General features: G+C 70.1%; 49 protein-coding genes (2 of these 49 only partly in view). 27 read left to right on the forward strand and 22 right to left on the reverse strand.

Annotated features, from left to right (window positions below; translation table 11 throughout):
• On the reverse strand, nucleotides 1-544 hold the 5' portion of the coding sequence (gene fdhD, locus ACQPYZ_RS15700; protein WP_433168799.1) for a formate dehydrogenase accessory sulfurtransferase FdhD. It extends 290 nt beyond the left edge of the window; the window shows 544 of its 834 coding nt (coding positions 1-544); its start codon is at nucleotides 542-544; its stop codon lies beyond the left edge, outside the window.
• 4 nt (nucleotides 545-548) lie between these two features.
• The gene (locus ACQPYZ_RS15705; protein WP_433168801.1) at nucleotides 549-1577 is read right to left on the reverse strand and encodes a phosphotransferase family protein; all 1029 of its coding nucleotides are present in this window, start codon (nucleotides 1575-1577) and stop codon (nucleotides 549-551) included.
• Between the two features lie 56 nt (nucleotides 1578-1633).
• Between ACQPYZ_RS15705 and ACQPYZ_RS15710 the strand changes: the two genes are divergently transcribed.
• Nucleotides 1634-2251 carry a trimeric intracellular cation channel family protein gene (locus ACQPYZ_RS15710; protein ID WP_433168803.1) on the forward strand — a complete coding sequence of 206 codons (618 nt, stop codon included), beginning with the start codon at nucleotides 1634-1636 and terminating at the stop codon, nucleotides 2249-2251.
• Here the strand turns inward: ACQPYZ_RS15710 and ACQPYZ_RS15715 are convergent.
• Both ACQPYZ_RS15715 and ACQPYZ_RS15720 read right to left on the reverse strand, forming a co-directional pair.
• Nucleotides 2234-2962: a MerR family transcriptional regulator gene (locus ACQPYZ_RS15715; protein WP_433168805.1), complete on the reverse strand. Its 729-nt coding sequence runs from the start codon at nucleotides 2960-2962 to the stop codon at nucleotides 2234-2236. The genes ACQPYZ_RS15710 and ACQPYZ_RS15715 overlap by 18 nt on opposite strands.
• Before the next feature lie 39 nt (nucleotides 2963-3001).
• Nucleotides 3002-4177: an MFS transporter gene (locus ACQPYZ_RS15720; protein WP_433168806.1), complete on the reverse strand. Its 1176-nt coding sequence runs from the start codon at nucleotides 4175-4177 to the stop codon at nucleotides 3002-3004.
• Nucleotides 4178-4352: 175 nt separating this feature from the next.
• On the opposite strand from ACQPYZ_RS15720, the gene ACQPYZ_RS15725 reads away from it, so the two are divergent.
• The 3 genes from ACQPYZ_RS15725 to ACQPYZ_RS15735 all read left to right on the forward strand — a co-directional run bounded on the left by ACQPYZ_RS15725 (nucleotide 4353) and on the right by ACQPYZ_RS15735 (nucleotide 6801).
• Entirely contained in the window at nucleotides 4353-5420 is a 1068-nt protein-coding gene (locus ACQPYZ_RS15725; protein WP_433168808.1) for a ferrochelatase, read from the forward strand.
• Nucleotides 5417-6217 carry an inositol monophosphatase family protein gene (locus ACQPYZ_RS15730; protein WP_433168810.1) on the forward strand — a complete coding sequence of 267 codons (801 nt, stop codon included), beginning with the start codon at nucleotides 5417-5419 and terminating at the stop codon, nucleotides 6215-6217. Before ACQPYZ_RS15725 ends, ACQPYZ_RS15730 begins: the two co-directional genes overlap by 4 nt.
• Nucleotides 6218-6501: 284 nt before the next feature.
• The gene (locus ACQPYZ_RS15735) at nucleotides 6502-6801 is read left to right on the forward strand and encodes a DUF4193 domain-containing protein (RefSeq protein WP_433168812.1); all 300 of its coding nucleotides are present in this window, start codon (nucleotides 6502-6504) and stop codon (nucleotides 6799-6801) included.
• Nucleotides 6802-6961: 160 nt separating this feature from the next.
• Here the strand turns inward: ACQPYZ_RS15735 and ACQPYZ_RS15740 are convergent, their stop codons facing one another.
• Nucleotides 6962-7285, reverse strand: a complete 324-nt coding sequence (locus ACQPYZ_RS15740) for a DUF4235 domain-containing protein (protein ID WP_433168814.1) — start codon at nucleotides 7283-7285, stop codon at nucleotides 6962-6964.
• 28 nt (nucleotides 7286-7313) lie between these two features.
• Nucleotides 7314-7769: a DUF3093 domain-containing protein gene (locus ACQPYZ_RS15745; RefSeq protein WP_433168815.1), complete on the reverse strand. Its 456-nt coding sequence runs from the start codon at nucleotides 7767-7769 to the stop codon at nucleotides 7314-7316.
• Nucleotides 7770-7821: 52 nt separating this feature from the next.
• Between ACQPYZ_RS15745 and dut the strand changes: the two genes are divergently transcribed.
• The 4 genes from dut (at nucleotide 7822) to ACQPYZ_RS15765 (ending at nucleotide 10246) form a co-directional block, all read left to right on the forward strand.
• Entirely contained in the window at nucleotides 7822-8274 is a 453-nt protein-coding gene (dut, locus tag ACQPYZ_RS15750) for a dUTP diphosphatase (RefSeq protein WP_433168816.1), read from the forward strand.
• A gap of 68 nt (nucleotides 8275-8342) precedes the next feature.
• The gene (locus tag ACQPYZ_RS15755) at nucleotides 8343-9002 is read left to right on the forward strand and encodes a DUF3710 domain-containing protein (RefSeq protein WP_433168818.1); all 660 of its coding nucleotides are present in this window, start codon (nucleotides 8343-8345) and stop codon (nucleotides 9000-9002) included.
• 19 nt (nucleotides 9003-9021) lie between these two features.
• Nucleotides 9022-9411 carry an OB-fold nucleic acid binding domain-containing protein gene (locus ACQPYZ_RS15760; protein WP_433168820.1) on the forward strand — a complete coding sequence of 130 codons (390 nt, stop codon included), beginning with the start codon at nucleotides 9022-9024 and terminating at the stop codon, nucleotides 9409-9411.
• Nucleotides 9404-10246: a DUF3159 domain-containing protein gene (locus tag ACQPYZ_RS15765; protein WP_433168822.1), complete on the forward strand. Its 843-nt coding sequence runs from the start codon at nucleotides 9404-9406 to the stop codon at nucleotides 10244-10246. Before ACQPYZ_RS15760 ends, ACQPYZ_RS15765 begins: the two co-directional genes overlap by 8 nt.
• 77 nt (nucleotides 10247-10323) lie before the next feature.
• On the opposite strand, the gene ACQPYZ_RS15770 is transcribed toward ACQPYZ_RS15765, so the two are convergent.
• Together ACQPYZ_RS15770 and ACQPYZ_RS15775 are read right to left on the reverse strand one after the other, a co-directional pair.
• Nucleotides 10324-11001, reverse strand: a complete 678-nt coding sequence (locus tag ACQPYZ_RS15770; protein ID WP_433168824.1) for a potassium channel family protein — start codon at nucleotides 10999-11001, stop codon at nucleotides 10324-10326.
• A gap of 9 nt (nucleotides 11002-11010) precedes the next feature.
• Nucleotides 11011-11712 (reverse strand): potassium channel family protein, encoded by a 702-nt coding sequence (locus ACQPYZ_RS15775; RefSeq protein ID WP_433168826.1) that lies wholly within the window; start codon nucleotides 11710-11712, stop codon nucleotides 11011-11013.
• 82 nt (nucleotides 11713-11794) lie between these two features.
• Between ACQPYZ_RS15775 and ACQPYZ_RS15780 the strand changes: the two genes are divergently transcribed.
• From ACQPYZ_RS15780 to acnA, 6 genes are all read left to right on the forward strand, one after another.
• The gene (locus ACQPYZ_RS15780) at nucleotides 11795-13825 is read left to right on the forward strand and encodes an APC family permease (RefSeq protein ID WP_433168828.1); all 2031 of its coding nucleotides are present in this window, start codon (nucleotides 11795-11797) and stop codon (nucleotides 13823-13825) included.
• Nucleotides 13822-15018 (forward strand): class I SAM-dependent RNA methyltransferase, encoded by a 1197-nt coding sequence (locus ACQPYZ_RS15785; protein WP_433168830.1) that lies wholly within the window; start codon nucleotides 13822-13824, stop codon nucleotides 15016-15018. The genes ACQPYZ_RS15780 and ACQPYZ_RS15785 overlap by 4 nt, the downstream gene beginning before the upstream one ends.
• A 35-nt stretch (nucleotides 15019-15053) precedes the next feature.
• Nucleotides 15054-19148: a hypothetical protein gene (locus tag ACQPYZ_RS15790; protein ID WP_433168832.1), complete on the forward strand. Its 4095-nt coding sequence runs from the start codon at nucleotides 15054-15056 to the stop codon at nucleotides 19146-19148.
• A gap of 10 nt (nucleotides 19149-19158) precedes the next feature.
• Nucleotides 19159-20091 carry an LLM class F420-dependent oxidoreductase gene (locus ACQPYZ_RS15795; protein WP_433168833.1) on the forward strand — a complete coding sequence of 311 codons (933 nt, stop codon included), beginning with the start codon at nucleotides 19159-19161 and terminating at the stop codon, nucleotides 20089-20091.
• A 90-nt stretch (nucleotides 20092-20181) separates the two neighbouring features.
• Nucleotides 20182-21423 carry a Fic family protein gene (locus ACQPYZ_RS15800; RefSeq protein WP_433168835.1) on the forward strand — a complete coding sequence of 414 codons (1242 nt, stop codon included), beginning with the start codon at nucleotides 20182-20184 and terminating at the stop codon, nucleotides 21421-21423.
• 171 nt (nucleotides 21424-21594) lie between these two features.
• Nucleotides 21595-24372, forward strand: coding sequence for an aconitate hydratase AcnA (acnA, locus tag ACQPYZ_RS15805; protein WP_433168837.1), 2778 nt, complete (start codon nucleotides 21595-21597; stop codon nucleotides 24370-24372).
• 110 nt (nucleotides 24373-24482) lie between these two features.
• Here acnA and ACQPYZ_RS15810 read toward each other — a convergent pair whose 3' ends face one another.
• Nucleotides 24483-25550 carry a hypothetical protein gene (locus tag ACQPYZ_RS15810; RefSeq protein ID WP_433168839.1) on the reverse strand — a complete coding sequence of 356 codons (1068 nt, stop codon included), beginning with the start codon at nucleotides 25548-25550 and terminating at the stop codon, nucleotides 24483-24485.
• A gap of 64 nt (nucleotides 25551-25614) precedes the next feature.
• Here ACQPYZ_RS15810 and ACQPYZ_RS15815 point away from each other — a divergent pair, with 64 nt between their 5' ends.
• Nucleotides 25615-26154: a HEAT repeat domain-containing protein gene (locus ACQPYZ_RS15815; protein ID WP_433168841.1), complete on the forward strand. Its 540-nt coding sequence runs from the start codon at nucleotides 25615-25617 to the stop codon at nucleotides 26152-26154.
• Nucleotides 26155-26201: 47 nt separating this feature from the next.
• Here ACQPYZ_RS15815 and ACQPYZ_RS15820 read toward each other — a convergent pair whose 3' ends face one another.
• Nucleotides 26202-28910 carry a S8 family serine peptidase gene (locus ACQPYZ_RS15820; protein ID WP_433168843.1) on the reverse strand — a complete coding sequence of 903 codons (2709 nt, stop codon included), beginning with the start codon at nucleotides 28908-28910 and terminating at the stop codon, nucleotides 26202-26204.
• Nucleotides 28911-29082: 172 nt separating this feature from the next.
• Here ACQPYZ_RS15820 and ACQPYZ_RS15825 point away from each other — a divergent pair, with 172 nt between their 5' ends.
• Nucleotides 29083-30723, forward strand: a complete 1641-nt coding sequence (locus ACQPYZ_RS15825) for an alkaline phosphatase D family protein (RefSeq protein ID WP_433168845.1) — start codon at nucleotides 29083-29085, stop codon at nucleotides 30721-30723.
• Between the two features lie 49 nt (nucleotides 30724-30772).
• On the opposite strand, the gene ACQPYZ_RS15830 is transcribed toward ACQPYZ_RS15825, so the two are convergent.
• Both ACQPYZ_RS15830 and ACQPYZ_RS15835 read right to left on the reverse strand, forming a co-directional pair.
• A complete protein-coding gene (locus ACQPYZ_RS15830; protein ID WP_433168847.1) occupies nucleotides 30773-31189 on the reverse strand; it encodes an HIT family protein in 417 nt (138 codons plus the stop codon).
• Nucleotides 31189-33096: a Na+/H+ antiporter gene (locus tag ACQPYZ_RS15835; RefSeq protein ID WP_433168849.1), complete on the reverse strand. Its 1908-nt coding sequence runs from the start codon at nucleotides 33094-33096 to the stop codon at nucleotides 31189-31191. The genes ACQPYZ_RS15830 and ACQPYZ_RS15835 overlap by 1 nt, the downstream gene beginning before the upstream one ends.
• A gap of 143 nt (nucleotides 33097-33239) precedes the next feature.
• Between ACQPYZ_RS15835 and ACQPYZ_RS15840 the strand changes: the two genes are divergently transcribed.
• Complete coding sequence (locus tag ACQPYZ_RS15840; protein WP_433168851.1) at nucleotides 33240-34766, forward strand: CocE/NonD family hydrolase; 1527 nt, start codon at nucleotides 33240-33242, stop codon at nucleotides 34764-34766.
• Here the strand turns inward: ACQPYZ_RS15840 and ACQPYZ_RS15845 are convergent.
• Together ACQPYZ_RS15845 and ACQPYZ_RS15850 are read right to left on the reverse strand one after the other, a co-directional pair.
• Nucleotides 34745-35239 carry a DUF402 domain-containing protein gene (locus tag ACQPYZ_RS15845; protein ID WP_433168853.1) on the reverse strand — a complete coding sequence of 165 codons (495 nt, stop codon included), beginning with the start codon at nucleotides 35237-35239 and terminating at the stop codon, nucleotides 34745-34747. The two genes, ACQPYZ_RS15840 and ACQPYZ_RS15845, sit on opposite strands and share 22 nt — an antisense overlap.
• A gap of 38 nt (nucleotides 35240-35277) precedes the next feature.
• On the reverse strand, nucleotides 35278-35634 hold the full coding sequence (locus tag ACQPYZ_RS15850; RefSeq protein WP_433168855.1) for a VOC family protein: 357 nt from the start codon (nucleotides 35632-35634) through the stop codon (nucleotides 35278-35280).
• A gap of 616 nt (nucleotides 35635-36250) precedes the next feature.
• Here ACQPYZ_RS15850 and ACQPYZ_RS15855 point away from each other — a divergent pair.
• Nucleotides 36251-36754, forward strand: a complete 504-nt coding sequence (locus ACQPYZ_RS15855; RefSeq protein ID WP_433168857.1) for a hypothetical protein — start codon at nucleotides 36251-36253, stop codon at nucleotides 36752-36754.
• A gap of 29 nt (nucleotides 36755-36783) precedes the next feature.
• On the opposite strand, the gene ACQPYZ_RS15860 is transcribed toward ACQPYZ_RS15855, so the two are convergent.
• Nucleotides 36784-37284, reverse strand: a complete 501-nt coding sequence (locus tag ACQPYZ_RS15860; RefSeq protein ID WP_433169694.1) for a DUF402 domain-containing protein — start codon at nucleotides 37282-37284, stop codon at nucleotides 36784-36786.
• A 152-nt stretch (nucleotides 37285-37436) separates the two neighbouring features.
• Between ACQPYZ_RS15860 and dxs the strand changes: the two genes are divergently transcribed.
• From dxs to ACQPYZ_RS15885, 5 genes are all read left to right on the forward strand, one after another.
• A complete protein-coding gene (dxs, locus tag ACQPYZ_RS15865) occupies nucleotides 37437-39329 on the forward strand; it encodes a 1-deoxy-D-xylulose-5-phosphate synthase (protein ID WP_433168859.1) in 1893 nt (630 codons plus the stop codon).
• Nucleotides 39330-39340: 11 nt separating this feature from the next.
• Complete coding sequence (locus ACQPYZ_RS15870) at nucleotides 39341-40684, forward strand: hypothetical protein (protein ID WP_433168860.1); 1344 nt, start codon at nucleotides 39341-39343, stop codon at nucleotides 40682-40684.
• Nucleotides 40685-40765: 81 nt separating this feature from the next.
• A complete protein-coding gene (locus ACQPYZ_RS15875; protein WP_433168862.1) occupies nucleotides 40766-42136 on the forward strand; it encodes a hypothetical protein in 1371 nt (456 codons plus the stop codon).
• 69 nt (nucleotides 42137-42205) lie between these two features.
• Nucleotides 42206-43687 (forward strand): amino acid permease, encoded by a 1482-nt coding sequence (locus tag ACQPYZ_RS15880; protein ID WP_433168863.1) that lies wholly within the window; start codon nucleotides 42206-42208, stop codon nucleotides 43685-43687.
• A gap of 58 nt (nucleotides 43688-43745) precedes the next feature.
• On the forward strand, nucleotides 43746-45056 hold the full coding sequence (locus ACQPYZ_RS15885) for a peptidase MA family metallohydrolase (protein ID WP_433168865.1): 1311 nt from the start codon (nucleotides 43746-43748) through the stop codon (nucleotides 45054-45056).
• A gap of 1 nt (nucleotide 45057) precedes the next feature.
• Here the strand turns inward: ACQPYZ_RS15885 and ACQPYZ_RS15890 are convergent, their stop codons facing one another.
• A complete protein-coding gene (locus ACQPYZ_RS15890) occupies nucleotides 45058-45915 on the reverse strand; it encodes a class I SAM-dependent methyltransferase (RefSeq protein ID WP_433168867.1) in 858 nt (285 codons plus the stop codon).
• A 111-nt stretch (nucleotides 45916-46026) separates the two neighbouring features.
• Between ACQPYZ_RS15890 and ACQPYZ_RS15895 the strand changes: the two genes are divergently transcribed.
• On the forward strand, nucleotides 46027-46704 hold the full coding sequence (locus ACQPYZ_RS15895; RefSeq protein WP_433168869.1) for a winged helix-turn-helix transcriptional regulator: 678 nt from the start codon (nucleotides 46027-46029) through the stop codon (nucleotides 46702-46704).
• A gap of 63 nt (nucleotides 46705-46767) precedes the next feature.
• On the opposite strand, the gene ACQPYZ_RS15900 is transcribed toward ACQPYZ_RS15895, so the two are convergent.
• Complete coding sequence (locus ACQPYZ_RS15900) at nucleotides 46768-48879, reverse strand: 3-hydroxyacyl-CoA dehydrogenase NAD-binding domain-containing protein (RefSeq protein WP_433168871.1); 2112 nt, start codon at nucleotides 48877-48879, stop codon at nucleotides 46768-46770.
• Nucleotides 48876-50072 (reverse strand): thiolase family protein, encoded by a 1197-nt coding sequence (locus ACQPYZ_RS15905; RefSeq protein WP_433168873.1) that lies wholly within the window; start codon nucleotides 50070-50072, stop codon nucleotides 48876-48878. Before ACQPYZ_RS15905 ends, ACQPYZ_RS15900 begins: the two co-directional genes overlap by 4 nt.
• Nucleotides 50073-50257: 185 nt before the next feature.
• On the opposite strand from ACQPYZ_RS15905, the gene ACQPYZ_RS15910 reads away from it, so the two are divergent.
• Genes ACQPYZ_RS15910 through ACQPYZ_RS15920 form a run of 3 tightly spaced genes read left to right on the forward strand, consistent with a single transcriptional unit; the run spans nucleotide 50258 to nucleotide 52115 of the window.
• Nucleotides 50258-50935: a hypothetical protein gene (locus ACQPYZ_RS15910; RefSeq protein WP_433168875.1), complete on the forward strand. Its 678-nt coding sequence runs from the start codon at nucleotides 50258-50260 to the stop codon at nucleotides 50933-50935.
• A gap of 53 nt (nucleotides 50936-50988) precedes the next feature.
• The gene (locus tag ACQPYZ_RS15915) at nucleotides 50989-51630 is read left to right on the forward strand and encodes a dienelactone hydrolase family protein (protein ID WP_433168876.1); all 642 of its coding nucleotides are present in this window, start codon (nucleotides 50989-50991) and stop codon (nucleotides 51628-51630) included.
• Nucleotides 51627-52115 carry a glutathione peroxidase gene (locus ACQPYZ_RS15920; protein ID WP_433168878.1) on the forward strand — a complete coding sequence of 163 codons (489 nt, stop codon included), beginning with the start codon at nucleotides 51627-51629 and terminating at the stop codon, nucleotides 52113-52115. Before ACQPYZ_RS15915 ends, ACQPYZ_RS15920 begins: the two co-directional genes overlap by 4 nt.
• A 2-nt stretch (nucleotides 52116-52117) precedes the next feature.
• Here ACQPYZ_RS15920 and ACQPYZ_RS15925 read toward each other — a convergent pair whose 3' ends face one another.
• The 4 genes in view from ACQPYZ_RS15925 to ACQPYZ_RS15940 are tightly spaced (at most 25 nt apart) and all read right to left on the reverse strand, a layout consistent with a single transcriptional unit that may run on beyond the window.
• Complete coding sequence (locus ACQPYZ_RS15925; protein ID WP_433168880.1) at nucleotides 52118-53749, reverse strand: extracellular solute-binding protein; 1632 nt, start codon at nucleotides 53747-53749, stop codon at nucleotides 52118-52120.
• A gap of 25 nt (nucleotides 53750-53774) precedes the next feature.
• Complete coding sequence (locus ACQPYZ_RS15930) at nucleotides 53775-54689, reverse strand: carbohydrate ABC transporter permease (RefSeq protein WP_433168882.1); 915 nt, start codon at nucleotides 54687-54689, stop codon at nucleotides 53775-53777.
• A complete protein-coding gene (locus ACQPYZ_RS15935; RefSeq protein WP_433168884.1) occupies nucleotides 54686-55660 on the reverse strand; it encodes an ABC transporter permease in 975 nt (324 codons plus the stop codon). The genes ACQPYZ_RS15930 and ACQPYZ_RS15935 overlap by 4 nt, the downstream gene beginning before the upstream one ends.
• Before the next feature lie 2 nt (nucleotides 55661-55662).
• Nucleotides 55663-56718, reverse strand: partial view of a sulfatase-like hydrolase/transferase gene (locus ACQPYZ_RS15940; protein WP_433168886.1) — the 3' portion only. The gene runs 345 nt beyond the window's last position; the window shows 1056 of its 1401 coding nt (coding positions 346-1401); its start codon lies beyond the right edge, outside the window; the stop codon is at nucleotides 55663-55665.

The following is a 56718-nucleotide window of genomic DNA, read 5'->3' on the forward strand; positions in this document are numbered from 1 at the left end:
CGACCTTCCGGCCGTCGGCGGTGAACAGGCCGGCCGCGTGCAGCCCGCCGGTCCGGCCGAACGTCGGCTGACCCTCGCGCAGGAGGTCCGGCAGCCGTCGTACGACGTCGACCGGGACCCGCACCGGGTCGACCGGGGCGTAGTCGCGTTCGGCGAGCTCGTCGAGGCTCTGCTGGCCGCAGACACCGCACGCCGCCGACGTCACGCCGTACCGCTGCGGCGGCTCGCGGTCGGGCGGGGCGTCGAGGGTCACGGTGACGGTGTTGAACTGCTGCTCGCGGGTGAGCTTCACATCGGTGCAGTAGGCAACGGTCCGGATCGCGTCCGGCCGGACCGCGAACCCCTCACCGAGGCAGAACCCGGCGGCCAACTCGAAGTCCGCGCCCGGCGTCCGCATCGTCACCACCAGCGGCTCGGGCGGGCGGCCGGGCCACTCCAGCCGCAGCTCGAGCGGCTCCTCGGTGACGACGACGTCCTCCCGCCGGGACGTCCGGTCGCCGTCCAGCACCTCGACCTTGAACCGCGTGGTCGGACCTTTGCTCATACCTTCACCGTAGCCACCCGCGCCGTACGGCGAGCCAGTCGAGGAACGTCCAGGCGTAGAAGCGCTGGTGCTCGCGCAGCGCCGGCGTGCAGCCGACCGGTGGCGGGGCGTCGGCCCTCGTCATCATGTACGCCGCGACCGTGGCCGCGAAGCAGTCGAGATGATCCGCCGGTACGCCGGCCGCCAGCGGACTGCTCCGGATGGCGGCCGCGGTGTCGATGCCGTGGTGCTGGGCGACCGGAAGCAGGCCGACCCAGTCCATCCACCGTGGTCCCAGTGCCAGCCAGTTCCAGTCGACGGTCCAGCAGGTGCCGGCGCCGTCGATCAGGATGTTGTCGGGCCTGAGGTCGCTGTGCGTCGCGGTCTCGCCGGCCAACGCCTCGGGCGCGCGACCGATCAGGTCGACCAGCTCGGGCAGGACCTTCGGCGCCCACGGCTGGAGGCCGGTCGGCAGCGGCTGCTCACCGGCGAGGATCCGGGCGGGCGTCCGCAACGGCGAGTCGTTCTCCTCGAGATCGCTCAGGAAGCTCGTCAACCCGTCGAGCGGACTCGGATCCATCGCCGCGGCGATCCGCTCGCAGGTCGCGGTCACGACGTCGAAGTCGGCGGCCGTCCACAGGTTCCCGGGCATCCGCCCGTCGACCCACTCCGACACCACCGCGAACCACTTGCGGCTGCCCCCGGCCGACGTCCCGTCACCTTGTGCATCCGGACCCCCGTCGAAGTGGGCGGTGGCCACGATCGCCGGGACGCGGATCGCTGCCGGCAACCGCGGCACGACCTCGGCCTCCCGCTGGTAGGCCTGGTACGAGTGCAGCCGGTCGTCGGACGCCTTCACGAACACCCGCCGCCCGTCCGCCAGCCGGGCCGGCGCCGCGAACCCACCGGTGAACCCGGAGCCGACCGGCCTACCGGACTCCGCGACCTCGCTGCCCAGGGCAACAGCCAGGTTCTCCCGGAGCCCCAGCGGCAGCACCTCCCAGCCGGGTCGCGAGGAGGTGGCCGTGTAGTCGACGTCGGGAGCTCTGCTCATGTCCACAGACCCTAGAGCGCATCGGCGGCCGGGCGCTCGTGGTTTAGCGTGCGGGGGTGAGTGGATCAGTGGCTCTGCATGTGCTCGATCTGGTCGGGATCTTCGTGTTCGGGATCACCGGCGCGCTGGTCGGCGTACGGAAGAAACTGGACGTGTTCGGGATCCAGGTGCTCGCGCTCGTCACCGGGCTCGGCGGCGGCTTCATCCGGGACGTGCTGATCGGGGCGACCCCGCCGGCCGCGCTGCTGGACTGGTGGTACCTCGCGGTCCCGGTCGCGGCCGGCCTGCTGACGTTCTTCCTGCATCCCGGGATCGGCCGGCTCGAGCGCCTGGTGAACATCTTCGACGCGGCCGGGCTGGCGCTGTTCTGCGTGACCGGTGCGCTGAAGGCGATCGAGTACGACCTGTCGCCGCTGTCGGCCGCGTTGATCGGCACCATCTCCGGAATCGGCGGCGGCGTCATCCGCGACGTTCTCAGCGGCCGCGTCCCGGTCGTCCTCCGGTCCGAGATCTACGCCACCCCGGCGTTCCTCGGCGCGGGCATCGTGGTGATCGCCGCGGCGCTGGAGTACCACGCCCTGTGGGTGCCGATCGCCGCCGCGGTGATCTGCTTCACCATCCGCCTGCTGGCGATCCGGCGGGGCTGGAACGCGCCACTACCCCGCACGCCGTGACGGCGGTTCCCAGCCGTTGACCACAGCAACCAACTCCACGTACCGGTGCCAGCGCGGGTCGGCCTCGGTCCGCCGCAGCTCGATCAGCCGGTCCCGCAGTTCCCGGCCGGGGCGGAGGGGTGTGTCCCCGACGACGGCGCGGTACCCGGCGGACATCCGTCGTACGGCGGCCCGGAAGACGTCGTCCTGGACGAGCGCGGCCAGCTCGAGCCAGGCGTCGACCTGCGCGGGCGATGCGTCGTCGGCCAGCACCGGGGTGAGGTTCTGCCGGGCGGCGGCGAGGCCGGGATCGTCGCCGAGCGTCGAGGACAGGAAGTCCGCGATCAGGGTCCGGCGGGCCGCGGCCGACTGCGTGGTCAGGTCATGCATGCGTTCGAGCTCCTCGGGGGTCGAGTGACGATGGGCGACCACCGACAGCACCGCGTGCCGCAGTTGCAGCGCCCGGATCTGCACGGCGACCGCCTCGGCGTGCGCGCTGAGAACGTCGGCGAGCGTCCGATCGCGGTCGACGACGGCGCGGACGGTCGCCAGCTCGACGCCGAGTTCTCGTAGGCTCCGGATCAGCTCCAGCCTCGCGACCGCGTCGGCGTCGTACCGGCGGTGGCCGGCAGCGCTACGCCGCGACTCCAGCAGCCCGAGGTCGGAGTAGTACCGCACGGTCTTCACCGTGACCCCGGCCTGCCGGGCGAGCTCACCGATCGAGTGGTCCATGCGGACAGCCTCACACCTCCCGTCAGGGGAGGTGCAAGGTCAGTTGTGCGCGAATCGGGTCTTCGGGCGGGCGAAGGTGGTGGAAACGGCGGCGACCAGGGCGCAGGCGATGCCGATGGCGAACGGCACCCAGTAGGCGTCCGACGGGCCCCAGAGGTCCACGGCGTGGCCGGCGGCGGCGTTGCCGGGGGCAACGCCGAGGAGGATGCCGGTGACCGTCCAGGTGATCGCCTCGGTGAGCCGCTGCGGCGGGACCCACTCCTCGACGCAGGCGGTGACCGCGACCATCGTCGGCGCGATCGTCATCCCGCAGCCGAACAGGACGACGCCGAGCAGGAGCACGCTGTCGACCCAGGGGAGGGGCGCCAACGTGATCGCGAGCAGGATGGTGCCGATCAGCAGCCGCCGTTCGACCGGCGCTCGCCAGTGCACCGACCCGTACCAGAGGCCGGCCAGCAGACTGCCGAACGCCCACACCGCCAGGACGACGCCGGCCAGCCCGGCCTGGCCCTTCTCGGTGGCGAACGCGACCGTGATGACCTCCGCACCACCGAGAGTCGCGCCCAGGCCGAGACCGATCAGGCTGAGCAGCAGGATCGAGACCCAGGGGAGTGGCGCCTGCTCGGTCCCGTCCGACTTCCCACGCCCCGGCGGGTCGGACGCCCGCAGCAGCGCGAGCCAGAGGCCGCCGGCCAGTCCGAGTACGCCGGCCGCGGCCAGGGCGGCGTACGGACTGACCTCGGTCGCGAGTGCGGTGACCAGAACCGGCCCGACGATGAAGACGACCTCGTCACCGACGGCCTCCAGCGCGAACGCGGTCTGCAACGCCCGGCCGCGGCCGAGCAGGTGGGTCCAGCGGGCGCGGACGAACGAGCCGACCTGCGGACGGGTGCCACCGGCAACGAACGAGAGCAGGTAGAGCACCCAGGTAGCCGAGTCGGCACGGACGGCGACCAGCAGCGCGGCCAGCGCGATCGTGCACACCACCGAGCCGACGATCAGCAGCGTCCCCTGCCCGAACCGGTCGACCATCCGCCCCTGGATCGGGCCGGTCAGCGCACCCGCGACCACCGCGACCCCGGAGACCGCGCCGGCCAGGCCGTACGAGCCGCTCTCCTGCGCGATCAGGATGACGATGCCGAGGCCGATCATCGAGATCGGCATACGCCCGAGGATCCCGGCGGTGAAGAAGGCACTCGCACCGGGACGGCGCATGAGATGGGCATAGGGCTTGAGCATGAGGGACCGGCAACACCCTAACCGCACCCCCGGACATCCAGGCCATCACATTCACCCCGTGGGGCGCCGGCCGACGCTCAGCCCGGCCGGGTCCGGGTGATTGTGATGGCCTGGCGGTCCGGGCGCTGGAGTCAACTGAGAAACTTGGAGCATGCCAGTGGATGCTTCGCCGTACGACGCGGTGCTGTTGCTGTCCTTCGGGGGGCCGGAGAAGCCGGACGACGTGCTGCCGTTCCTGCAGAACGTGACCCGTGGCCGGGGGATCCCGGACGAGCGGCTGCGGGAGGTCGGCGAGCACTACTACGCGTTCGGTGGAAAGAGCCCGATCAACGACCAGAACCGGGCGCTGCTCGCCGCGCTGCGGGCGTCGTTCGACGAGGCCGGGCTGGAGTTGCCGATCTACTGGGGCAACCGCAACTGGGCGCCGTACCTGACCGACACGATGCGCGAGATGGCCGGCGACGGCGTCCGCCGGGCCGTCGTGATCGTGACGTCGGCGTACCCGTCGTACTCGGGCTGCCGGCAGTACCGGGAGAACCTCGAGGACGCCGCGCGGCAGGTTCCGGGCGCGCCCCGGATCGACAAGCTCCGGCACTACGCGAACCACCCGGGCTTCGTCGGCTCGTTCGTCGAGGCGACCGCGAAGGCGCTCGGCGAGCTGCCCGAGGGGTCCGCGATCGCGTATGTGACGCACTCCATCCCGACCGCGATGAACGCGACCAGCGGACCCGACGGCAACGGGTACGTCGACTGGCACCTGGACGTCGCCGCCGAGATCGACGCCGCGATCGAGCACCGGACCGGCCGGACGCGCCGCAGCGACTTGGTGTACTGCTCGCGGTCCGGGCCGCCGCAAGTGCCCTGGCTCGAGCCGGACGTGAACGACCACCTGGAGACGCTCGCGGCGGACGGCGTACCCGGGGTGGCCGTGGTTCCGATCGGGTTCGTCAGCGACCACATGGAGGTCATCTACGACCTCGACACCGAGGCGGCCCGGACGGCCGCGAAGCTGCACCTGCCGATGGCCCGGGCAGCGACTCCCGGGACCTACGAGCAGTTCGTCACCATGCTCCGCGACCTCGTCGTCGAGCGGGCCGAGGCCGAGCGCGGCGAGCAGCCCGCGCGCCCGTGCGTCGGCGCGCTCGGACCGGGCTGGGACGACTGCCGCTCCGACTGCTGCCCGCCTCTTCGTCGACCTACTACTAAGGAAGCTGTATGAGTTCCGAGAGCCCACAAGACCTGCTCAAGCTGGCCGTGGAGGTGGCGGAGGAGGCGGCCCGGCTGATCGTCGAGCGCCGCCGCGGCACGATCACCGTCGCCGACACCAAGAGCACGGTCACCGACGTGGTCACCGCGGTCGACCGCGAGTCCGAGGAACTGATCCGGGCCCGGGTGCTGCAGGCCCGCCCGGACGACTCGTTCCTCGGCGAGGAGGGCGACGACGTGGCCGGCACCAGCGGGGTGCGCTGGGTGGTCGACCCGATCGACGGCACCGTCAACTACCTGTACGACATCCCGACGTACGCCGTCTCGATCGCGGTCGAGTACGACGTGGAGACCGTCGCCGGTGTGGTGGTGGATGCGCCCAAGGGGGAGGTGTTCACCGCGACGAAGGGCGGCGGGGCCTTCCTGGACGGGCAGCCGATCCAGGTGTCGGGGTGCACGGAGCTGAGTACGGCGCTGGTCGGGACCGGGTTCGGGTACGACCCGGGCCGGCGGAGGATCCAGGCCGAGGTGGTCCAGCAGTTGATCACCGAGGTCCGCGACATCCGGCGGATCGGGGTCGGCGCGCTCGACCTCTGCTACGTCGCGTGCGGCCGGCTGGACGCGGTCTTCGAGCGCGGCCTGAACCCGTGGGACTACGGCGCGGGCGTGCTGATCGCGGCCGAGGCGGGCGCGGCGGTCGGCGGGCTGAACGGGGCCGCGGTGTCACCGGAGATGTCGATCGCGGCCAGTCCGGCGCTGTTCGGCGCGTTCCACGACCTGTTGGCCGCGACGGACCCGTTGCGTGCGTAAGCGTCGCTGAGTGCTCGTTAGTGCGCAGTATCGCGCATTCATGAGCATTCTGGTGTTCGGTCCTGACATTTGTCGCGACACGCTGGCCGGAAGGTGGACCCTGACGCGCGCGTAGGGCCCTTGATAGGGCACAATCCCGTCCTCGGGAACGGTAGTTGCCGGTCCCGGCCTGGCTGTCAAGGGTTTCGGGGGACGAAAGATTCCGGTGCGGAATTTCTCGGCCGCTCTACCCGTTCAAGGGCTCAGCAGGCAACACCACGGGTACGAAGAGGGCAGGGAACACCATGGCGACTGATTACGACGCCCCGCGCAAGACGGACGAGGACGCTTCCGAAGAGTCGATCGAGGAGCTGAAGACTCGCCGTCACGACAAGAACTCCGGCAAGGTCGACGAGGACGAGGCCGAGGCCGCCGAGAGCTTCGAGCTGCCCGGTGCCGACCTGAGCCACGAAGAGCTGGCGGTGCGGGTGCTCCCGCGGCAGGCCGACGAGTTCACCTGTTCGAGCTGCTTCCTGGTGCACCACCGCAGCCAGCTCGCCGAATCGAAGAACGGGCAGCTGATCTGCCGCGACTGCGCAGCCTGACGCCAACGCCCTACTTCCCCAACCACAGCGGGACCCGCCCCCACGGGCCGGTCCCGCTTCGTCTACCCACCCGCACCCACCGAGCGGAGCGCGGCGTTCAACCACGCACCGAGCGGGGCGCGGCGCATCACAACCTCCCGCCGAGCGGAGCGAGGCGGTTCTAGTCCTTCTTGACCAGGCCGGTGTCTGTGTTCTTGACCAGGCGGGCCTTGGTGTCCTGTTCGTAGCCGGGCGGGGGGTGCCCGGTGGACTTCAGGTAGTACTCCGCCGCCCGGCGTTCGGCGAACAGCTTCGCGGCCGCCGCCGCGGCGCCGCTGGCGACCGCCCAGCTGACCACCTCGACATAGCTGCCCTGCCCGCCCTTCGGCGGCTTCCCGCCCGCCCCGAGCTTCCACGCCTGGCTGATCGCCTTGTTCGCGACCAGACCCACCACCAGCGTGAACGCGGTCAGCACCAGCTTCCAGCCGATCTTCGCTCCGACCACAACAGCCTCCTAACACAGTCCCCGACAGTCAGGATCTTGTCACGCTGTGCCCCGTCAGCGCTGCCGCCAACCCCTCCGGGTGCCGGGTGGAGATCACCCAGTACGGCGCCGGGTCGCGCGGATCGGTGATCTCGACCCGGACCGCCCCGCGCACGTAGCTGCGCAGCAACAGGTACGCCTTCGGGTCGCAGTCCCGCCCGAACGCGTGCCGCGCGTCGTCCCCGGTCAGCGCCTCGACAGTGCCGAGGTACCCCCGGTCGATGACGGCCCGCCCGGCCCGGAGTTGCTGGGCGTCCACCTCGACCCGCGCACCGCCGTACTGCAGGTAGAAGAGCACGAGCACGAGCGCGGCGAGGCCGCCGACGAAGACGCCGCCGAAGTATCCGACCGGTACGGCGACGATGACGAAGAGCGTGACGACCAGGGCGGCGGCGATGATCCACCAGGACACCGGCACGCTCAGGCGTTCGCGATAGCTGGCCACAGCCCCAGCCTGGCATGTGGCCGGTGGATGCGTGTCGATAGGGTCGCCTCTCGTGACCGAGGTTCTGATCCAGCGACTCGACCCCGACCTCCCGCTCCCGTCGTACGCGCATCCCGGCGACGCCGGCGCGGACCTGGTGGCGACGGCCGACCTCACCCTGAAGCCCGGCGAACGCGGCCTGGTCGGCACCGGGATCGCGATCGCGCTCCCCGACGGGTACGCCGCCTTCGTCCACCCGCGGTCCGGCCTGGCGGCCAGGCACGGCGTGACGCTGGTGAACGCACCCGGCACCGTGGACGCGGGCTACCGCGGTGAGATCAAGGTCTGCCTGATCAATCAGGATCCGCACGCCGAGATCACCCTGCGGCGGGGCGACCGGATCGCGCAGCTGGTGATCCAGCGGGTGGAGAAGGCCCGGTTCGTCGAGGTGACCACCTTGCCGGGGTCAGCCCGCGGTGACGGGGGCCACGGCTCGACCGGCGGTTTCGGCGATGTGACACGCTGAGGAGGTGCATCCGTTGAACCGGCGGATGCGCGAGACTACGGCGGCTGTACGAACTCGAGAACCAGGAAGTGGGCAAGGCAGTGATCTTCCGCCGCAAGGCCAAGAACGAGGACCCCGAGACAACCGGTGCCGAGGAAGCGACCGAGGCGCCGGACGCCCGCGCGGAGGGCCCGTTCGACTCCACCGAGGTGGACGCCGAGGCGCTCGAGGCCGAGGACCGGATCGACCTCGGTGCGCTGGTGATCACCGGACAGCCGGGGATGGAGCTGCGGCTCCAGGTCGACGAGCAGTCCGGCCAGGTGCAGGCGATCCTGCTGGTGCTGGAGGACTCCGCGCTCGAGCTGCGCGCGTTCGCGGCACCGAAGACGGCCGGCATCTGGTCCGAGGTCCGGCGCGAGATCGCCGCCGAGGCGAGCCGGATGGGTGGTACGGCGACCGAGGCCGAGGGCCCGTTCGGCACCGAGCTCGTGCTCGTCGTCCCGGTCGAGGACCCGGACGGCCAGATCTTCAGCCAGACCTCCCGGGTGGTCGGGGTGGACGGCCCGCGCTGGCTGCTCCGGGCCACCGTGCTCGGCCGGGCCGCGGTCGAGCCGGAAGCGGCGGCGCCGATGGAGGCGACGCTGCGCAGCACGATCGTCGTCCGCGGCACCGAGCCGATGGCGGTCCGGGAATCGCTGCCGCTGCGGCTTCCGCCGGGTGCGCAACCGGCCCCCGAAGCCGAGGCGTGAGACGGACTACACTCGACTCATGGGTAGCGACAAACCCGCAGGATTGCTGCGGCGCGCCTTCCGGGGGCTGGCCGGCGACCGGGAGCAACGGGACGCCGAGGTCCTCCAGGACTTCGCGCAGGACTGTGGTGCGCGGTCGATCACCGGCTGTCACGACCGGGAGATGGTCACGCTGTTCGGGACCCTGCGCACGATCACGTTCAGCCCTCGCGGCGGCGTACCGGCCTTAGAGGGCGAGTTGTACGACGGCACCGGCTCGGTCAAGCTGATCTGGCTCGGCCGGCGCAAGATCGCCGGGATCCATCCCGGCTCCGAGCTGATCGTCTCCGGACGGATCGGGGTCGTGGACGGTGACCGGGTGATGTTCAACCCGCGCTACGAGCTGCGCCCGCAGGCAGCGCATGGCTGAGCCGCGGCGCGACCAGGTCGAGGACGACCAGCAGGCCGAGGCGGGCGTACGCCGGCAGTTGGACGAGCACCTCGACGAGCAACTCGTGGACATGCTGCGCCCGGAGGTCGAGGCCGCCGAGGCGGTGCTGACGGGTGACGGCGAGGAGGAGCAGAAGAAGAAGGCCGAGCCGGACAGGCCGCAGACGACCGACAAGGACTTCTTCCACGCGCTCGGCGGCTGGGGTGCGCTGCTCGACATCGGCTTGCCCTGGATCGCGTTCCTGATCGTCTACGCGGTCAGCGACCACGACCTGACGCTCGCGCTGATCATCGCGGTCGCGGTCGCCGGCCTGGTCGCGATCCTTCGGCTGGTCCGCAAGCAGCCCCTGCGGAACGTGGCCGGCGGCTTCATCGGCGTGCTGATCTCCGCCTGGGTCGCGAACCGCACCGGCAATGCCACGGACGTCTACCTGCCCGGCCTGCTGACGAACCTCGGGTACGGCGCCGTCTACCTGATCACCGTGCTCATCCGCTGGCCGCTGTTCGGGGTCCTGTACGGCGTGATCACGCAGACCGGCACGGCCTGGCGCAAGGACCCGGCGATGCTGAAGGGGTTCTCCCGGGCGACGATGGTGTTCGTCGGGTTGTTCGCGATCCGGCTGGTCGTCCAGGTCCCGCTCTACCTGACCGACAGCCTGAACGCGCTCGGCATCGCGAAGGTCGGTCTCGGCCTGCCGTTCTACGCCCTCGCGCTCTGGCTCGCGTACTCCGTCCTGCGCGGATCACTGCCGCCGGACAAGTGGGACGAGGCCCGCGACCACGTCACCCACCTGCTCCGCGGCAACAGGAAGTAGCAGAAGCCCGGGCCGCCAAGGCCCGGGCTTCCTATCGGTCAACGCCTCGGCGGCGGGTGCACCGGTCCGCCGGGCGCCTAGCGGTCTGCTCGGCGGTGGTGGGGCGAGAGGATGGTCTCGAGCTGTTCCTCGGTCTCGTCGGCCGCGACGAACAGCAGCTCGTCGTTCAGCTCCAGCGTGCCCTCCGGGTCCGGGCGCAGTACCCGGCCCTCGCGCAGGATGACCACGAGCGCGGTGTCCAGCGGCCAGTCGATGTCGCCGACCCGCTGGCCGATCATCGGGGAGTCCTCGGGCAGGGTCAGCTCGACCAGGTTGGCGTCGCCCTGGCGGAAGGTGAACAGCCGGACCAGGTCGCCGACCGAGACGGCCTCCTCGACCAGGGCGGACATGATCCGCGGGGTCGACACCGAGACGTCCACGCCCCAGGCCTCGTTGAACATCCACTCGTTCCGCGGGTGGTTGACCCGGGCAACGGTCCGGGGGACGCCGAACTCGGTCTTGGCCAGCAGCGAGACGACCAGGTTGACCTTGTCGTCACCGGTACTGGCGATCGCGACCTGGCACCGCTGCAGCGCGGCCTCCTCCAGCGACGACAGCTCGCAGGCGTCGGCCAGCAGCCACTCCGCCCGCGGCACCGACTCGGCCTTGATCGCCCGCGGGTCCTTGTCGATCAGCAGCACCTCGTGGCCGTTCTCCAGCAGCTCGGCGGCGATCGAACGCCCGACGTTGCCGGCTCCGGCGATGGCTACCCGCATCACAGCTCCTCAGGCCTCTTCGGGCTTCGCGCCGAGTTGGGACTCGATCGCGGCCGCGTCCTTCTCCAGCATCACGACGTGGACCAGGTCGCCCTCCTGGACGACCGTGTCGGCCTTCGGCAGCAGGCCCTGGCCCAGACGGGTCAGGAACGCGACCCGGGCGCCGGTGGCCCGCTCGATGTCGAACGCGGGCCGGCCGACCCAGTCCGAGTGCACGTGCACCTCGGCCAGCCGGACGGTGGCCGACGGGTCGCGCCACTCCGGCTCGGACCCCTCCGGCAGCAGCCGGCGCATCATCTGGTCGACGGTCCAGCGGACGGTGCCGACGGTCGGGATGCCGAGCCGCTGGTACACCTCGGCGCGGCCCGGGTCGTAGATCCGGGCCACCACGTTGTTGATGCCGAACGTCTCCCGGGCCACCCGGGCGGCCAGGATGTTGGAGTTGTCACCGTTGGAGACCGCGGCGAACGCCTCGGCCTGCTCGATCCCGGCCTCGATCAGGATCTCCCGGTCGAACCCCATCCCGGTGATCGTCCGGCCGGTGAAGTTCGGGCTCAGCCGGCGGAACGAGTCGGCGGACTGGTCGATGATCGCGACCGTGTGGCCCCGCTTCTCCAGGGTCCGCGCGAGCGTCGAGCCGACCCGGCCGCAGCCCATGATGACGACGTGCACTCGGTGATCACTCCTTGCCCCACCTGGGGCCACTCGCATCGGTTAGGCAGGGATAGACGCTACACCGCTCCAGGGCTCCCGATGACATCCCCGGACCGGGTCTGGCTCTAACATCACCGGTGTGACTCCCGCTCTCGGCGACATCGGCAAGCGTCTGCTGCTCGGGCGCAAGCTGCGCAGCACCCAGTTGGGTGAGACGCTGCTGCCCAAGCGCATCGCCCTGCCGGTCTTCGCCAGCGACGCCCTGTCGTCGGTCGCGTACGCGCCCGACGAGATCTTCCTGACCCTGTCGCTGGCCGGCCTGACCGCGCTGACGATCTCCTGGAAGGTCGCCATCGTCGTCGCCCTGGTGATGCTCGTGGTGGTGGCGTCGTACCGGCAGAACGTGCACGCGTACCCGTCGGGCGGTGGCGACTACGAGGTGGCCAACGTCAACCTCGGGCCGACGGCCGGGCTGACGGTCGCCAGCGCGCTGCTGGTCGACTACGTGCTGACGGTGGCGGTGTCGATCTCGTCGGCCGCGCAGTACGCCGCGTCCGCGATCCCCTCGCTGGAGGGGCATCAGGCGACCGCGGCCGTGGTCGCGGTGCTGTTCCTGACCACGATGAACCTGCGGGGTGTCCGCGAGTCGGGGGCGGCGTTCGCCGTACCGACGTACATCTTCATGATCACAATCCTCGGGATGGCCGCCTTCGGGTTCGGGCGGCTGCTGTTCGGGAGCCTCCCGGAGGCCGAGACGGCGTCGCTGGACGTGGTCGCCGAGAGCCCGTTCGTGGAGGGCGCGGGCGGGCTCGCGCTGGGGTTCCTGGTGCTGCGGGCGTTCTCGTCCGGGTGTGCGGCGCTGACCGGTGTCGAGGCGATCAGCAACGGCGTACCGGCGTTCAAGAAGCCGAAGAGCAGGAACGCCGCGACCACGCTGCTGCTGCTCGGCTCGATCTCGATCGCGATGATGATCAGCGTCGTCACGCTGGCCAACGTGATGAAGGTGCGGTTCGTCGAGGATCCGGCGCACCAGCTGCTGCAGAACGGCGTTCCGGTAGGGGACAGCTACCACCAGGACCCGGTCATCGGTCAGCTGGCGAAGGGCATCTTCGACCACTTCTCGCCCGGCTTCTACCTCGTCGCCGCGGCCACCGGTGTGATCCTGGTGCTGGCCGCGAACACCGCGTTCAACGGCTTCCCGGTGCTCGGCTCGATCCTGGCCCGCGACGGGTACCTGCCACGGCAACTGCACACCCGTGGCGACCGGCTCGCGTTCAGCAACGGCATCGTCATCCTGGCCGCGTTCGCGATCTTCCTGATCCTCGCCTTCGACGCTGAGGTCACCCGGCTGATCCAGCTGTACATCGTGGGCGTGTTCGTCTCGTTCACGATCAGCCAGACCGGCATGGTGCGGCACTGGACCCGGCTGCTGAAGACCGAGACCGACGGCGCCCGGCGGCGGCAGATGTACCGGTCCCGGGCGATCAACACGATCGGCCTGACCATGACCGGCGTCGTCCTGGTGATCGTGCTGCTGACCAAGTTCACCCACGGCGCCTACATCGCGATCATCGCGATGGCTGTGCTGTTCCTGATGATGAAGGGCATCCGCCGGCACTACACCGCGGTCAGCAAGCAGATGGCGGTCGAGGGTGACGAGCAGCTGATGCTGCCGTCGCGGGTGCACTCGATCGTGCTCGTCTCCAAGCTCCACAAGCCGACGCTGCGGGCGCTGGCGTTCGCCAAGGCCGCCCGGCCGTACATGCTCGAGGCGGTCACGGTCGACGTCGACCGCGAGGAGTCGGAGGCCCTGCAGGCCGAGTGGGACCGCATGGGCATCCCGGTCCCGCTGAAACGCCTGGCCTCGCCGTACCGGGAGATCACCCGGCCGATCCTGCAGTACGTCCGGGACATCCGCAGGTCCTCGCCGCGGGACGTGGTGATGGTCTACATCCCCGAGTACGTCGTCGGGCACTGGTGGGAGCACATCCTGCACAACCAGAGCGCGCTGCGGCTCAAGGGGCGCCTCTTGTTCACACCTGGTGTCATGGTTACGTCGGTCCCGTACCAGCTGCTCTCGTCGCAGGGTGCCGAGGAGCGGCAGGACCGGGAGGAACGGGTGGCAGGCCAGGTACGGCGTGGAGCCCGCAAGTCGTCAGGAGATCGGTGACGGATCAGGACATCGTCGGGACGGTAGTCGAGCTGGAGGTAGGACCTGTAGCGCACGGGGGACACTGTGTGGCCCGGCACGAGGGGCAGGTGGTCTTCGTCCGGCACGCGTTGCCGGGTGAGCTCGTCCACGCCCGGATCACCGAGCAGAACGCGAAGTACCTGCGGGCGGACGCGGTCCAGGTACTCACCCCGTCACCGCAGCGGATCGAGCCGCCCTGCCCGTACGCCGGGCCGGGGCTGTGCGGGGGCTGTGACTTCCAGCACGCCAACATCGTCGAGCAGCGGCGGCTGAAGGCCACCGTGGTGTCGGACACGCTGCGGCGGATCGGCGGCATCGAGCGGACGGTGGTGATGGAGTCGCCGGGTGACGACGGCCTGGGCTGGCGGACCCGGCAGCGGTACTCCGTGGTCGACGGGCGGCCCGGGATGTACGCGCACCGCTCGCACGACCTGATCCAGATCGACAAGTGTCTGATCGCGCACCCGGAGAGTCCGGACGTGCTGGGTCGGCGGTGGCCCGGCGTGGCGTCGGTGCAGAGTGTGGTGTCGTCCGAGGGCAAGACCGCCGTACTGACCGATGAGGAGCCCGGTGGGCGGGTGGTCGAGGTCGTGCGGGGCCGGCGGTTCCGGGTGGAGGCCGGTGGGTTCTGGCAGGTGCACCCGGCCGCTCCGGAGATGCTGGTGGACGCCGTACTGAGTGGGCTGGAGCCTGTCTCGGGGGAGACCGCTCTTGACCTCTACTCGGGCGTGGGACTGTTCGCGGCGTTCCTGGCCGAGGCCGGGTGTCCGGTGCTGGCGATCGAGGGCGACAAGGACGCGGTCCGGAACGCTCGGCGCAATCTGCACGACCTAACTGACGTCACGCTGGAGACCGGCGACGTCGACCGCGTGCTGAACGCTGCGGCCGGGCAAGGGCTGGAGCACGTCGACCTGGTCGTGCTGGACCCACCGCGGACCGGTGCCGGCAAGGATGTCGTACGGCGGATCGCGGCACTGACTCCTCGCCGGGTCGCGTACGTGGCTTGTGATCCGGCGGCGCTGGCGCGCGACCTGAAGACGTTCGGCCGCCTCGGCTACGGCATCGCGTCCCTGCGAGCCTTCGACCTCTTCGGCATGACCCACCACATCGAGTGCGTGGCGATCCTGGAGCCTGTGGACAGCGAAGTCGCGAGCGTCGGGGGCCTCAGGTAGCGTTCTGGCCTGGATTCCAATGCGCTGGAGACCTAATGCCGCTCGTTGACCTGGACGACCCGGAGGAGTTGCGCGCCCGCTGGACCGCACTCGCCGCGGTCGCCCATGCCACCGGGTTCGACCGGCGGTGGTACGCCGACGAGCACGGGTACCACCACCAGGACGAGACCGGGTCGATCCTGCGGATGGTCCGGCTCGACGGTGAGCGGGCGGTGCTGTTCGGGTTCCACACCCAGCACAGCCGCACAGCCGGGGCCGACCTGCTCGCGGGCTCGCCGGACTGGATCGGTCAGCCCGAGGTCCGCCGGCTGATCTCGGCGGGCGAGCTCGGGTTCGTGTACGGCGCGTTCAACGGCACCTGGGCGCGGGCGTCGTACCCGGGAGACCCGTGGCAGCCGGCCGACGACGGGTTCGCGCCGATCGGGCAGTGGATCACCTCCGACGAGGAGGCCGCCGGCGAGCTGATCGAGTGGGTCGCGGAGTGGGCCGACTACCTCGGCGGCCTGGACGAGCTGCTCCCGCACGGCGTGCGGCTGATCCGGACGGCGGGGGAGTCGGGCCTGACGGCCGACGTACTCGCGGAGTTCTTCGACCGGTTCGGCATCGACCCGCGGTCGCCGGTGCAGCCCGATCTACCCGCCGGCGTGGCCGCGGCCGAGGACTTCAACGTTGCGATCGGCGATCGGTTGCCCGACGAGCCTGACACGGCCGAGGTGTCGGTCGTTGAGGATGTCGTGATTGGAGCACCCGAGGGCCGTCCGGAGGAGGACGAGGAGTCGTACGTCGTCCCGCCCGGCATCAGCCCGTTCACCGGCCAGCCGATCGACGACCCGGTCGCAGTCGACTCCCCGCCGCACTACGAGCAGACGCCGTACCGCCCGGCCCCGCGCGCCGACGACTACGGCGTCGTCTCCAAGAAACAGGGCTGGCTCCGCCGCCGCAAACACGAAGAGACCGCCGAGCCGTCCGCTCCCGACCCCACGCCCGAGTCCAGTGGGCCTGCCCCGGGAACGTACCTTCCCGAGGGCGACATCGGGTCCGGCCTGCCGTACGGCGCCCTGCCGTCCGCCGAGCCGCCCCGCGTCGGCGGCGGAGTCCACGAAGGCGACGACTTCTACGCCAGCCTCTTCGCCGACGCACCCGCCGCGGCGTACCAGGCGACCGACGACGACCAGGACTGGGAAACCGCCGAACAGGCCTCCTGGTCCGGCCAGGACGCCACCAGCGAGTACAACCCGTTCGCCGACGCCACCCCACCCGAACGCGAATGGGTAGGCGGCACCTGGATCAACGGCCAATGGATCGAAGCCCCCGCCGACCCGAGCCCCACCTCACCCTTCGCCCCCAACCCGTCCGACGCCCCCGCCCCCGACGCATCTGCCCCCGCCTCCGAGTCCGGCCCCGCGCCGGCGGCCCGGCCCGACTCGCCCGCCGCACACCTGTCCTCCGACGCCTCCGTTGCAGCGCCGGTCGTGCGCCCGTCCTCTGACGGGTCCACGTTCGCGCGCGGGGCAGAGCCTGGCTCGCCCACCGCACACCCGTCCTCAGCCACGCCCGCCTCCGCGCCCGCGTCGCATCCCGAGTCGGACTCCGCAGCGGCACAGTCTCAGGAGCCGACGACACGCTCACCTGCACCGACAGACCCCGACGACGACGCCCCCACAGCGGAAATCGCCGCCGTCATCGACCCCACCGAAGAGGAAGACGACCCCGCCTCCTTCACCGGCCCGTCCCCCTTCGCCCCCCAACCGCAGCCCACCCGCCCCACCACCCCCGCACCCACCCCACCCGCCGCCAGAGCCCACCCCGGCGCCCCCGAGAAGCAGTACGACGACCCCACCACCGAACACATCACGCCACTCCCGCCGTACGACGACCCCACCACGGAGCACATCACCCCACTCCCGCCGTACGCCGACCAAGCACACAAGCACCCCGACCGGCCTCATCAGCACGACGCCGACGCCCCGGAACGCTCCAAGTCGTCGCTGCACTCCAACGAGCCGATCCGCGAGCACGCCCAGCCGTCCCGCGAGCACCCCGAGCCGACCCGCGCGCACGCCCAGCCGTCCCGCGAGCGCCCCGAGCTGTCCCGCGAGCAGGCCGAGCGGTCACCGAGGTTCGACGCCGGCGCCACCGACCGCTCCGAGCTGTCCGCGCCGTACGACGAGCCTGCGGTCGACCTCTCCGCGTCTCAGCAACACCTGGACGACGCCGAAGACGACCCGACCGCCGAGATCCCCGTGGTGACCGACCCGGTCGACGCCGCGGAAGCCAACCTCGCCCACGAGCACCCCGCGCCGGAGCACACCAAGCGTGAAATGCTGCCGGGACCGGAGCGCGGGGCGGAGCCGGAAATGCTGTCGGGCCGCGAGCACCAGCCCGAGCCTGGGATGCTGTCGGGTCCGCATCACCGGACCGGGTCGGAGGAGCTGTCGGGTCCGGAGCGCCGGACCGAGCCGGAGCAGCTGTCGGGTCCGGAGCGCAGGTCCGAACAGGAGATGCTGTCGGGGCCTGCGTTGCGGTTCGACGTGCCGGTGGATGTGGACGCCGAGGAAGACGAGGTCTACGGGGCGGCGCCGGCGGCTAAAGCTCAGGTTGACCCTCACCCTCAACCTCAGCCCTGGCCCCAACCACAACCCCAGCCCGAGCCGTGGCCGCAGCCCGAGCCTCACCCCGCGCCGTGGCCGGGTCCCGACCCGTACCCACAACCGAACCCGCAACCCCACCCCACGCCCGGTCCAGACCCGACGCCGAGACCGGCCCCCGGACCGGGCCCCACGCCGGACCCGCGACCGCAGCCCACTCCAGGCCCCACGCCGGAGCCGGACCCTGCGCCGTGGCCCGAACCCGAGCCGCAACCCACCCCGGAGCCCACGCCCGAACCAGACCCCGAGCCCTGGCCCGAACCGGAGCCAGAGCCGGCCCCGGAGCCAACCCCAGAGCCCTGGCCCCACCCAGGCCCACGCCCGGACCCCGTACCTGAGCCCGAGCCAACTCCGTGGCCGGACCCCGAGCCGTCGCCGAACCCCGATCCCATGCCCCGGCCCGAGCCCACCACCCACGTGGCCGCGGCGGCGCACACCGAGCACGGCACCCGGTACGACGAGCAGGCAACCCAACCCGCCTCAGCAAACCAGCCGAGCCACGAGCACGCTGCCCGGCTACATCGCGCTGAGCCGGACGGGTACGGCGTGCACGCCGCGGACGTGCACGAGCACGCTGCCCGGCTACATCGCGCCGAGCCGAACGGGTACGACGAGCACGCCGTGAGCCCGCCAGCCGCTGACGTGAACGAGCACGCTGCCCGGCTACACACCGCCGAGCCCAGCGGGTACGACGAGGAAGCCGCAGACCTGAGCGAGCACTCGGCTCGATCCCAGGACGCTCACTCAAGCGGGTACGACGACCACGCGGCTCGGTCCCAGGACGCTCACTCAACCGGGTACGACGACGCGGCTCGGTCGTGGGGCGATGGGCTGTCGGGCACGGATGACGACGACGAGCCGACCAGCTTTGTGCCGGTTGTGGTCGATGACGGTCCCGAGGTCGGCGCGCCGGTGGAGAAGTTGGTCGCCCCGGCGCCCGCGGCGGGGCGGATGTCCATTCCCGGCCTCGGCCTGGTCGGATCGGACGGGCCGCGGATTCAGCCTGCTGCGGGATCGATCGAGGAGGCGATGCGGGCCGAGTTCGAGCGGCCTCGGCCGCGCCCGAAGGAGTCGGAGGCGTTCGAGGCGCTGCATGCCTGGTGCCGGGCCCGGACCGCGATCGTGCCGTCCGGCTTCACCATTCAGGTCCAGGTGCTCGACCCGAGCGCGCCGTCGTACCGGTTCGACCTGGAGCCGCCCGAGGTGGACGACCCGGAGTACGCCGCCGACAAGCTCAGCGGGCTGCTCGGTGACCTGTGGATCACGGAGGCGGCGGGGGAGCAGGGCGGCTGGTTGTTCGCGCGGATCGACGCGGCCGGCCGGACGTTGCGGATCGACCGGTGGTACGACCAGGTCCCGGACTGGTGGGACAACCCGGTCGAGGAGCGGCTCGACCTCTACGGGCTGGTCCGGCGGCTGAACGACCGCGGTCCCGAGTGGCAGCCGTCGTACCTGGAGAGGCTGTACACGACGGCGAGATAGCGTTGTCCGCATGCTTCTCAGGATCTTCACCGAACCCCAGCAAGGTGCCTCGTACGACGATCTGCTCGCGGTGGCACGCAAGACCGAGGAGAACGGGTTCGACGCGTTCTTCCGGTCGGACCACTACCTGGTGATGGGCGACCACGACGGCCTGCCGGGGCCGACCGACTCGTGGATCACGCTCGCCGGGCTCGCCCGGGAGACGAGCCGGATCAAGCTCGGCACACTGGTCAGCTCGGCCACGTTCCGCCACCCCGGCGTGCTCGCGATCTCGGTCGCGCAGGTCGACCAGATGAGCGGCGGCCGGGCCGAGCTCGGTCTCGGCGCCGGCTGGTACGAGGCCGAGCACAAGGCGTACGGCCTCGACTTCCCGGACACCCCGGGCCGCTTCGACCTGCTGACCGAGCAACTCGAGCTGATCACCGGCCTGTGGGACACGCCGGTGGGGGAGAAGTACGACTACGCCGGCAAGCACTACCAGATCTCAGATTCGCCGGCGCTGCCGAAGCCGGTCCAGCAGCCGCACCCGCCGATCATCGTCGGTGGCGCGGGCAAGAAGCGTACGCCGGCGCTCGCGGCGCAGCATGCGGCCGAGTTCAACGCCGGCTTCCGCTCGGTCGAGGACACCGAGACCCTGTTCCAACGCGTCCGGGCGGCCTGCGACGCGGTCGGCCGCGACCCCGGCACGCTGGCGCTCTCCACCGCGCACACCGTCGTCGTCGGCAAGGACGACGCCCAGGTCAAGCAGCGCGCCGAAGCCATCGGCCGCGACGTCGAGGACCTGAAGGCCAACGCGATCGCCGGCACCCCCGCCGAGGTCGTCGACCGCCTCGGCCAGTTCGCCGCCGTCGGCTCAACCCGCCAGTACGTCCAGATCATGGACCTCCAAGACCTCGCCCACCTCGACCTCATCGCCGCCGAAGTCCTGCCCCAGGTCTCCTGAGCGCTTCTAACCCGGAATAACGCCACCGTTATTCCGGGTTAGACTGGCTAAGTCGGAATAGCTCCGGCGTTGTTCCGACTTGGGGCACTCATGGACATCGAGCACACCGGTACGGCGGACGCCGAGGGAATGTTTCCGGCGGGCGACTCCGCCTGGCCGGCGCACGTCCCCGAGGTGCGGCCGTGGCGCCAGCGCAGCCGAGGCGGGACCGCGGCTGACCGCATGCTCCGCGAGGTGGTCACGATGCGACCGCCGCTGATCGGACATCGCGACGTACGGCTCAACACCGACCTGGTGGCCGCCATGGAGACGTGCGTTGTCGAGATCGCTGCGCTTGACCATTCGTACGGCGGTGAACTGGCAGCGCTCGAGACGCTTCTCCTGCGCACGGAGTCGGTGGCCTCGTCGAAGATCGAGCAGATCGATGCGTCGGTCGACGACTTCGCGAGGGCGCTGCACGGGATCAAGTCGAATCCCTCGGCGACGTCGATGGCCGCGTCCACGGCCGCCCTGGCCGCGCTGATCCGCTCCGTCGACGACGGCGCGGACATCGAGACGTCGATGATCCTGATGGCGCACCTGGCCCTGATGGTCGACGACCCGCACGAACACGCCTACGCAGGCCGCTTTCGGGACATGCAGAACTGGATCGGTGGTAGCGACCACTCGCCGCGGAACGCGGTCTACGTGCCGCCGCCACCGGAGACCGTGGACGAGTACATCGCCGATCTCGTCGTCTTCGCCAACCGAACCGATCTGCCGGCGGTCGCCCAGGCCGCCGTCGTACACGCCCAGTTCGAGTCCGTGCATCCGTTCACCGACGGCAACGGGCGCATCGGCCGCGCCTTGATCAACACGGTGCTCCGCCGCCGCGGAGCGACCCGGCGCGTGGTCGTCCCGTTGGCCTCCGCGCTCGTGGCGCGCCGCGACGACTACTTCGGTGTTCTGGGCGCGTACCGCGAAGGCCGGATCGAGCCGATCATCCGTTCGTTCACCGAGGCATCCACGATCGCGGCCCGCGAGTCCCGGGTGACCGCGGCCAGGATCGCCGAGTTGCAGTCGGCGTGGCGGGACAAGGTGGGTACCCGTCGAGGGAGTGCGGCCGGCCGGCTGCTCGACGGTCTGCTCTCGGCGCCGATCTTCTCGGCGACCGAGGCCGAGGAGGCGATCGGTGGTGCCACCAGCAGTGTGTACGCCGGGATCGAGCGACTGCGCGACGCCGGCGTCATCCGCCCGCTCACGAACCGGACGCGGAACCAGATCTGGGGAGCAGCGGATCTGTTGGACGAACTGGAGGACCTCGCCGCCCGGATCGCCGCGGCCGCGCGATGACGCCACCGCGTTGTCCACAGGGCCGAAGTTGAGGTGATGGGGTGGCTCGATGTCGTGTATCTTGATGTCGAGAGAGTTTGTGGAGAGGTTAGGGGAGCCTGACCTCGCGGCCGGGCGGGGTGCTCGGCAGGATGGGTTCAGCGGAACAGGACCGGATAGAGGAGCAGGTTGATGGCGAGCGTCGACAGCTTCGGTGCCAAGGGTGCACTCGAGGTCAACGGACAGTCGTACGAGATCTTCAGGTTGGCGGGTATCGAGGGCGCGCAGACGCTGCCGTTCTCGCTCAAGGTGCTGCTGGAGAACCTGCTGCGCACCGAGGACGGCGCGAACATCACCGCCGAGCACATCACCAAGCTCGGCAACTGGGACCAGAACGCGGCGCCCGACACCGAGATCCAGTTCACCCCGGCCCGGGTGATCATGCAGGACTTCACCGGCGTCCCGTGTGTGGTCGACCTGGCCACGATGCGCGAGGCGGTCGCCGAGCTCGGGGGTGACCCGACCAAGATCAACCCGCTCGCCCCGGCCGAGTTGGTCATCGACCACTCGGTGATCATCGACGTCTTCGGCCGGCAGGACGCGTTCGAGCGCAACGTCGAGCTGGAGTACGAGCGCAACCGCGAGCGCTACCAGTTCCTCCGCTGGGGCCAGACGGCGTTCGACGAGTTCAAGGTCGTCCCGCCCGGCACCGGCATCGTGCACCAGGTGAACATCGAGCACCTGGCCCGGACGGTCATGGTCCGCAACGGCCAGGCGTACCCGGACACCTGCGTCGGCACGGACAGCCACACCACGATGGTCAACGGCCTCGGCGTACTCGGCTGGGGCGTCGGCGGGATCGAGGCCGAGGCCGCGATGCTCGGCCAGCCGGTGTCGATGCTGATCCCGAAGGTCGTCGGCTTCAAGCTCACCGGCGAGGTGCCGGCCGGCGCGACCGCGACCGACGTCGTCCTGACGATCACCCAGATGCTGCGCAAGCACGGCGTGGTCGGCAAGTTCGTGGAGTTCTACGGCGACGGCGTCGCGGCGGTGCCGCTGGCGAACCGCGCCACCATCGGCAACATGAGCCCGGAGTTCGGCTCGACCTGTGCGATCTTCCCGATCGACGACATCACCCTCGACTACCTGCGGCTGACCGGGCGGTCGGAGGAGGACGTCGCGCTGGTCGAGGCGTACACCAAGGAGCAGGGCCTCTGGCACGACCCGGCCGTCGAGCCGCGGTACTCCGAGTACCTCGAGCTCGACCTGTCGACCGTCGTCCCGTCGATCGCCGGCCCGAAGCGGCCGCAGGACCGGGTCGAGCTGAGCGAGGCCAAGGAGGCCTTCCGCGGTGCGCTGACCGACTACGCGACCGAAGAGCTGGACGTCGACCCGTCCGAGACCGGGAGCTTCCCGGCCAGCGATGCGCCGAACGGTCACGGCAGCACGGTGAACGACGAGCCGCATGTGCCGCACGGCGGTCCCGACCGCCCGTCGAACAAGACCACGGTCAGTCTCGAGGGCCAGGAGATCGAGCTCGACCACGGCCACGTCGTGATCGCGAGCATCACCTCGTGCACCAACACGTCGAACCCGTCGGTCATGCTGGCGGCCGCACTGCTGGCGAAGAACGCGGTCGAGAAGGGTCTCGCCTCGAAGCCGTGGGTGAAGACCTCGCTCGCGCCCGGGTCGAAGGTGGTCACCGACTACTACGAGAAGGCCGGCGTCACGCCGTACCTGGAGAAGCTCGGGTTCCACCTGGTCGGCTACGGGTGCACCACCTGCATCGGTAACTCCGGCCCGCTGCCGGAGCCGATCTCGGCCGGGGTGCAGGAGGCCGACCTGGCGGTCGTCTCCGTGCTGTCCGGCAACCGGAACTTCGAGGGCCGGATCAACCCGGACGTGAAGATGAACTACCTGGCCAGCCCGCCGCTGGTGATCGCCTACGCGCTCGCGGGCACGATGGACTTCGACTTCGAGACCGATGCCCTGGGCAAGGACCAGGACGGCAACGACGTGTTCCTGAAGGACATCTGGCCGAGCGCCGACGAGGTCGAGGCGACGATCGCGAGCTCGATCAACAAGGAGATGTTCACCAAGGACTACGCCGACGTGTTCGCCGGTGACGAGCGCTGGCAGTCGCTGCCGACGCCGGAAGGCAAGACGTTCGCCTGGGACCCCGAGTCGACGTACGTGCGCAAGCCGCCGTACTTCGAGGGGATGGCGAACGACCCGGCTCCGGTCGAGGACATCGCCGGCGCCCGGGTGCTCGCGAAGCTGGGCGACTCGGTCACCACCGACCACATCTCCCCGGCGGGCTCGATCAAGGCCGACAGCCCGGCCGGCAAGTACCTCGCCGAGCACGGCGTCGACCGCAAGGACTTCAACTCGTACGGGTCGCGTCGCGGCAACCACGAGGTGATGATCCGCGGCACGTTCGCGAACATCCGGCTGCGCAACCAGATCGCCCCCGGCACGGAGGGCGGCTTCACCCGCGACTTCACCAAGGACGACGCGCCGGTCACCACAATCTACGACGCGGCGCAGGCGTACGCCGAGGCCGGGACGCCGCTGGTGATCCTGGCCGGCAAGGAGTACGGCTCGGGGTCGTCGCGGGACTGGGCCGCCAAGGGTACGGCGCTGCTCGGGGCGAAGGCCGTGATCACCGAGTCCTTCGAGCGCATCCACCGGTCGAACCTGATCGGCATGGGCGTGCTCCCGCTGCAGTTCCCCGACGGCGAGACCGCGGAGTCGCTCGGCCTGACCGGGGAGGAGACGTTCGACATCACCGGCGTGACCGCGCTGAACGACGGCGAGATCCCGCGCACGGTGCACGTCAAGGTGACGTCGCCCGACGGCTCGGAGAAGGAGTTCGACGCGGTCGTCCGCATCGACACCCCCGGCGAAGCCGACTACTACCGCAACGGCGGCATCCTGCAGTACGTCCTACGCTCCCTGATCGCCAGCTGACCGCGCGAGGAGCCGGCCGACACCCACCGGCTGGCTCCAACCCGCGGTCGGCACTCGTCGGCCGGCTGGAACCTCGGTCGGCTCCGACGCCGGTCCGGCCCGACCTCCGCCTATCTCTGTGGCTGGTGGCGGCCGCGGTCGGGCTGGGGTTGGGTCGGGGCGGCCGGTGATGCGGTTGGGCCGGGGTCGAGGCGCTTCGCGGTGGTGAGGGGCGCCTGGGCGCGGAGTACGTCGCCCGGAGACAGCTCCCGCCGCCCGGCGGACACCGCGGCTGCGTCCGGCCTGGCCTCGCCGAGGGTGTGGGCAGACCGGATCACGCTGTCGGCGGCAGCGCGTCCGACGTCTGCACCCCAGCTCTCGGCCGGCCCGACCGAGGTGATGGTGAGCGGCCGCAGTGACGACAGCCGGCTCCACTCGAGAACCGCTTGACGGCTCGCATCCTTGTAGACCGCCTCGGCCGCCTCCGGCGCGAGCCCGGACAGCACACCCGGGTGATCCTTGTCGGCGACCAGCTTGAACGCCAGACTCCACCGGGATTGCTTGGCCTGCGTCAGCAGTGAGTCGAACACGTCGTCGCGTCCACGGTCCGCAGCGTCCGCCACCCGCTCGACGAATCCCCGGGCCGCCGCGGTCCGGGTCTCCGACCCCGGGTTCACCCGGAACGGCCCGGCCATGCCCCGGGCGAGACCGTGACCGTTGATCGCGGCCGCCTCCGGCGGATCCTCGACGTACACCTCGGCCAACCCGTTCTCGGTCAGGACGTCCGCAGCGATCTCGTAGGCCCGCTGCTCCGCCAACGCCTGGTCGAGGCTTCGCGCCGCCGGAGGAAGCCCGCTGTCCAGGGTCCCGGTCGCATCGACAGCCGCCGTCGTGCTCCGGCTGCTCTGCCGGAGCGCCTCGTAGATCACGGTGTACGCCGCATCCCGCGCGGCCCGCGGATACCACCACCGCGCGTCTCGGCCGCCGTCCGCCCGGGTCAGCGGGTCGAGGACGTTGCGTGGATGCAGATGGATCGTGCCATCGAGATCGGACCGGCTCCGCTGCCGCGCGACGGTCGAGAGTACGTCGATGTCGCCGTTCCACCGCTGAGAGCGGGTCGCGCCGACCCGCCGATGAGTCGACTCGATGAGGCCTGCAACCACCCGATAGGCGTCCGACGAAGGATCCAGGAGAGCCATCCGACGAACCTACGAGATCGCCGGGCCGACCAGAACTGTCCGTGGGTCGCGGTTTACTAACGACATGACTCCGCGGGAGATCGTGCTCGAGGCGTGCGCGCAGCACGGCGAGGATGCGGTGATCGACTTCGCGATCGCCGTACTCACCGGTGAGGTGAGCCCGGAGGAGGCGTTCACGACCGAGGTCGGCAAGCTGAGGTGGCTGGTCGGGCCGACCGTTGGCGGGTGGGCGAAGCTCGACCCGGTCAACTTCTACTGGGCCCGCGTCTGGGCCGCCCGGATCTTCCTGTACGTCTGGCGCGACGACGCGATCGACGCCTTGCTGGTCGCGGCCGGCGACCCGGCCTGGCGGGTCCGCGAGCACGTCGCCCGGATCACCGCTCAGCGCGAGCTCGGTCAGCTGGTGGACGCGCTGCTGCCGGGCCTGGTGTTCGAGCTGCCCCGGGTCCGCTCGACCACCGCCCGGGCCGTGGGCGCCGCCGGCGAGGCCGAGCATGCCGAAGCACTGCAGGACCTTCTCGACGATCCCGACCACACCGTTCGGGCCGCCGCCGAGAAGGCCCTCGACCGGATGGAAGCCCGGCTCGACCGCAGCCTCCGCTGACGCGCCGTCGGTGCACGCGTCGGAGCGGAGGCTGCGGCCGCCCGTCACTACTTGCCGAGCAGGTTGAGCTTCTCCAGCAGCAGCGTCTGTGCCCGCAGTTGTGCCGACGTGGTAGCCGGGTTGAGCCGGAGCGACTCGGCCTTGGCCATCACGGCTCCGAAGGTGCTGTCCGGGCGCAGGTCCAGGTTGGTGTCGACCCGCGTACCGAGGTCGAACGAGCCGTCCGCGAAGTTCAGCCAGGCTGCCAGCGCCTGCCGGTCGAACTCACGCTTCGGGTTCAGCAACTGGATGTTCAGCACCGCGTGTGCCTTGGCGATGGTCGACACGTCCGTCGCCTCGGAGAACACCGGACTCATGTGCTGCGCCACCTGCAGATAGCAGTTCAGCGTGCTCACCGGCAGGTCGAGCGGCGGCACCCGCGGCCCCGGCCGGGTCTGCAGGAACCAGAGCGGCGCGATCCGGGTCAGGTGCGAGTTCCCGGTGACGATCACCCGGGCGGTGTCCGCACTCGTCCCGCCGTCGTCGTCCCTCGACGCGAATCCGACCTGGTAGCTGCATGCCGACCCGAACACGTGCGACTTGCTGTCCGACACGTCCCGCGGCTGCACGCTCGGGCTGTTCGCCGGATCCGTCCCCGGCGGGTTGACCAGGTAGCCGGTGGTCGTCCCGGTCGACCCGTCACCCCAGTTCCAGGTCAGCGCGAGATCGTCGCTGCCCGGGTCGGTCGACCGTCCCTTGAAGCTCACAGGCTGCCCACGATGAGCGACGTACGTCGGTACGCCGTTGACGACCGGGACACCCGTTTCGTCGATCGCCGCGGTCGGCGCCACGTTCGTAACCTGCAGCGGGAAGGACGCCGTCCCGACCCCGCCGTCGTCGTCGGTCACCGTCGTACCCACGGTGAACGAGCCGTTGTCGCCGTACGCGCGGCTGCCGGTGACGTCACCACGGTCGGCCGGGGCGCCGTCGTTGGTCAGCAGCAGCGAGCCGGCGGACGGTGCGTCGAAGCCCCAGTCGACCTGGGACGAGTACGTGTCACCCCAGCCCGGGTCGACGAACGACGCCTTCGTGGTGAGCGTCGCCCCCTCGGCGATGGTCGTGACCTGAGCCGGGTCGACGGTGACCGCGGGCGCGACGTTGGCGACGGTGAGCGCGAACGTGGTCGTGGCCGTCTCGCCCTTGTCGTCGGTGGCGGTGATCGTGACGGTGCGGCTCTGGGTCGGTCCGTCGTTCGTGCCGAAGGTCCAGGACCACCGGCCCGGGCCAGTGGTCGTCACCGTGCCGCTGGATGCGGACAGGGTGACCGGACGTCCCTCGGGGTCACCGAAGCTGCCGGCGTTGGCGGCCGCGGTTCCCTCGTTGACGGCGACCGTCGGCTGGTCGGCGCCGACGCTCGGCGGGTTGTTGCCTTCCTGCAGCGCCGCGAGCAGGTCGATCCGCGGGGTGGTGACGTTGGTCCCGCCGCTGGCGTAGGTGATGTCCACGCCGGTGTCGCGCAGGTAGCCGAGCAGCGTGGCCGCGGTCGCGGCCGGGTACGCCTGCCGGAGCCCGGCGAGGGCACCGGCCACGTGCGGTGCGGCCATCGACGTCCCTTGGAAGCTCGCGTACGTGTCGTCCGGGATCGAGGACACCACCGACGTCCCCGGGGCGAACAGGTCCAGCATCGCGCCGCGGTTCGAGTAGCCGGCCGGAGTGTCCACGTCGTTGCCGCTGGCATCGGCGTCGATCGCGCCGACGGCGACCGCGGTCGAGACGCAGGCGGGTTCGCCGACGCCGGCCGGGTGGCCTTCGTTCATCGCCGAGATCGTCGTGGTGATGCCGGCCGACAGCAACAGGTCGATCGACGCCTTCGTCGTACTGGTGTCGCAGGCCGTGCTCTGGTTGCTGTCGTCGCCGCCGCTCAGGTTGGCCGCGGCGATCGTGAAGGTGTTCCGCAAGTCGTAGACCCGCTGCATGCCGGCGATGAAGTCGGAGTAGAAGAACCGCACGCACGGCGGTGCGCCGTCACATCCGGTGTTCTGCCGGTGGTAGATCTGGATCGCGATGATGTCCGCGTCCGGCGCGACTCCGTTGCCCGGGTCACCGGTCGCCGCGGCGGTGCTGCCGGCCGCGATCCCGGCGACGTGGCTGCCGTGGGTGCAGATGTTCGCCGTACCGTTCAGGCACTGGGCGGTCTCGGCGTCCGCGGACCCGGTACCGGTCTGGCTGGCGGTGCCGTCCGGGCAGAGTGACGCCTGGTTGGCCGCGTCGCTCACGCTCGAGTAGCACGCCTCGGAGACGATCCGGCCGGCGAAGTACGGGTGGTCGACGTCGATCCCGGTGTCCAGGATCGCGACGGCCTGGTTGTCGCCGTCGAAGCCGAGCGTGTGCACCCGGTCCGCCCGGATGAACGGGATGCTGGAGGCCAGCGACGGCCCGCCGACCTTGTCCTCCTCGATCGCGACCACGTCCGGGTCGGCGGCGAGTTCCTCGAGCGCTTCCTTGTCCGCGTCCAGGGCGAGCAGCGGGAAGGAGCGGTAGCTGCGGTTGATCTCGGTGGTGCCCTCGTCGATGTTGTCGAGCACCCGCTGCTTGGCGCCGAGCTCGTCGACCTTCACGATCACCCGGACCGACCCCTCGTCCTCGGCCTCGGCGATCAGCCGGCGCTCGTTCGGGTCCGGGGTCGGCGAGGCGCCGTACCCGGGTGCGGCGACGCCGAGCGTCGCGAGCGTGACCAGGGCGGCGGCCCCGGCCGTGAACAGACTTCGGATTCTCATCGATTTCCCCCAAATGTGTCTGGCCAGGCCCCACCGCCCGACGACTCATCGTGTCCGGCCGGCTTCAGAAAGCCTTAAAGCCGGATTCCGGAAACCTGAAAGCCGCCGTACGTCACCCAGTGGCCATCTGGATGTCAGCCGCCGCACATCGTTGACGGGAACGGTCGGGCGCATGGAAACCTCCCGTAGATCCGTCCTGAGAGCCGGTCTGGCTTCCACCGCGGCCGTCGCCGGCCTGACCCCCGCCCTCACCACGCCCGCCACCGCCGCGGCCACGCCGGTCCGGCAGAACCCCTTCACCCTCGGCATCGCCAGCGGCGACCCGTGGCCGGACGGGTTCGTGCTGTGGACCCGGCTCGCCGTCGACCCGGTCGCGCCCGACGGTCTCGGCGGCATGCCGAGCCGCGCGTACGCCGTCCAGTGGCAGGTCGCCGCCGACTCCCGGTTCCACCACGTGGTCCGATCCGGGGTCGCGGTCGCCCGGCCGGAGCACGCCCACGCCATCCACGTCACCGTCCAGGGCCTGCGGCCCGGCCGTGAGTACTACTACCGCTTCCGCGCCGAGGGCCACGTGTCCCGCACCGGCCGGACGCTGACCGCCCCGGCCCGGGGCACCATGCCGCGCGAGCTGCAGATGTCGTTCGTCTCGTGCTCGCAGTTCGAGCACGGCTGGTTCACCGCGTACCGGCGGCTCGCCGAGGACCGTCCGGACCTGGTGCTGCACCTGGGCGACTACCAGTACGAGTACACCAAGGGCACGTACGTCGCTCCCGGCGGCAACGTCCGTGACCACGACGGCCCGGAGACCACCGACCTGGCGTCGTACCGGCAGCGGCACGCGCAGTACAAGACCGACCCGGACCTGCAGGCCGCGCACGCGGTCGCGCCCTGGCTGGTGGTCTGGGACGACCACGAGCTCGACAACAACTGGGCCGACGAGGTGCCGGAGAAGCCCGAGGACGGCTTCCTGGCCCGGCGGGCGGCCGCGTTCCAGGCGTACTACGAGAACATGCCGCTGCGGGCCTCGTCGAAGCCGCGCGGGATCGACCTGCAGCTGTTCCGCCGGGTCAAGTGGGGCGAGCTGGCGACCTTCCACATGCTCGACACCCGGCAGTACCGCGACGACCAGGGCTGCGGCGACGGCTACAAGGACTGCCCGGCCGCCGTCGACCCGAAGCGCTCGATCACGGGGGAGCGGCAGGAGAAGTGGCTGATCGACGGCTTCCGCCGGTCCGAGGCCCGCTGGGACATCCTCGGCCAGCAGGTGTTCTTCGCCCAGCGCGACAACAACTCCGGCCCGCTCAAGGTGACGTCGATGGACTCCTGGGACGGGTACGTCGCCTCCCGCGACCGGATCACCCGTGGCTGGGTCGACGCGCGGGTGCGGAATCCCGTCGTCCTGACCGGTGACGTGCACGCGCACTGGGCGTCCGACCTCAAGCTGGACTACGACGACCCGACGTCGCGGACGGTCGGCTCGGAGCTGGTGTGCTCGTCGATCACCAGCGGCGGCGACGGCGCCGACTCGCCGACGGGCTCACACCCGTGGTTCGCCTGGAACCCGCACCTGCGCTTCCAGAACAACCTCCGCGGCTACGTGAACACCACGATCACCCGCGAGTCGATGGTCGCCGACTTCCGCACGGTCCGCGCGGTCCAGTCGAAGGACGCCGAGGTCTTCACCCGGGCCCAGTTCACCATCGAGGACCGCGAGCCCGGCCTCCACCTCACCGCCGACAACCCACCGGCCGCCGCCCGCACGCTGGCCGCCGCCGCCGACGACACGGTGGCCTGGGAGACGGCCCGCCCGTAGTGCCTGAACCGGCGGTGAGCCCAGCGTCCCTGGGCTCACCGCCGGCTTTTCACTCGGCGAGAGCGGCGCGGAGCTTGTCGGCGTACTCGGCTGCCTCGGCGTCGTCGGCGTACTTGGTGCGGGGCCAGAAGAAGCCGCGCAGGCCGTCGCCCTTCGTCCGCGGGACGACGTGCACGTGCAGGTGCGGGACGGACTGCGAGACCACGTTGTTGACGGCAACGAACGAGCCCTGCGCGCCGAACGCCGTACGCACGGCCGCCGCGACCGACCTCGCCGCGCCGAACAGCGGCACGGTCAGCTCGTCCGGCAGCTCGACCAGCGTCGCGACGTGCTCGCGCGGGACGAGCAAGGTGTGCCCCTTGAACACCGGCCGGATGTCGAAGAACCCGACCACCTCCGGGGTGTCGAAGACGATCTGCGCCGGCGTCGTCCCGGCGATGATCGAGCAGAACAGACAGTCCGCCATCAGCCCAGCCTCTCGTCCACGAAGCACCAGCGCCACGTCTCGCCCGGCTCGAAGCTGCGCATCACCGGGTGCTTCGTGGCGGTGTAGTGCTGACTGGCGTGCTTGGCCGGCGACGAGTCGCAGCACCCGACGTGACCGCAGCCGAGACACAGTCGGAGGTGGACCCACGTCCCGCCGTCCGCCAGGCACTCCTCGCACCCGTCCGGCGTGTTCGGCGTCCGGACGACCGGTGCGCTCTCGAGATGCTCGCACACTCCGCCCGCCTGGTGCCGCACGCGCAGGTCCTCCGACCGCCCGCCGACGTCGTCGTCCTCCTCGCGGTCGAGCATCGACTCCTCGACGTCGAGCGCGATCTGGGCACGCTTCAGCACCTCGTCGTCGACCAGCCCTTCGTCCCGCACCTTGAGGATGTGCGCCCGTTCGGCCTCCAGCATCGACATCCGCAACCGCCGGTACGCCTCACTCGGCGTCTCGTACTCGCTCTCGGGCCGGCCGAGCCGCTCCCAGGCGGCCTGCGCCCGCGTCTCACCGCGCTGACGCAGTACGTCGATCACCTCGGGCGGATCGTCCGGAGTCGCGACCACGTCCAGCCGCTCCATCGCGGCCCGGTGCGCCCCTTGCAGTACGGCGGCCTGCTGCAACGCATCCTCCGCCGGATCCGGACCGGGCAGCCGCAGCCGCCGTACGAGCCATGGCAGGGTCGACCCCTGCAGCAGCAGCGTGCCCGCGGTGACGGCCAGCGCGATGAAGACCAGCACCTCGCGATGTGGTGTGTCCTCGGGCAGGGTGAACACCGCCGCCAGCGTGACCACACCGCGCATCCCCGCCCACGACAGCACGATCAGGCTCTGAAAGGAGACCGGCCCCGGCCGGGAGCGCCCGAGGACCCGTCGGGACAGGAGCGTGGTCGGGATGACCCAGATCGGCCGGAGCAGGACGACGGCGACGAACACCGCGAGCGTCGTCACCGCGATCAGCCAGCCCGGCAGCGGGCTCTCGGCGAGGTCGTCGAGGATCCACCGCGTCTGCAGACCGATGAGGAGGAAGACCGTGTTCTCCAGCAGGAACTGGAAGGTCCGCCAGTTGGTCCGCTCCGACATGCGCGACTTGGCCGACTGGATGATCGGCGCCTTGTGGCCGAGCAGTAAGCCGGTGACGACGACGGCCAGTACGCCGGAGGCGTGCACGTAGTGGTTCTCGGCCGCGATGTAGGCGACGAACGGCGCGGTCAGGCTGAGCGTCGTGTCGAGCACCGGGTCGGTGAAACGCCGGCGGATCTTGGCCAGCACGATCGCCACGACCAGCCCGACCAGGACCCCACCACCGGCGGCCCGGAGGAAGTCGAGGCCGACGTCCAGGACGGTCGGGGTGACGGCCGCGGCGGCGATCGCCGTACGCAGACAGACCAGGGCGGTCGCGTCGTTGACCAGGCTCTCGCCCTCGAGGATGGTGACCACGCGGCGGGGGAGACCGACCCGCTTGGCGATCGCGGTCGCGGCGACGGCATCCGGGGGCGCGACCACGGCACCGATCGCGAACGCCGCCCAGAACGGCAGCGGCTCCTGGCCCAGGCCCTCGGCGACCGCGCCGAGTAGCCACCACGCGACCAGCCCGACGCCGAGCGCGGTGAACGCGACCAGGCCGACCGACAGCAGCCCGATCGACCGCCGGTGCTTGGTGAAGTCGACCAGGCTGGTCCGGATCGCGGCGGCGTACAGCAGGGGCGGCAGGAACCCGACCAGGACGACCTCGGGCTCGAGGTGGATCCGCGGGACGAACGGCAGGTACGACGCGGCGATGCCGATGACGACGAGAAGCAGGGGAGCCGAGATCCCGAGCCGCCGGGCGAGTGCGGCCCCGGCCGCGACCACGGCGACGAGGGCCACGACCTCGATCGCGATATGCACGCGCACAGTCTGGCAGCGCCCGGCGGGTTTCCGTGCCTCGGTTCGCCCACGGCTGAGCGTGGTACTGGCCGGGATCTGGTCAGGGTGCCCGCGGTCGTCTAGCGTGTGCGGAGCGAGATCCGCCGAGCACGGGGAGTGACAGAATGCGTCGTCGTACTGCCGCTCTGATCGGTGCTGTTGGTCTGCTCGCCTCCGCGTTGACGGCTCCGGCTCAGGCCGGATCCCCCTCGGCATCTGTGACCGACGCTTGTGTGGCCTCGGTGCCCGAGCCGGGGACGACGACGCCGGTGCGGATCTGCTACTCGCTGTTCAAGCCGGCCGGCGCTTCCGCGTCGCGGACCGTCCCGCTGATCCTGCACAGCCACGGGTGGGGCGGGAGCCGGACCAAGGACCCGGCCGCGTTCACGGCGTGGCTCGACGCGGGCTTCGGCGTACTCAGCTTCGACCAGCGCAGTTTCGGCGAGAGCACCGGCGTCGCCCACGTGATGAACCCGGACTTCGAGGGCCGCGACGTGATCAAGCTCGTCGACCTGGTCGCCGGCCTCGACTGGGTGACGCGGGAGGCGCCCGGGGATCCGCTGATCGGGGCGATCGGCGGGTCGTACGGCGGCGGGTTCCAGTTCGCCGGCGCATTCACCGAGTTGCGCGACTACGGCCGGACCCGCTTCGACGCCCTCGCGCCCGAGGTGACCTGGTGGGACCTGAAGGGCAGCCTCGCACCGGACGAGGCGGCCCGCACGATGTGGCTGTCCTTGCTGTACGCCGGTGGTGGCACCCACCTCCCGCCGTCGGTGTCGGCGGCGTTCGTGACCTTGATCGCGACCGGAGCCTGGCCGCGGGGAAAGGCCGGCCGGGACCTGGATGCGTTCTTCGCTCGCAACGGGCCCGCGTGGCACGTCGAGCAGGGCCGGAAGCTGGACATCCCGGTGCTGTCCGGTCAGGGGATCTCGGACAACCTCTTCAACCTCAACCAGGGTCTCGCGAACTTCGACCGCGCGCTGACCCCGCGTGCCCGGGCGCGCTCGATCTTCGTCGGTTACAACGCGGGCCACATGCTGCCGAGCGTGCTGCCGCCGGGCTGGGCGGTCGCGGGCGACCCGTGCTCGATCGCGCTGGGGTCGCCGACCTTCGCCGACCTCGCTGTCCGGTTCATGCGGTCCCGGCTGCTCGGCTCCGCGACCGGGCTGACCGGTGAAGGCGCCTACCACCTGTCGACCGCGGACGGCCGTTGCCTCACGCAACAGGGTCTGACCGCGAACTCGTCGTACCGGCTCGGCAAGATCGCCACACCCACCGGCGTCGGCCTGCCGGTGCACGTGAAGGTCGCCGCCGGGCCATTGACCGTCGCCGGCGTTCCGCGCGTCGACGCCCGCGTCTACACCGTGCTGCCGGATTCGGGCGTCTTCCTCGCGTTGAGCGTCGGCACGAATCCGCTGACCGCGAAGGTCGTGCAGAACAACACGATGCCGTTGCGCGAGCAGCGCGTGGTGAAAGGGGAGCGGCGGTCGATCGAGCTGCCGGCGATCGCGGTCGACGTACCCGCCGGGAAGAACCTCTATCTCACTGTGAGCCCGGTCGCCGACATGTACGCCGGTCAGCGCGGGCCGTTGCCCGGGGCGCTACTGCTGAAGGACACGACGCTGCGCGTTCACCGCATCCTGTCGAGGTAGGCCTTGTAGACGCTGAGGAACGGCTCCTCGGTCGCGACCTGGGTGACGAGCCGGTCGCACGTCGACCGGGCGGTCTCGATCACGTCGGCGGGATAGGAGTACTTCACCTGGTGCTCGGCGAACTCGTCCTCGTCGTCGACGATGATCGTGCCGTCGCGCTTCTTGATCACGTCCAGGTCGAGGTCCACCATCGTGAACACGTCCTCGCCGAACTCCACCGGCGTGGTGATGTCGCAGTAGATCTCGGTCGACCGAGGCTCGTCGTTGAACAGCGCGGTGAACCACTGGTCCCGAGGGAACAGCTGGACGTGGGCTTGCTGCTGCACGACCTCCGGCTCGTCGCCGCGTTGCGAGACCGACAACGCCGCCGCCCCGAGCCAGACGCCGTACTGGTCCTCGCCGAGGTACCGCATCCACTGATGCCAGTGCAGCGCCTCGTCGTACTTCCGGTAGACGACCCTCACATCCCGCATGCCGCCCAACCTATCCCGGCGACGGTGCCAGGACCGGCCTACTCCGACCGCCGGCCGAGGACGCAGAACTCGTTGCCCTCGGGATCCGCCAGCACGACCCACGACGCCTGTCCACCCTGACCGATGTCGACCCGCTGCGCGCCATGAGCCAGCAACCGAGCCACCTCGGCCTCCTGGTCGTCCGGCCGGAAATCGAGATGCAGCCGGCTCTTGCTCTTCTTGGCCTCCTCGAGCCGGACGAAGTCCAGCCCCGGCATCCGGTCCGGCGCCGGCCGGATCTCGTACTCGTCGTCCGACGAGTACACCACCACCCAGCCGAGCGCCTCGGCCCACCACTGCCCCAAGCGCGCCGGATCCGCCGAGTGAACGATGACCTGCTCCCATTCCAGACTCACGCCCCGACCCTAGCCGCACCGCCCAGTCCAAGCAGTCGATTTACCCCACTGCAACTTCCTGCAATTTCCCCCGCCCCTCTGGCCCCACCCCACCCCGCACCCCACGATGGTCAAGTCACCGCCTCACCACCGGTGAATCCCGCCCTCGTCGGCCAGGGGGGCACCTAGCCGACGAGGGCTTCCCCACGGCATCAACCGACTCACCCAGTCGAAGCCCAACTACGGGCGGCGGGGTGGTGAATGCAGCCCGGCGCTGCAGACGGACAGGAGGTGTCCGACCGTCCGGCCCGTTCGACATCCAGTTCACGCAGGGCCTGGTCGCCAGTGGACGTATACGTCCTGTCGCGCTGCCGCAAGCCCCAGCACGCTCCTAGCCGTGGTCGACTTGAGGTGAGATGGCCGCATCAGCCCAAGGGACGGGGAATGTGAAGGGTTCGCGCACCACTGGCAGTGTACTTGCAGGCGCTGCCACAGCTCTCCCGTGACCTCCCATCGGGCGCGGCGGCGTTCGCCTCACCCCCGGATCACTACGACTTCCGAACTGTTCGCTGCGTCAAGGATCTGGAGCTGAGCAAGGCAGGTCACGCGTCCGGCTGCCGAACTGGGAGGGTGATAGATGGGCTTCTCTGTGTCGTTCGACTCGCCAGTTCCGACCGGTGTGGCTCCGGCGTTCGCGGGGCGGGAGGCGGGAGATGACTACCAAACCCTTGTCGTGGAAGCGTGTAGCGCTCTCGCTGATGCTGGCGGCGGCAAGTTTCACATTGGCGGCTTCGGGAGTGACGAGTGGCCGCTCGATGTCGCCTACGACTTGTCGGCATTCATGGAACAGTTTCCGTTGCTTCTGGCGAGTGTGCGTGAGGGGCGCGAAGTCGAGGTGGATCTTTACTCGCAAGGTATCGAGCGGACTTTGACCTTCCGCCCGAGCGGGGATCTGGTGACGATTCACTGCGAGTCGCGGACCGATTGGGTTCCGAACCCCCAGCGCGAGAGCGTCGCGAGGAGCGAGCTGGTCGCGATGCTCTCGAAAGTGGCCGAGAACTTCGCGGGAGGGTTGAAGGCGATCGATTCCGAACTGTCGCAAGTTCCGCCGTTCGCGCGTTGGCTGGAGGGTGAGATCTAGCCTGCCTACTCGATCCCGCGTGGGGTGGTTTACCGGCTGAGGGTGCGGGTTTGTGCTAGGTAGGGTTTGTAGGCGGTGGTGAAGGGTTCTGTGGTGGTGATGTGGGTGGCTATCCAGGAGCAGGTGGCTTGGGCGGTGGCTACTACCTGGGGTGGGTAGTTGTAGAGGACCTGGTGTGCAACGAACTCGTCTTCGTCCATGACGCGCACGGTGCCGTCGCGGAGGAGGCGGATGTCGAGGTCGAGGTCGACGGTGGTGACGGAGTCGACGCCGAACTCGGCGGGCATGGTGATGTCGCAGTAGATGCGGGTGGCGTGCGGGTCGTCGTTGAAGAGGGCGCTCCACCACTGGCCGCGGGGGAAGAGCCGGACGCGGTGGTGGTCGATCGTGGTCCAGGTGCCGTCGGCGCGCCGGCCGCGGGTGCCGGGGACGGAGCCGACCCACAGGCCGTGCTCGTCCTCGCCGAGGCGGACCGCTTCCACCAGGCGGTGCGGCTGCCCGTCGTACTTGCGGAACAGCGTCCTCACCATCTCCACGCGATTACTCTAGGTGAAGATCGAACAAACCCGGCACCGCCCGCATCCCAGAGTGTGAGATACCACCCAGTCCCCGTGCGAGTTCGGAAACCGGGCGTGGGGTGCATAGACTCAAGCATTCGAGGACGACCCGCGGGAGGAGCTCGATGCGCGTGCTGGAGACGGTCGGAGGGCCGGCGGACCTCAAGAAGCTGACCGGTCAGCAGCTCACCGATCTCGCCGCGGAGATCCGGGATGTGCTGGTCGAGACGGTGTCGCGGACCGGCGGCCACCTGGGTCCGAACCTGGGCATGGTCGAGATCACGCTGGCGATGCACCGGGTGTTCGACTCGCCCCGCGACCGGCTCGTGTTCGACACCGGCCACCAGACGTACGTGCACAAGCTGCTGACCGGCCGCGCGCCGGAGTTCGGCACGCTGCGTCAGCAGGGCGGCCTCAGCGGCTACCCGAGCCAGGCCGAGTCCGAGCACGACCTGGTGGAGAACAGCCACGCCTCGACCGCGCTGTCGTACGCCGACGGTCTGGCCAAGGCGTACAAGCTGCGCAAGGAGGACCGGCACGTCGTCGCCCTGATCGGCGACGGCGGCCTGACCGGCGGCATGGCCTGGGAGGCGCTGAACAACATCGCCGCCGCCAAGGACCTCAAGCTCGTCATCATCGTGAACGACAACGGCCGCTCCTACAGCCCGACCGTCGGCGGCCTGGCGACGCACCTGACCAGCCTGCGCACGAACCCGCGCTACGAGAAGATCCTCGACCTGATCAAGAAGAACCTCGGCCGGACGCCGTACGTCGGCCCGCCGATGTACGAGGTGCTCCACGGCGTAAAGAAGGGCCTGAAGGACATGCTCGCCCCGCAGGGCATGTTCGAGGACCTCGGCCTGAAGTACGTCGGTCCCGTCGACGGCCATGACCGGCAGGCGATGGAGGACGCGCTGCGGAACGCGAAGTCGTTCGGCGGCCCGGTGATCGTGCACGCGGTGACCAAGAAGGGGTTCGGGTACGCCGCCGCCGAGCAGGACGAGGAGGACAACTTCCACCAGATCCGGCCGGCGTACAAGCCGCGCGGCTGGACCGACGTGCTGTCCGACGAGCTGGTCCGGATCGGCCACCGCCGCCCGGACGTGGTCGCGATCACCGCGGCGATGCTGCACCCGACCGGCCTGGCCGCGTTCGCGCAGGAGTTCCCGGACCGGATCTTCGACGTCGGCATCGCCGAGCAGCACGCGGTGACGAGTGCGGCCGGCCTGGCGATGGGCGGCATGCACCCGGTCGTCGGCCTGTACGCGACGTTCCTCAACCGGGCGTTCGACCAACTGCTGATGGATGTCGCGCTGCACAAGTGCGGCGTCACCTTCGTGCTCGACCGCGCCGGGGTCACCGGTGACGACGGCGCGAGCCACAACGGCATGTGGGACATGTCGCTGCTGCAGCTCGTCCCCGGTCTCCGGCTGGCCGCACCGCGCGACGGCAAGCGGCTCGAGGAGCTGCTCAACGAGGCGGTCGACGTCTCCGACGCCCCGACCGTACTGCGGTACGCGAAGGGCGAGGTGTTCCCGGACATCGACGCGATCGAGCGGATCGGCGAGCTGGACGTGCTGGAGCGCAGCGGCGACGACGTCCTGCTGGTCGGCGTGGGCTCGATGGCCGCGACCGCGATGGACGTCGCGCAGCGGCTGGAGGCGCAGGGGTTCGGGGTGACCGTGGTCGACCCGCGCTGGGTGAAGCCGGTCGACCCGAAGCTGGTCGAGCTGGCGGCGAAGGTCAAGTTCGTCGTCACTATCGAGGACAACGGCCGGGCCGGCGGCTGCGGGTCGATGATCTCGCAGGCGCTCCGGGACGCGGGCGTGACTACGCCGGTCCGCGACTTCGGCATCCCGCAGCAGTTCCTGGACCACGCCAAGCGGCCCGCCGTCCTGCAGGAGATCGGGCTGACCGGGCAGGAGCTGGCCCGGGACATCACCGAGCTGATCGCACAGCACTCCGGTGACGCGATCAGCGAGCCCGACCCGGCGAGTGGCCGGCCGGGCGGCGCCTGAGTCGGCCCACCATGACAGGGCCGGGGCGACACTCGGCGCCCCCGAGACGAAAGCACGCCGCCGCCAAGGGCACCCGGATCTGGCCACTGCTGCTGTCCCTGGTCCTCGTCACCGCCGCGGTCGCCGGCGGTCTCGCCCTGCACCGGTCGAGCGACCGGGCGTCCGGCAACGGCCAGGCCCTGCCGAGTACGCCGGACATCGATCTGGCCGCCCGCGCCGCGGCCGTGGACCAGGTGCTCCGCAAGCGCGCCCAGGCGGTGGTCCAGGACGACCGGGCCGCCTTCCTCGCTGACGTCGACCCGGGCAACAATACCCTCGTCGCCCGGCAGCAAACCCTCTTCGCGAACCTGCGCCAGTTCGGGTTCGCCCGGCTCGCCTACGAGCAGCTGAGCCAGCAGTACGACGACGCCGTGACCCGCAAGCACGGCCCGTCGACGTACCTGGTGGCGATCGCGATGACGTACCAGCTGCGCGGGATCGACGTCGTTCCGGTGCGGGCGATGCTCGGCTACACGTTCACCGAGCGGCCGGACGGCCGGTGGATGCTGGTGTCGGACACCGACCTGGACAAGCGGCTGCCGCGCGGCTCGCACCAGGAGGCCTGGGACACCGGCGAGGTCCTGGTCAAACGCGCCGCCCGGGTGCTCGTGGTCGTCGAGAAGGGCGAGGACGAGCTCGCGAACAGCCTGCTCGGCAAGGCGAGCAGCGCGGTCACGGCGGTCACGAAGAGCTGGCCCGGCGGCTGGAACGGCGCCGGCGTGGTGATCGCGCTCGACGACAAGATCGTCCGCGGCGCCGACTACACCGCGCCGAAGAACGCCGAGGACGCGATCGCGATGGCGACCTGGGTCTACCGGACCCTGCCCGGCGAGGTCAGCGGTGCGGGGGAGCGGGCCGACTCGTACGTCGTGGTGAATCCGCGCAACCGGTCGAAGGTCGACGCCCGCACGCTCGCGCACGAGTTCACCCACGTCGCCACCGCCTCGTACGGCGCCTACGCACCCCGCTGGCTGGTCGAGGGCGCGGCGACGTACGTCGAGTTCCTGCCGATGGACGGCGCGGAGAACCTGGCGCTCGGGAAGTACACCCAGGAAGTGCGGACGAAGTACCTCGCGAAGGCGAAGAGCCTGCCCGCGGACGCGGTGTTCTTCCAGACCTCCGACAGCTCGTACCCGCTGTCCTGGCTGGCCGTCGACTACCTCTTCGACCGCTTCGGCGGGACCGAGGTGGGCACGCTCTACCAGGAGCTCGCCGCCCTCGGCTCGACCCAGGCCGCACGCGACCGGATCATGCTCGAGCACCTCGGCCTGACCGAGGCCGACCTCTTCAAGGCCCTGAAGGCGGCAGCGGCCTGACGGCGTGTCGGTGGTGGAATCCGGGGAACCGAGTAGGGTAGCCGGGCTGCAACAGACGGGTACTCGGAGGATCGACCCGACGTGAGTGTGTCCACCCCTGGCGCCGAGCCGCCAGGCGCCCAGGTACCGCCGCACGGCCCTCGCCGCTGGCTGGGGTTGCTGGTGGCGGTCGCGCTGGTCTCCGGTGGGGTCGCATACACCGTTGAAGAGCGGGAACGGGATGCCCGGGCCAGGCCGCCGGCCACGGTGAGTCCGCCCGGCGCGAACCAGGTCACCAAGCCGTCGAAGACCGCCGCCGCGATCGCCGCCCGCCGGCTCGCGATCGACACCATCCTGATCCGTCGTGCCCAGGCGGTGCAGACCGTCGACGAGGCGCTGTTCCTGCAGGACATCGATCCGGCCGACCGGGCGCTGCGGGCCGAGCAGAAGGTGCTGTTCGCCAACCTGGTCGACCTCGGCTTCACCGAGCTCGGCTACAGCCAGGCCGAGGAACGGTTCGACCCGGAGGTGGTCAAGGCCCACGGCCGGACGACGTACCTGGTCCGGATCCTGATGCGGTACCAGATCCCGAAGGTCGACCTGGCGCCGGTCACCACCGAGCTCGGCTACACGTTCGTCAACGTCCGCGGCCGCTGGGTGCTCACCGACGACGACGATCTGGACGAGGACCTCGGCCCCGGTGCGCACCAGGAGGCGTGGGACCTCGGCCGGATCGAGGTACTGCGGGCGCCGCGCGTGCTGGCCGTGGTCGAGAAGGGGGACACCCGGCGCGGCCGGGCCATCGTCGCCGAGGCGACCGAGGCACTGGAACAGGTGACGGCGTACTGGCCGCGGAGGTGGCGGGGGTCGGTCCTCGTGATCGCGCTGGACGAGACCGACGTCCGCGACGCCCGGTTCGCCGACGAGGACATCGAGTCCGCCGCGAGTGCGGGGTCGACGTTCTCGTCGCTGCCCGGTCAGGACACCGCCGACGGCACGGTCGCCGGCGCGTACATCGTGGTCAACCCGAACGAACGCGACCGGGTGGACGAGATCCTGCTGTCGCACGAGATCACCCACGTCGCCACCGCCGACCTCGGCGGCTACGAGCCGCTGTGGCTGGCCGAGGGCGCGGCGGAGTACGTGGCCTGGCGGGGGATCGAGGCGATCAGCGGACCGGGCGAGGTCGGCAAGTGGGAGCAGGAGGTCATCGACGAGGCGCTGCCGGCGCTGGGCGCGCTGCCGAGTGACGCCGGCTTCTACCAGAACAACGCCGACGTGTACGGCGTCAGCTGGCTCGCCGTGCGCTTCCTGGTCCAGCGTCTCGGGCTCGACAAGGTCGCGGAGCTGTACGAGGACATGGCCAGGCACGGGATCGACCAGGCGTCCCGCGACCGGATCCTGTTCAGCCGCAGCGGTCTGACCGAGGCGACGTTGTGGACGTCACTCAAGTCCTATCAGCCGCAACGCTGAGTGGCAGTTTGACCTCGCGGTGTCAGAAGTGCAATCTCGAATGGTTCCGTCCAGTACGAGGAGGCGCAGATGAGTCTGTTGCGGAAGAAGACGATCGAGCAGTCGATCGCCGACACCGACGAGCCGGAGTACCAGCTCAAGAAACGCCTCACTGCCGTCGACCTGACGGTCTTCGGGATCGGCGTCATCATCGGTGCCGGCATCTTCACGCTGACCGGCCGGGCGGCCAAGACCTACGCCGGGCCGGGGATCGCGCTCTCGTTCGTCCTCGCCGCGGTGTGCTGCGCCCTGGCCGCGCTGTGCTACGCCGAGTTCTCGTCCACGGTGCCGGTGTCCGGGTCGGCGTACACCTTCTCGTACTTCTCCCTCGGTGAGATCTTCGCCTGGATCATCGGCTGGGACCTGCTGCTGGAGTTGATGCTCGGGGCAAGCGTCGTGGCCCAGGGCTGGTCGACGTACGCCGCCTTGTTCCTCGAACAGATCGGACTGAGCTGGCCCGAGTCGATCGGGCCGGACAGCAGCGTGAACGTGCTCGCGATGCTGCTGGTGCTCGTGCTGGCGACGCTGGCGACGATCGGGATCAAGGAGTCGCTGCGGGTCAACCTGGCGCTGGTCGCGGTCAAGCTGTTCGTCGTGCTGTTCGTGATCGTGGCCGGCCTGTTCTACATCAAGGGTGAGAACCTGTCGCCGTTCATCCCGCCGAGCGTGCCGTCGGAGAGCGGTGAGGTCACCATCACCACCCCGCTGTTCCAGGCGCTGTTCGGGTTCACGCCGTCGACGTTCGGGGTGATGGGGATCATCTCCGGTGCGTCGCTGGTGTTCTTCGCGTTCATCGGGTTCGACGTGGTCGCGACCACCGCCGAGGAGGCGAAGAATCCGCAGCGCGACCTGCCCCGCGGCATCATCGGCTCGCTGGCGATCTGCACCGTCCTCTACGTGCTGGTCTGCATCGTGATCACCGGCATGATCAACTACACCGAGATCAACAGCGAGGCCGCCCTGGCGGAGGCGTTCCGCTCCGTCGGCCGGCCGAGTTTCGCGACCCTGATCTCCGCCGGCGCGGTCGCCGGTCTGACCACGGTCGTGCTGACGCTGATGATCGGTGCCGCCCGGGTGGTCTTCGCGATGAGCCGCGACCACCTGGTCCCGCGGGAGCTCGGCAAGACGCACGCGAAGTGGGGTACGCCGTACCGCCTGACCATCGGGATCGGCATCCTGGTCGCGATCGTGGCCGGCGTCACCCCGATCGGCAAGCTCGAGGAGATGGTGAACATCGGCACGCTGGCCGCGTTCACCATGGTCTCGATCGCCGTACCGCTGCTGCGCCGCCGCCGGCCGGACATCCAGCGGTCCTTCCGGGTGCCGGGGAACCCGGTGATCCCGATCCTGGCCGCGCTGATCTGCATCTACCTGATGCTGAACCTGTCGCTGGAGACCTGGCTGCGGTTCGCGATCTGGATGGCGCTCGGCTTCGTCATCTACTTCCTCTACGGCTACCGCAGGAGCCGCGTCGGCCACGAGGAACGCACCGGGGAATCCACCCGCGCGTGATCCACTCCAGGGTCGGCCGGCGGTAGGATCCGTCAGCCGACCACTGGAGGGGAACGAGATGAAGCACCCGCGACGCCTGCTCGCAGGCGTCGCCGCGCTGGCGCTGGCGGCCACGTTCGGCGTGGTCGCCGTACGCCTGCAGCAGGGCGGCTCGACGGTCGGCAGCAGCGCGGCGGCGGTCAAGGCCACGGCCACGCCGGGTCAGCTGACCGACGCGCAGAAGGTGGCCCGGAAGAGCGCGGTCGACGCACTCCTCGCGAAGCGGGGTGCCGCGGTGCTCAAGGGTGACCTGAACGGTTTCCTCGCGATCGTCGACCCGAAGCAGCCGCAACTGGTCGCCCGGCAGACGATGCTGTTCACCAACCTGCGCAAGTTCGACTTCCACGCGCTGACGTACTTCGTCGCCGACGAGCGGCCGTCGAAGGTCCTGATCGCCAAGTACGGCGCCGAGACGTTCTCGACCCGGGTGATGATGCGCTACCAGCTGACCGGGCTGGACCGGAAGCCCGTGCAGACCGACCTTGGCTACGCCTTCGTCCAGCGGGCCGGGGGCTGGGTGCTGGTCGAGGACAGCGCGATCGAGGAGACGCTCAGCCCGGACGGGCACCGGCAGCCGTGGGACTTCCAGGAGATCGCCGTGATCAAGAGCGGCAAGGTCCTCGTGGTCGTCGACAAGGGCGAGCAGGCGCTCGGCCGGAAGATCGCGAAGGTGTCCCAGGGCGCGGTCGACGGTGTCCAGCGGCACTGGCGGCGGCCCTGGAGCGGGGCCGTGATGGTGGTCGCGATGTCGGAGCCGCGGGTGATGGCCACGGTCTGGACCTCCGGCAGCGGGTACGGCTGGACCATCGCGGCGAAGGCGGTGTCCCTGTACGACGGTGACCCGTGGGCGCAGAAGGCGGTCCCGCCGGTCAGCAGCCGGATCGTGGTCAACCCGGCCGTCCGCTCGAAGCTCGACCAGGATCTGCTCGTGCACGAGATGACGCACGTCGCGACCCTGCAGCTCGGCGTCAAGACCCCGATCTGGCTGGTCGAGGGCATCGCGGAGTACGTCCGCTGCGCCTCGATCGAGGACGATCCGCACTGGACCGTCGACCCCTATCGCACGACGGTCCGGACGAAGTACCTGCCCTCGATGAAGGTGCTGCCGGCGCAGGCCGAGTTCGACGCCGCCGGCGACAAGTCCTACGGCCAGAGCTGGTGGATCACGGCGTACCTGGTCGACGAACTGGGGGAGAAGGGCGTCGCGGCCCTCTACACCGACCTCGCCCGGAACAACACCAGCCAGGCCAGGTACGCCGCCATCCTCGAGAAGCACACGGGGAAGACGGCGTCCCAGCTGGTGGCCGCCGTGAAGAAGTACAAAGGCTGACTCAGCGGGTGCCGGTGACGACCAGCATCTCGCAGGGGCCCGTGAAGCCCGTGGGAGATTCGAACTGGGTCAATTGGTCGGTGATCTCCTGCCAGGTCGCTGTCTTCGCGTCCTCGTCCAACGTCGACAGCATCTGGTGGAGAGCACCGAACGACTCCCGCTCGAAGCGGACGCAGTCGGCGGCGGTGGGCAGCCGGAGCGGCGCCGGCACGACGTCGACGGTGACGTCGCGGAACCCGGCGGTGGTGAACGCTTCCTCTGCGACGCCCGGGCTGCCCAGGCTGAACGGACCGGGCTGGCCGGGTGCCGGCGGCGGGAGCTGCGCGCGGCGGCGGATGATTCCGGCCGGAATCGAGAAGAAGCCGTTGCGATCCGGAGTCGAGTAGACCACCGCCGAGAATCGCCCGCCCGACCGGAGCGCCCGCCGGATCCCGCCGAGCGCGGCTTGCTGGTCGGGGAAGTAGATCAGGCCGACACGCGAGATCGCCGCGTCGAACGCACCCTCGTCGACGGCCGACAGGTTCTCGCCGTCAGCCTCCAGCGTGGTCACGTTCGGCAATCCGGCCTCGGCCGCCACGCGCGCGGCGTACTCCAGGATGGCCGGCGAGATGTCGGTCGCGAGCACCCGGCCGTCGGCACCGGCCAGTCGTGCGGCCGCGAGGGTCTGTCCGCCCGCACCGGCAGCGACGTCGAGGACGCGAGCGCCGGCACCGATGCCGGCGGCCGAGAGCATCGCCTCGGTGGCGTCGCCGAGCCAGTTCTCGATGGTCGGGCCCCAGCGGTGCCAGGCCTCGGCGGCCGCCTCCCACTGGGCGCGGGTGGTCTGCTTGTAGGCGTTCGGGTCGAATGTGACGGTCATGGTCCCCTCCGGTTCTGAGGGTTCCATCCCAGCAGCGGCCCAGGCGGGCGTCCTAGTACACGTTCTGGACTCAACTGGTACAAGTCCTGGACTCCGGGCGCACAATGAGCCATGCGTGACTACGGCCAGTACTGCCCGGTCGCCCTCGCCAGCGAGGTCCTGGCCGACCGGTGGACACCTCTGATCGTCCGCGAACTGGTTCTCGGGAGCCGGCGGTTCAACGACATCGACCGCGGTCTGCCCGGCATCTCGCGCACCCTGCTCAAGCAACGCCTGAACCATCTGGAGCGCAAGGGTGTGCTGGAGCTGGTCCCGGTGGCCCGCGGCCACGAGTACCAGCTCACCCCGGCCGGCCGTGATCTCGAGCGCGTGATCATGGCCATTGGCGAGTGGGCGGTGCGGTGGATGTTCAGCGAACCGCAGCCACGGGAGGTCGATCCGGTCACGCTGACCTGGTGGATGTCGCGCCGGGTCGACACCGGACAGCTTCCCGGGCAGCGGGTGACCGTCGAGTTCGACTACCGCGGCGACGACCCGACCCGGATCTGGCTGATCCTCGACCGACAGGAAGCCTCGGTGTGCACCGAGTACCCCGGGTTCGACTCCGACGTCATCGTCACCACCCAGCCGGTGCACCTGATGCGCGTCTTCTCCGGCATCGTCAGCCTGTCCGAGGCGACCGCGCAGGGCATTGTCGCGCTGAGCGGTCCACCGCGGTTGCTGAAGGCCCTGCCGTCGTGGTTCCTGTGGAGCCCGTTCGCGCCGGCCGTCCGGGAGCAGATCGGGTAGCCCGGCGGAGTGCTGGGGGCCGGAGCGGGCTTCCGGCTCCGCACCGACCCCCAGCGGTCCAGGTCAGGCCGGACTCGCGACGCCCTTGGGGAGGAAGCGGGCGCCGGTGACCTTCTCGGAGATCCCGGTGCGGTCCAGGTACGGCGTGATGCCGCCGAGGTGGAACGGCCAGCCGGCGCCGAGCAGCAGGCACAGGTCGATGTCCTGCGCCTCGGCGACCACGCCCTCGTCGAGCATGATCCGGATCTCCTCGGCCAGCGCGGTCAGCACCCGGGTGCGGAGCTCGTCGGCCGTGGACGGCGTGTCGCCGACGCTCACCAGCGCCTCGACCTCCGGGTCCACCACCGGCTTGCCCTCGGCCCAGAGATAGAACGAGCTCTTGCCCGCGGCCACCACCTTGGCCAGGTTCGCCGAGACCGCGAACCGGTCCGGGTAGGCCCGGTTCATCGTCTCCGCGACGTGCAGCGCGACCGGCAGACCGACCAGTTGCAGCAGCACGAACGGCGGCATCGGCAGCCCGAGCGCGGACAGCGCCTTGTCCGCCTCCGGGATCGGCGTACCCTCGTCGACCGCCGCGCTGACCTCGCCCAGGAACCGCGTGAGCAGCCGGTTGACCACGAACGCCGGGGCGTCCTTCACCAGCACGCAGGACTTCTTCAGCGTCTTGCCGACCGCGAAGGCCGTCGCCAGCGAGGCGTCGTCGGTCCGGTCCGCGCGGACGATCTCCAGCAGCGGCAGCACCGCGACCGGGTTGAAGAAGTGGAAGCCGACCACGCGCTCGGGGTGCTGCAGGTCCGCGGCCATCTCGGTCACCGACAGGGACGACGTGTTCGTCGCCAGGACGGCGTCCGCCCGGACGATCTTCTCCAGGTCGGCGAAAATCGTCTTCTTCAGCTGCAGCTCCTCGAACACGGCCTCGATCACGAAGTCGGCGTCCGCGAACACCTGCCGGTCGACCGAACCGGTAACGAGCGCCTTCAGCTGGTTCGCCTTGTCCGTCCGGATCCGGCCCTTGCCGAGCAGCTTGTCGATCTCGCCGTGCACGTACCCGACGCCGCGGTCCACGCGCTCCTGGTCCAGGTCCGTCAGCACGACCGGAACCTCGAGCCGCCGGACGAACAGCAGGGCCAGCTGACCCGCCATCAGGCCCGCACCGATCACCCCGACCTTGGTGACCGGCCTGGCCAGCGACTTGTCCGGCGCGCCGGCCGGACGCTTCGCCCGCTTGTTGACCAGGTCGAACGCGTAGAGCCCGCTGCGCAGCTCCTCGCTCATGATCAGGTCGGCCAGCGCCTCGTCCTCGGCCGCGAAACCGCGCTCGCGGTCGTTGTCCTTGGCGGCCGCGATCAGCTCGAGCGCCCGGTACGGCGCCGGCGCCGCCCCGCTCACCTTGACGTCGGCGAACGCCCGGCCGCGGGCCACGGCCGCGTCCCAGGCGTCGCCACGGTCGATCTCCGCCCGCTCGACCGTGATCTCACCGGTGAGCACCTTGCTCGCCCACAGCAGCGACTGCTCGAGGAAGTCCGCCGACTCCAGCAGTACGTCGCCGATGCCGAGCTTCACCGCCTCCGGGCCGCTGAGCATCTTGTTCTGGTTCAGCGCGTTCTCGACCACGACCTTGACCGCGTGGTCGGCGCCGATCAGGTTCGGTAGCAGGAAGTTGCCGCCCCAGCCCGGGATCAGGCCGAGGAACACCTCCGGCGTCGACAGCATGCCGGCCGCCACCGAGACCGTCCGGTAGGTGGCGTGCAGCGCGACCTCGAGCCCGCCGCCGAGCGCGACGCCGTTCACGAACGCGAACGACGGCTTGCCGCCGTCGACGAGCTTGCGCATCACGCCGTGCCCGATCCGGCCGAGCGTCAGCGCCTGCTCCCGGTCGGTCAGCTTGGGTACGCCGGTCAGGTCGGCGCCGGCGGCCAGGATGAACGGCTTGCCGGTGACCCCGATCGCGACGATCTCGTCGCGGGCGAGCGCGTCGTCGACGGCGGCGTTCAGCGACGCCAGCCCCTTCGGGCCGAAGGTGTTCGGCTTGGTGTGGTCGTGCCCGTTGTCGAGCGTGATCAGCGCCATCACGCCGGCCTTGCCGGGGAGGACGACGTCCCGCGAGTGCGCGACCGTGACGACCTCGTCGTCCGACAGCGCGACCGCCTGGTCGAGCAGTTCCTGCAGGCTCACTTCTGACCCTCCCAGTTCGGGTTCTCCCAGATGACCGTTCCGCCCATGCCGAGGCCGACGCACATCGTGGTCAGGCCGTACCGGACCTCCGGGCGCTGCTCGAACTGCGTGGCCAGCTGGTTCATCAGCCGGACGCCCGACGACGCCAGCGGGTGCCCGTAGGCGATCGCACCGCCGTACGGGTTGACCCGGGGGTCGTCGTCGGCGATGCCGTAGTGCTCGAGGAACGCCAGCACCTGGACGGCGAACGCCTCGTTCACCTCGAAGGCCTGGATGTCGTCGATCGTCAGCCCGGCCAGCTTCAGCGCCTTCTCGGTCGCCGGCACCGGGCCGACGCCCATCACCTCGGGCTCGACCCCGGCGAAGCCGTACGAGACCAGCGTCATCTTCGGGGTCAGGCCGAGCTCCGCGGCGGCCTCGGCGGAGGCGAGCACGCAGGCGGTCGCACCGTCGTTGATGCCGGCCGAGTTGCCGGCGGTCACCCGGCCGTGCGGGCGGAACGGCGTCTTCAGGCCGGCCAGGTCCTCGACCGTCGTCCCGGGACGCATCGGCTCGTCGGTGGTGGCGTAGCCCCAGCCCTGCTCGGCCGAACGGGTCGCGACCGGCACCAGGCCGGGCTGGATCAGGTCGTTCGCGTACGCCTTGGCCGCGCGCTCCTGGGAGGCCGCGGCGAACGCGTCCGCGCGCTGCTTGGTGATCGTCGGGAAGCGGTCGTGCAGGTTCTCCGCCGTCGACCCCATCACCAGGGCGGAGGTGTCGACCAGCTTCTCCGAGATGATCCGCGGGTTCGGGTCGACGCCCTCACCCATCGGGTGCCGGCCCATGTGCTCCACGCCGCCGGCCACGACCACGTCGTACGCGCCGAAGGCGATCCCGGCGGCGGTGGTGGTGACGGCCGTCATCGCGCCCGCGCACATCCGGTCGATGGCGTAGCCGGGGGTGGTGTTCGGCAGGCCGGCCAGCAGGGCCGCGGTCCGGCCGATGGTCAGCCCCTGGTCGCCGATCTGGGTGGTGGCCGCGATCGCGACCTCGTCCACCCGCTCCGGCGGGAGCTCCGGGTTCCGCCGCAGCAGCTCCCGGATGCACTTGATCACCAGGTCGTCGGCGCGCGTCTCGGCGTACTGGCCCTTGGCCTTGCCGAACGGGGTGCGAACGCCGTCGACGAACACGACATCGCGGATCTCACGGGGCACGAGGGCCCTCCTCTGGGGTCGGGAAAGCTATTCTGATGCTACCCGTGGGTAACAGAACACCCAAAGCACCCCTGGTTGTGCGGCTGCTCACACACCAGAACCGGGTGGTCACGCAGGCGCTGACCCGTGGCGAACGCGGCCGAATCGGCGCATGCTGGTGGCAGGTAGCTATGGGGAGCCGTTCTATGAACAACCTTGATCTCGCCGTACCGGTCCTGAGCCGGGGCAAGCACCGCAATCCGCGCAAAGGCGCCTGCTTCATGGAGTTCGCCTCCTACCTGGCAGGCGAGCCGTGGTCGGACCACCCGTCCTGCACCCACCCGCTGCTGGCCGGGGTCGCGCGGGACGTCAACGACTGCACGACCGACGCCGGCCGTTCCCGGCTGGCCCCGTTGATCCCGTCGGTGATCGGGCTGACGCCGGACGACCCGCACGTCGTACCGCGGGTCACGGCGGTGTGCATCCAGCACGCGCTGCCGATCGTGTCGCAGGAGCGGCAGTACATCCTCGCGGTGGCGCTGCTGGTGGGGGAGAAGCACCTGGCCGCGCTGGACGGGCGACCGGTCAACGACCTCGAGCCCGCGTCCCGGACCGCTCTGGAGTCGGTGCCGGCCGCGGCGAAGTGGGCGCGCTCCTTCACCTCCAGGGCACACCGGGGTACGCCGGACTTCGCGAAGCGGACCGCCCCGCGGGCCGTGTCCTGCGCCGTGGAAGGGATCTCGCAGGCCTGCGTGCCGGACCCGGACGACCGGCTGTACCGGCTGCTCACGGCGGCGATCGACGAGTGCAAGGCCTGGATGCCCATGCCCATGCCGATGCCCGCCCCGGCGCCGGTCCAGGAGCAGCGCGTCGACGTCGTCTAGCGACCAGTAGGCTTCATCGTGTGACGTTGGAGATCGATACCGGTTCAGGGTTGATGCCAATCCACGAGTGGAATCCCGAGGGCGACGGACCGGGGTTGCTGCTCCTGCAGGAGATCTTCGGCGTCTCCGAGTACATCGAGCAGCGGGCAGCGGACCTGGCCGCCCTCGGGTACTCCGTGATCGCGCCGGAGATCTACTGGCGGCTCGACGACACCGAGCTGGACGAGTCCGACCCGGACCTGCTCGAGAAGGCGATGGCGCTCGTCGGCCGGCTCGACTGGGATCAGGCCGTCGCCGACTCGGTCGCCGCGCTGGAGTACCTGCGGAGCCGTGACCGCGGCACTGGGATCGTCGGGTTCTGTTTCGGGGGCGGGCTCGGCTTCAACGTGGCCGCGCTGTCGCCGGCCGACGTACTGGTCAGCTACTACGGCTCGGCGCTGCCGCAGTTGCTGGAGCTCGCGCCGCAGGTGACCGCGGAGAGCCTGCACCACTTCGGCGACGAGGACGCCTACCTGCCGGTCGACGACGTGGTCTCCGCGCTGGAGAGTGGCGAGATCCACCGCTACCCCGGCGCCGGCCACGCGTTCGACAACCCCCTGCCCGCCTTCCACCACGCCGAGGCCTCCGAGCTGGCGTGGCGGCGTACTGTCGCGTTCCTGTCCCGCCACCTTCCGACCTCCCAAGGATCCGCATGAGCCTGTACGACATCCCGCTGACCACCCTCGCCGGCGCCACCACCTCGCTCGGCGAGTACAAGGGCAAGGCCGTCCTGATCGTGAACGTCGCCTCGAAGTGTGGGCTGACCCCGCAGTACGAGGGCCTGGAGACCCTGCAGAAGACGTACGGTGCGCGCGGCTTCACCGTGCTCGGGGCGCCGTGCAACCAGTTCGGCGGGCAGGAGCCGGGCACGTCGGAGGAGATCTCCACCTTCTGCTCGACGACGTACGGCGTGACGTTCCCGATGCTCGACAAGCTCGAGGTCAACGGCGAGCGCCGGCATCCGCTGTACGCCGAGCTCACGCAGACGCCGGACGCGGCCGGCGAGGCCGGTGACGTCCAGTGGAACTTCGAGAAGTTCCTGATCACCCCGGACGGCTCCATCGCCGCCCGCTTCCGCCCCGGCACCGAGCCTCAGTCACCCGACCTCGTCGAAGCCATCGAGTCCCAGCTCCGCGCCTGACCTCACTTCGACGCGGCGAACGCCTCCTCGTACTCCTTGCGGACCTCGTCGCCACCCTGCTTCCGCCAGCGCTCCATCGTCTCGCCCCAGGCCGAGAGCTCCTTGCGTCCTTGCAGGATGTCGGACAGGGCGTCGTCGGTCATCTTGGTGAGCGTGTTCCGCTTGCGCGACCACGTCTCCGAGTAGAGCGTGTCCGCCGGGTTGGCGAGCGTCATCGGCACCGCCTTGACCTGGTAGGCGTGCTCCTTCTTCGTCTCCTCGGGGTGACCTGGCTCGTACAGCGGCCAGGGCGCGTCGGCGATCCGGTAGAACTCGGCGGTGTGCTCGACCTCGCCCCGGCTGGTCAGGATCGGGTCGCCGTTGGTCATCGTGTAGTCGACGCCCTCCTTCCCGTACCGGTTGATCAGGTACTCCTGGGTGCCGAAGGGGGCGGCGAGGTAGTTCGCGACCCGGAGCATCAGCTTGACCCGCTCCTTGTCGTCGGTCTTCTTGAACACCGTCGTGCTGAACGACGGGACTCCGCGGGCCAGGTTCGGCGTCGAGCTCGCGTCGTACTTCGGCGGAAGCATGCCGTTCAGCTCGACCGGAGAGTTCGGCTTCAGGTACTGCGTCACGTACTGCGGCCAGGCGGAGTAGTTGTCGCTGACCATCACCACCCGCCCGCCGCCGAGCCAGTCCTTGAACGGCGCGCCCTGGGTGAAGGTGTCGGGGTGGAAGTAGCCGGCCTTGACCAGCTCCCGGGTGTCGCTGATCGCCTGCTCGGTCTGCTCCAGCTCGTTGACCGAGGTGAACTTCCCGCCGTCCTCCTGCCAGCCGACGGGTGCGCCCATCATCCGCAGCACGAGGTCGCGGACGCCGGTCCCCCCGTGGAAGGCCCACCGGTTGTTCTTCGGGTCGGTGACGGCCTTCGCGATCTCCTTGAACTCCGCGAACGTCGCCGGCGCTGCGTTGAGACCGAGTGACTTGAGGATGTCGACGCGCGTGTACCAGATCGAGCCGACCCGTTCGCGCGGGATCGGGATGCCGTAGATCCCGCCGTTGAACACCGTCGTCCGCCAGGACTCGGGCCGCAGGTTGGCCAGCATCGGGTAGTCCTTGACCGCGTCGCCGGACAGGAACTCGGTGAGGTCTTGGCACTTCGCCTTCATCAACTGCGGCAGGTTCGGCGTGTTCTGGATCATGGTGAAGTCCGGCAGCTCGCCGCTGAGAACGGTCGGCAGCTTGTCGGCGTAGTTCGAGTTCGGCACCATCTGCAGGTTGAGCGTGACGCCGAGCTTGTCGTTGATGTTGCGCCAGTACTCGTTCCGCGACGCCGGTGGCGGGATCGGCCGGAACTGCGAGATGAACGCGGTGAACTCCTCCTTGCCGGTGCCCGGCCGGTCCGGGATCCCGACGACGGGGTACGCCGGGTACCGCAGGAAGCCGGCCATCACGCCGTCCTTCGTCGGCGCGAGGTCGGGCTCGACACCCTGGTAGGGAATGTACGCCGGCAGCGCGACCCCGGCGTTCTGCTGTTGCTGCCCGCTGCCGGGGGAGGAGCTGGAGCAGGCGCTGAGGGCCGGGCCGGCGGCCGCGGCCGCCGCGGTTCCACCCACCAGCCGGAGGAGCGTTCGGCGGCTCAATGATGCGGACATGCGTTCTCCTTTCGAGGCCGGCGCGTCAGCCCTTGACGGCGCCGACCAGCACGCCCTTGGTGAAGTGGCGCTGCAGGAAGGGGTAGACGAGCAGGATGGGGACGAGCGAGATGACGAGAATCGCCATCTGGAGCGACTGGGCCGGCGGCAGCGCACCGGTCTCCGCGGACAGCTGCTCCGCGCCGAGCCTGGCGTTGTCGACGACGTACGTGCGCAGCACGAGCGGGAGCGGCAGCTTCGACGGGTCGTTGATGTAGAGCAGGGCGTTGAACCACGAGTTCCAGAACCCGACGGCGAAGAACAACCCGATGACGGCCATCGCGGCCTTCGACAACGGGAGGATGATCCGCACGAAGATCTGCAGGTCGTTGGCGCCGTCGATCCGGGCGGACTCCAGGATGTCCTGCGGCAGCCCCATCATGAACGAGCGCAGCACGATCACGGAGAACCCGGTGACCATCACCGGCAGGATCAGCGACCACCAGCTGTTGAGCAGGCCGAGCTGTTTGATCAGCAGGTAGTTCGGGATGATGCCGGGGCTGAACAGCATGGTGAGCAGGACGGTCATCAGGATCGGCTTGTGGGCGAAGGAGCCCGGCCGTGACAGCGAGTACGCCATCGCGGAGGTGGCGGTGAGGCCGAGCAGCGTTCCGACCACGGCGATGCCGACGCTGACGAGCAGCGCCCGGGCGACCACACCACCGGCGAGGATGGCGTGGTACGCCGACAGCGACGGGTTGTCGGGGAAGAGCACGTAGCCGCCGGTGTCGGTGATCTGCTGCTGGTCGGCGAGACTGGTCGAGACCACCGAGACGAACGGCATGACCACGAGCGCACAGGCGACGATCAGCACGATCGCCTTGAGGATCTGGGCAGGAACCGACGCAGGTGCCGCCGCGGGCGACCGGCCGCGGGTCGTCGTACGGGCTGTGGTGTTCATCGGGTCCGATACACTCCGTCCTCCCCGAAGAGGTGGGCGACCTTGTTCGCACCGAGGACCAGTGCGAGGCCGATGAGTCCCTTGACCAGGCCGACCGCGGCGCTGACGCCCCACTCGCCCTGCTGGAAGGCGTGGTGGTAGACGTAGGTGTCGAGGACCTCGGTCACCTCGGTGCCGGCGCCTTGCTGCAGCAGGATCTGTTCGAAGCCGACGCTGAGCGAGTCGCCGAGGCGCAGAATGCCGAGCAGGATGATCAGCGGGCGCAAGGCCGGCAACGTGACGTGCCACAGCTGGCGCATCGGTGAGGCGCCGTCGACAGCGGCGGCCTCGTACTGCTGCTGGTCGACCCGGGACAGCGCCGCCAGGAACAGGATCGTCCCCCACCCGGTGTCCTTCCAGATGACCTGCGAGGTGATCAGCGCGCGGAACGCGTCCGGGTTGCCGATGATCTCGATCGGCTCGAGGCCCTTCTGCCGCAGGTAGGTGTTGAGCAGTCCGGCGTTCCCGAGGATCTGCTGGAAGATCGCCACCACGATCACCCAGGAGAGGAAGTGCGGCATGTACAGCACGCTCTGCACGACGCGTTTGATCGGCTCGTACAGCAGGCTGTTCAGCACCAGGGCGAGGATGATCGGCGCCGGGAACACGAACGCGACCTGAAGCACCGTCAGGATCAGCGTGTTCTTCAGCGCGTTGAGTACTTCGGGGTCGCCGCTGAAGATCAGGGAGAAGTTCGACAGGCCGACCCAGGGACTCTGCTGGATGCCGAGGTACGGCTGGTAGTCCTTGAACGCGATCACGTTCCCGAGCAGTGGGACGTAGTGGAAGATCAGGAAGACCAGGAGGCCCGGCACCGCGAACACGAGCAGCCCCCAGTCCCGCTTGAGCCGGGCGAACCAGCTCGTCGGAGGTCCCTCGGACGCGGCCTGCGCCGACGTCGGCGCCGGCCTTCTATCGGTGGTCAGGGCCACGGTCAGCTCCTTCCCGCGGTAGGGCGGGCCGCTGTGTAACCGGCGTTGCGGTAGGCGGGGTCGGCGTCCGGGCCGTAGCCGAGAGCGGCGCGCCTGAGCCGGAAACGCTCGACCGACTCGCGGTACTGCGGCGCGTCGACGAAGTCCTGTCGCTCGGACGGATCCGCCTCGAGGTCGAACAGGACCTCCGGCATGGACTCGCCGTAGTACTGGTACTTGAGGCTGCCCTGCTTGATCATCAGGTTGGTGTCGCCGAAATGGGAGACCGACTCGTCCGGTCCGCTCACCGGCCCTCCGTCCAGCAACGGGACCAGGCTGCGGCTGTCCAGGTCGTCCGGTGCCGGATGTCCGGCCAGCTCGCACAGGGTCGCGTAGAGGTCGCACAGGTTGACGTTCGCGTCGGTGCGCCGGTGGCCGAAGCGGCGCGGCCAGCGGACGATCAGCGGCACCCGGACGCTCGCCTCGTAGAACTTCTGCTTCTCCCAGATGCCGTGCTGGCCCAGCATCTCGCCGTGGTCGGAGGTGTAGACGACGACCCAGTCGTCCAGGTCCTGGCCCTGGTGCTCCAGCGACCTGATCACCCGCCCGAACATCGCGTCGGCGTTCTCGACCATCGCGTAGTACGCCGCCGTGGCCCGGCGGATCTCGTCCTCGCCGGCGTCGATGCCAGGCCGGACCTGACGCTGCCGGAGGAACGGATGGTCCGACGGCGGTTCGTCCAGGTACGGCGTGACGCGGTTGAGGTAGTAGGTGAAGCGCTCGGCGTCGGCGAGGTACGGGTAGTGCGGCTGGTTCAGGCTGACCTTGAGCAGCACCGGCCGGCCGGGACTCGCCCGGTCGTAGTACGGATCGGTGAAGAACTCCTCGATGAAGTCCAGGGCGCCGGTCAAGGTGTACTCGTCCTGGGCGACCAGCGGCCCCCGGCCGATCCCGGCCCGCCGGACCTCCTTCGCGTCACTCCACTTCACGGTGCCCAGTGGCGGGACCCGCTCGGCGAACTCGGCGGCCGGGTCGGCGACGAAGTCCTGGCCGACGGTGATGTCGGACCCGATCCGGCG

The sequence above is a fragment of the Kribbella sp. CA-247076 genome (assembly GCF_050942445.1).
In the GTDB taxonomy this organism is placed as follows: Bacteria; Actinomycetota; Actinomycetes; order Propionibacteriales; family Kribbellaceae; genus Kribbella.

What these genes read in the sequence shown, in the direction of transcription:
- ACQPYZ_RS15705 (WP_433168801.1), bottom strand. Translation starts at nt 1,577, where the DNA reads ATGAGCAGAGCTCCCGACGTCGACTACACGGCCACCTCCTCGCGACCC.
- ACQPYZ_RS15715 (WP_433168805.1), bottom strand. Translation starts at nt 2,962, where the DNA reads ATGGACCACTCGATCGGTGAGCTCGCCCGGCAGGCCGGGGTCACGGTG.
- ACQPYZ_RS15720 (WP_433168806.1), bottom strand. Translation starts at nt 4,177, where the DNA reads ATGCGCCGTCCCGGTGCGAGTGCCTTCTTCACCGCCGGGATCCTCGGG.
- ACQPYZ_RS15725 (WP_433168808.1), top strand. Translation starts at nt 4,353, where the DNA reads ATGCCAGTGGATGCTTCGCCGTACGACGCGGTGCTGTTGCTGTCCTTC.
- ACQPYZ_RS15730 (WP_433168810.1), top strand. Translation starts at nt 5,417, where the DNA reads ATGAGTTCCGAGAGCCCACAAGACCTGCTCAAGCTGGCCGTGGAGGTG.
- ACQPYZ_RS15735 (WP_433168812.1), top strand. Translation starts at nt 6,502, where the DNA reads ATGGCGACTGATTACGACGCCCCGCGCAAGACGGACGAGGACGCTTCC.
- ACQPYZ_RS15760 (WP_433168820.1), top strand. Translation starts at nt 9,022, where the DNA reads ATGGGTAGCGACAAACCCGCAGGATTGCTGCGGCGCGCCTTCCGGGGG.
- ACQPYZ_RS15765 (WP_433168822.1), top strand. Translation starts at nt 9,404, where the DNA reads ATGGCTGAGCCGCGGCGCGACCAGGTCGAGGACGACCAGCAGGCCGAG.
- ACQPYZ_RS15770 (WP_433168824.1), bottom strand. Translation starts at nt 11,001, where the DNA reads ATGCGGGTAGCCATCGCCGGAGCCGGCAACGTCGGGCGTTCGATCGCC.
- ACQPYZ_RS15775 (WP_433168826.1), bottom strand. Translation starts at nt 11,712, where the DNA reads ATGCGAGTGGCCCCAGGTGGGGCAAGGAGTGATCACCGAGTGCACGTC.
- ACQPYZ_RS15790 (WP_433168832.1), top strand. Translation starts at nt 15,054, where the DNA reads ATGCCGCTCGTTGACCTGGACGACCCGGAGGAGTTGCGCGCCCGCTGG.
- ACQPYZ_RS15795 (WP_433168833.1), top strand. Translation starts at nt 19,159, where the DNA reads ATGCTTCTCAGGATCTTCACCGAACCCCAGCAAGGTGCCTCGTACGAC.
- ACQPYZ_RS15800 (WP_433168835.1), top strand. Translation starts at nt 20,182, where the DNA reads ATGGACATCGAGCACACCGGTACGGCGGACGCCGAGGGAATGTTTCCG.
- acnA (WP_433168837.1), top strand. Translation starts at nt 21,595, where the DNA reads ATGGCGAGCGTCGACAGCTTCGGTGCCAAGGGTGCACTCGAGGTCAAC.
- ACQPYZ_RS15810 (WP_433168839.1), bottom strand. Translation starts at nt 25,550, where the DNA reads ATGGCTCTCCTGGATCCTTCGTCGGACGCCTATCGGGTGGTTGCAGGC.
- ACQPYZ_RS15815 (WP_433168841.1), top strand. Translation starts at nt 25,615, where the DNA reads ATGACTCCGCGGGAGATCGTGCTCGAGGCGTGCGCGCAGCACGGCGAG.
- ACQPYZ_RS15820 (WP_433168843.1), bottom strand. Translation starts at nt 28,910, where the DNA reads ATGAGAATCCGAAGTCTGTTCACGGCCGGGGCCGCCGCCCTGGTCACG.
- ACQPYZ_RS15825 (WP_433168845.1), top strand. Translation starts at nt 29,083, where the DNA reads ATGGAAACCTCCCGTAGATCCGTCCTGAGAGCCGGTCTGGCTTCCACC.
- ACQPYZ_RS15830 (WP_433168847.1), bottom strand. Translation starts at nt 31,189, where the DNA reads ATGGCGGACTGTCTGTTCTGCTCGATCATCGCCGGGACGACGCCGGCG.
- ACQPYZ_RS15840 (WP_433168851.1), top strand. Translation starts at nt 33,240, where the DNA reads ATGCGTCGTCGTACTGCCGCTCTGATCGGTGCTGTTGGTCTGCTCGCC.
- ACQPYZ_RS15845 (WP_433168853.1), bottom strand. Translation starts at nt 35,239, where the DNA reads ATGCGGGATGTGAGGGTCGTCTACCGGAAGTACGACGAGGCGCTGCAC.
- ACQPYZ_RS15855 (WP_433168857.1), top strand. Translation starts at nt 36,251, where the DNA reads ATGGGCTTCTCTGTGTCGTTCGACTCGCCAGTTCCGACCGGTGTGGCT.
- ACQPYZ_RS15860 (WP_433169694.1), bottom strand. Translation starts at nt 37,284, where the DNA reads ATGGTGAGGACGCTGTTCCGCAAGTACGACGGGCAGCCGCACCGCCTG.
- dxs (WP_433168859.1), top strand. Translation starts at nt 37,437, where the DNA reads ATGCGCGTGCTGGAGACGGTCGGAGGGCCGGCGGACCTCAAGAAGCTG.
- ACQPYZ_RS15870 (WP_433168860.1), top strand. Translation starts at nt 39,341, where the DNA reads ATGACAGGGCCGGGGCGACACTCGGCGCCCCCGAGACGAAAGCACGCC.
- ACQPYZ_RS15880 (WP_433168863.1), top strand. Translation starts at nt 42,206, where the DNA reads ATGAGTCTGTTGCGGAAGAAGACGATCGAGCAGTCGATCGCCGACACC.
- ACQPYZ_RS15885 (WP_433168865.1), top strand. Translation starts at nt 43,746, where the DNA reads ATGAAGCACCCGCGACGCCTGCTCGCAGGCGTCGCCGCGCTGGCGCTG.
- ACQPYZ_RS15890 (WP_433168867.1), bottom strand. Translation starts at nt 45,915, where the DNA reads ATGACCGTCACATTCGACCCGAACGCCTACAAGCAGACCACCCGCGCC.
- ACQPYZ_RS15895 (WP_433168869.1), top strand. Translation starts at nt 46,027, where the DNA reads ATGCGTGACTACGGCCAGTACTGCCCGGTCGCCCTCGCCAGCGAGGTC.
- ACQPYZ_RS15910 (WP_433168875.1), top strand. Translation starts at nt 50,258, where the DNA reads ATGAACAACCTTGATCTCGCCGTACCGGTCCTGAGCCGGGGCAAGCAC.
- ACQPYZ_RS15915 (WP_433168876.1), top strand. Translation starts at nt 50,989, where the DNA reads ATGCCAATCCACGAGTGGAATCCCGAGGGCGACGGACCGGGGTTGCTG.
- ACQPYZ_RS15920 (WP_433168878.1), top strand. Translation starts at nt 51,627, where the DNA reads ATGAGCCTGTACGACATCCCGCTGACCACCCTCGCCGGCGCCACCACC.
- ACQPYZ_RS15925 (WP_433168880.1), bottom strand. Translation starts at nt 53,749, where the DNA reads ATGTCCGCATCATTGAGCCGCCGAACGCTCCTCCGGCTGGTGGGTGGA.
- ACQPYZ_RS15930 (WP_433168882.1), bottom strand. Translation starts at nt 54,689, where the DNA reads ATGAACACCACAGCCCGTACGACGACCCGCGGCCGGTCGCCCGCGGCG.